This is a genomic window from Dysosmobacter sp. HCP28S3_G4 (genome assembly GCF_052065175.1).
GTDB lineage: Bacteria > Bacillota > Clostridia > Oscillospirales > Oscillospiraceae > Oscillibacter.
The window spans coordinates 57,672-115,342 of record NZ_JBQHUP010000002.1 but is presented as its reverse complement, the minus strand read 5'-3'; the positions used below and the strand labels follow the sequence as shown (position 1 = coordinate 115,342).

The following is a 57,671-nucleotide window of genomic DNA, read 5'->3' as shown; positions in this document are numbered from 1 at the left end:
CATAACCGAAAGGTGGTGAAATATTGGGATTTATCCTTGAAAAAATCGAAGAAGCCATAAAAGAGCTTCTGATCGGCTGGATTGAAAGCAACATGACCAATATGTTCACCGATGTCAACGACAAGGTAGGGACGATAGCTGCTGAGGTAGGCAAAACGCCCTCTTCATGGGATAGCAGCATATACCAGATGATCCGGGGACTATCCGAAAATGTGATAGTCCCCATCGCTGGTATCATCATCACCTTTGTCCTGTGTTACGAGCTGATCTCCATGATCACCGAGAAAAACAACTTGCATGACATGGACACATGGATGTTCTTCAAGTGGTTCTTCAAGGCGGCTGTGGCGATCTACCTCGTTACCAATACCTTTGACATTGTGATGGCGGTCTTCGACATCGGTCAGAATGTCGTAGCCGGTGCAGCCGGTGTCATAAGCGGCGACACGAACATCGACATCGAATCCACTCTTGAACAAATGCGCGCCAGCATGGAAACGATGGGCATTGGCGAACTGCTTGGCCTGTCCATAGAGACGCTGCTGATCAGCCTGTGCCTCAAGATTATGTCCATTCTCATCACGGTCATCCTCTATGGCCGGATGATTGAGATTTATTGCACCGTGAGCATCGCGCCCATTCCCATAGCGACGATGAGTAACCGCGAATGGGGCAGCATCGGTACGAACTACCTCAAGGGCTTGTTCGCACTGGCGTTCCAAGGTTTCCTCATCATGGTGTGCGTTGCGATCTATGCCGTGCTCATCAACAACATGATCATCGCGGCCAATATCCACTCGGCGCTGTTCTCTGTGGCGGCATACACGGTCATCCTTTGCTTCTCCCTGTTCAAGACAGGTTCGCTTGCAAAGTCACTATTCAATGCCCACTGAGAAAGGAGGGTCAGCTTGAAGAAATACTCCGTGATCTACGCCGACCCTCCGTGGCGGTACAAGGTCTACTCAAAGAAGGGGCTTGGCCGCTCAGCGGAAAGCCATTACCCGACCATGAGCCTTGAAGACATCAAGGCTCTGCCTATTGGAGAGCTTGCAGCAAAAGACTGTGCGCTCTTCATGTGGATTACCTTCCCCTGTATGCAGGAGGCGTTCCAAGTCCTTGAAGCATGGGGATTTGAATACAAAACGACGGCTTTTGTCTGGATCAAGCAGAACCGGGTGTCCGACAGTCTCTTTTGGGGCATGGGGTACTGGACACGGGCGAATGCTGAACTGTGCATCCTTGCAACGAAAGGCCATCCCAAACGGGCAAGCCCCGGTGTGCATCAGGTCATCATGAGCCACATTGAAGAGCACTCTAAGAAACCGGAGGAAGCCCGCAACCGCATCGTCCAGCTCATGGGCGATGTCCCGCGCATCGAACTTTTCGCCCGCCAGTCCCCCGAAGGCTGGGATGTATGGGGCAATGAAGTTGAGTGCAGCATCACGCTTGGAAAGGAGGTTCCCAATGGCGTTTGTACCGGTCCCGAAGGACCTGAATCGTGTCAAGACGAAGGTCATGTTCAACCTGACAAAGCGGCAGCTCATCTGCTTTGCGCTGGCTGCGGCAGCGGGTGTTCCAATCTTCTTCCTGACTAAGCCCAGCCTCGGCATCTCCACCTCGGCAATGCTGATGGTGGTCATCATGCTCCCGTTTATCTTCTTCGCTCTCTATGAGAAGGACGGGCAACCGGCTGAAAAAATCCTCGGTCATGTGATCAAGTCCATGTTTCTGAGGGATAAGGTGCGGCCATACCGCACGAGCAACCTATACGCTGCGATCCAGCAGGAAATCAAAGAGAAGGAGGAATTGCAGATTGCACAGCAGCACGAAAAAGGCCGCAGAGCCTAAGCGGCTTACCAAAAACGGCAAGGTGTACGGCGATCTTCTCTCCGCCGAGGAAAAGAAGAAGCTGGTCATGCAGAAGAAAAAGGACAAGAAGGCAAAGAAAGTCCGCAAATCGGCGCAGCAGACCATCCCCTATGTGGAGATGTGCCGCGACGGCATCTGCAAGGTCAACAGCCGTCTCTATACAAAGACGATCCGTTTCAACGACATCAACTATCAGCTTGCCCAGAACGAGGACAAGACGGCCATCTTCGAGAACTGGTGCGACTTCCTGAACTACTTTGACAGCTCGATTTTTGTCCAGTTCTCCTTTATCAACCAGAGGACGAGCATCAGCGAGTTCAAGAAGCAGATCAACATCCCGGAGCAGGATGACGAGTTCAACGACATCCGCAGCGAGTATTCCGAGATGCTGCAAAACCAGCTCACGAAGGGCAACAACGGCCTCATCAAGCGCAAGTACATTACCTTCGGCATTGAGGCCGACTCCCTGCGCATGGCGAAGGCCAAGCTGGATCGGATTGAGACGGACATCCTCAACAATTTCAAAACCCTCGGTGTGAAGACCGAGCCGCTGTCCGGCTACGAACGGCTGAAAGTGCTCCATGATGTGTTCAACATGGACTCGAACGAGCCGTTCCGCTTCTCCTTTGACATGGTAGCCCGGACAGGACTCAGCAGCAAGGACTTCATCGCGCCCACTTCCTTCGATTTCCGCGAAGGCAAGTGCTTCAAGATGGGCAAGGCCATCGGCGCGGTGAGCTTCCTGCAAATCCTCGCGCCGGAACTCAATGACCGGATGCTGGCTGACTTCCTCGACATGGACAGCAACATCACGGTCAATCTTCATATCCGCACGATTGATCAGGTGAAAGCCATCAAGAGCATCAAGATGAAGATTACCGACCTCGACAAGATGAAAATTGAAGAGCAGAAGAAGGCCGTGAGAAGCGGATATGACATGGAAATTATCCCGTCCGACCTTGCCACCTACGGCGGTGAGGCCAAGCGCCTGTTGCAGGACCTTCAGACGCGCAATGAGAGAATGTTCCTTGTGACCATCCTCATCATGAATACCGCTGCCTCCCGCCAGAAGCTCGAAAATGCTATCTTCCAGACAGCTTCCATCGCCCAGAAATACAACTGTGCGCTCAAGCGGCTGGATTTCCAGCAGGAGGAAGGGCTGATGTCCTCTCTCCCGATTGGCCTGAATCAGATCGAGATTGAGCGCGGGCTGACCACCTCTTCGACGGCAGTGTTCGTCCCGTTTACGACGCAGGAACTTTTTCAGGGCGGCGAGGCGCTGTATTACGGGCTGAATGCGCTCTCCAACAACATGATCATGGTTGACCGAAAACAGCTCAAAAACCCGAATGGCCTGATCCTCGGTACCCCCGGTTCCGGCAAGAGCTTTTCGGCGAAGCGGGAAATGACCAACGCCTTCCTCATTACGGAGGATGACATCATCGTCTGCGATCCCGAGGCGGAGTATTATCCCCTTGTGCAGAAGCTCGGCGGTCAGGTCATCCGCATCTCGCCGGTGAGTACCGACTACATCAACCCGCTGGACATCAATGTGAACTACTCGGAAGAGGAAAACCCGCTGACTTTGAAGTCTGATTTCATCCTCTCCATGTGTGAGCTGATTGTGGGCGGCAAGGACGGGCTGCAACCGGTGGAAAAGACCATCATCGACCGCAGCGTCCGCAAGGTGTATCAGGACTATCTTGCCGATCCGGTTCCTGAGAAAATGCCTATTCTCGAAGACCTCTACAACATCCTGCGCAGTCAGAGTGAGCCGGAGGCACAGCGTATCGCCACTGCCCTTGAAATCTATGTGCATGGCTCGCTGAATGTCTTCAATCACCGGACGAATGTGGATGTAAATAACCGATTCGTCTGCTATGACATCAAGCAGCTCGGAAAGCAGCTCAAGAAACTTGGGATGCTCATTGTACAGGATCAGGTCTGGAACCGTGTGACCATCAACCGCGCCCAGCACAAGGCGACGCGCTACTATATGGACGAGTTCCACCTTCTGCTCAAGGAAGAACAGACAGCCGCCTATTCCGTCGAAATCTGGAAGCGGTTCAGAAAATGGGGCGGGATTCCGACCGGGATCACCCAGAATGTCAAGGATTTGCTGGCTTCCCGTGAGATTGAGAACATCTTTGAGAACTCCGACTTCGTCTACCTTCTGAACCAGGCATCCGGCGACCGGCAGATTTTGTCCAAGGCACTGAACATCTCGCCCAGCCAGCAGAACTACATCACCAATTCCAACGCCGGTGAAGGCTTGATCTTCTACGGCTCGACCATCGTCCCCTTCAAGGATGACTTCCCGAAGGACACGATGCTCTATCGTTACATGACCACCAAACCCGAAGAAACCTTGCAGAACTAAGGAGGACTACCTTTATGAAAAAGAATATGAACGAGAACTTTGAGATCACCGTTGACGAGATGACCGAGATTTTCGGCGATACGCCGGTTGAGATGAGCTTCCGCGAGGTCAAGGAAGGCATGGACAGGTTCTTTGGCCTGATGGGGCTGACCGTGGAGCTGGTCAACCTGATCCGCAAGGAGGACGAGCTGAAAAAGCACCACCGCGCTTACCTCCATGTCCGCGAGGAAATCGCCGAGTGTGCCGATGAGGCGACGGAGGTTATCGCCGGTATTCTCGACTCCATTCAGGAGAAGGAGCACATCTACCGTGTGTCCGGCACGCCTTCCGCATTTGATATGGATGAGGAAGACGAGGATGCGGACGATTTTGTCACCATCCCCAAGGAGAAGTATGACAGCATGATTGAGGATCTGCTGACGATGGCCGAGCTGATTGACATGGTATCGGATATGCGCACCAAGGATGTCCGCGCCATTCAGGAGTTTGGCAAGTTCATCCCCGCTTATGCCGCCTATGAGCGCAACCGTCTTTCCCTGTACCGCGAGGCGGCGAAGGAGGCCGAATCCATCATCGACCGCTGGGAGGATGAGTTGGACGATGACGAGGACTACGAGCCGGACGAGTATTTCTCCGACTAAGTGCGCATCAAGTCTCGCAGAAAGGAGGTAGTCTCCATACAGCTTGATCACATTTACACCGGCGATTGTCTCGAAGTCCTCAAAACGCTGCCCGATGAAAGCGTCCATTGCTGCATTACCTCCCCGCCGTACTACGCGCTGCGTGATTACGGTGTGGACGGGCAGATCGGCAGAGAGGCAACGCCAAAGGAATACATCTCGCGCCTGACGGAAGTGTTCACCGAAGTCAGGCGCGTCCTGCGTTCGGATGGGACGCTCTGGCTCAACATCTCCGACACCTATGCCGGGAAAGGCAATCAGGGCGGCTATGTGGACGCAAAAAATCCCAAGGGCAGAAACGGTCAGGCTGTGGCTCTCAACTACAAGGTTGAGGGCTGCAAGCCCAAGGATATGATCGGCATCCCGTGGATGCTGGCCTTTTCGCTCCGCGACTCCGGCTGGTATTTGCGCAATGACATTATCTGGATGAAAGAAAACCCGATGCCGGAAAGCGTCAAAGACCGCTGCGCCCGATGCTATGAGCATATCTTTCTGTTCTCGAAGTCACGGAAGTATTTCTTTGACTACAAGGCCATTTCCGAGCCGATTGCTCCCGGAACGGCAAGCAGGCTCAAGCGTGGGGTCAAGGGAAGCAACAAATACGGGGAGCCTATCCCCGGACAGGCGAAGCCGCAGACCATCAATCTTTGCCGTGAACACGGTGCTATCTCCGATGAGATGATCAATCCGTTGCGCAACAAGCGGGATGTCTGGATTATCAACACCGTCCCCTTCAAAGGCGGTCACTATGCCGCATACCCGCCGAAGTTGGTTGAAACCTGTCTGCTTGCCGGATGCCCGAAAGGCGGCGTTGTCCTTGATCCCTTCATGGGCAGCGGTACAACCGGCATGGTCGCAAAGCAGCTTGACCGTCACTATGTCGGGATTGAGTTAAACCCTGAATACAAAGAACTTGCCGAGGCGCGGATTGGAGGTGAAATCTGATGCCTCATGATGAATTGAAGCCCAAAGACCGGGTTGTCCTGCGGATGACCAGAGACGGCGCTGTGGAAGAAAACCTCACGGAAGGCACTTCGGAAAAGGTGTCGAAGCGCCTTGAAGACGCTCAGCTTGTCGCGCCTCATGACGCAGAATCCGGTGATATTGCCGAAGAGGGCAGGAAGCGGCGGCAGCTTCGTCCTGATGAGCTGGAAGACGCAGAGAGTCAGACTCAGGCCGAAACACGCTCCGCAGATGCGGCGCAAGAGTACAAGCCGGGTGATCTGCCCGTCAGCGATGATCCAACATCTCACACTCTGCACTCTGAGACATACCGCACCCATTCCGTTGACTACGGAAAAGCATTTACCGATACCGCTGTCACCGGCAAGGTCAGCAGACCTCGCGCTGAAAGGCAGATTGATGGAGAGTCCGTTCTGGAAAGAGCGGCTGAAACCTCCGCAGAGATGCCGGACCTTGACGGCGATGCCCCAGCTTCCCGGCGAATCGAGCGTTTGGAGCGCAAATCCCAGAAGGCGCATGAGCGTCTGGATGCCGCCCGTGAGAAGCTGCCCACCAAGAAGGTGCTGAAAAAAGAGCGCGTCTTTGACGAGGAAACCGGTAAAGGCAAAACCCGCCTCTACTTTGAAGACGAGCTGAAAGTCCCCAAGGGACAGAGCAAATTGCAGTTTGAGGCAGACAAGACCGTCCGCAAGGTCGGCGATACGCTTGCCTCTGGCATCCACGGCAAAATCCATGAGGTGGAGCAGGAAAACTCCGGTGTAGAAGCTGCCCATAAGACAGAGATTGCCTCCGAGTCCGTTGTCCGCCACTACCAGCATCATACAGAGCGCAGTGCAAACAAGCCGTTCGAGAAGGTGTCCAAGCTGGAGCAGAAGGCCGAGGCCGCTGACCGGAAGCTCCATTTTGAGAAGACGGTCGCCGAAAATCCTGAGATGAAGGCTTCCCGAGCCAATATGAATAAGCACTACCAGAAGCAGCACATCAAGAAGGAATATGCTGCGGCTCGCAAGGCAGGGACGCAAACGGCCTCCACCGCCACCAAGTCCACCGGTAAAACCATCCGAGAGAAAGCGTCGGATAAGGTAAAGGACTTTATCGTCAAGAACAAAAAGGTCTTTGCTTGGCTGGGAGCTGGCTTGATGATTCTGATCCTGTTGTCTGCTGGGATTAGCTCCTGCACGGCAATGTTCACCTCTACCACCTCGTCTGTCATCGCCACTTCCTACCTCAGTGAGGACGATGCCATGACCGGCGCGGAGGCGCAGTATTGTCAGATGGAGGCCGAGCTGCAATCGTATCTGGACAACTACGAAAGCACACACGACTACGACGAGTACCACTTTGACCTCGACGCGATTGAGCACGATCCCTATGTGCTCATTTCCATTCTCTCCGCCTTCAATGAAGGAGAGTTCACTCTGGACGAAGTTCAGGGGCTTCTTCAAACGCTCTTTGACCGGCAATACATCCTCACCGAAGATGTGGAGGTTGAGGTACGCTACCGGACAGAGACCCGTACCGGGACAACGACTGTCACCGATCCCGAAACCGGCGAGACCAGCACGGAAACTTACACCTATGAGGTCGAAGTGCCGTATAACTACTACATCTGTACTGTCACGCTGGAAAACTTTGACCTCTCCCATTTACCGGTCTACATCATGAATGAAGACCAGCTCTCCATGTACTCAGCCTATATGTCAACTCTGGGCAACCGTGAGGATTTGTTCCCCGGCTCCGGCTATGTGGACAAGTACATTGAAAACCCACCCGATGACTACACGGTCAATGCGGCGTATCTGACGGACGAGAAGTTCGCAACTCTCATCGCAGAGGCAGAAAAATATCTCGGCTACCCGTATGTTTGGGGCGGTTCAAACCCGTCCACTTCCTTTGACTGTTCGGGATTCGTCAGCTATGTCCTCACAAACAGCGGACTTGTCAACACCGGACGGCTGGGTGCGCAGGGGCTTTACAATGTCTGTTCGCCTGTTTCCAGCGCCGATGTGAAGCCGGGGGATCTCGTCTTCTTTGTCGGCACTTATGACACACCGGGCGTTTCCCATGTGGGCATCTATGTGGGCGACAATGTGATGTTGCACTGCGGCGATCCCATCCAGTACACATCCATCAACACTTCCTACTGGCAGTCTCACTTTTATGCCTTTGGAAGACCCAACTATTAACTGAAAGGAGCGTTTTTATGAACCCGAAATATCAGAAGGTTTGCGCGGAAATCACCAAAACCGAGAAGAAGGTCGAGGACCTGCAGGGGCAGCTCAAGGAGCTTTACGACAAGAAAACCGAGCTGGAAAACCTTGAAATCGTCAACACCGTCCGTGCAATGGTCATGGACAAGGATCAGATCATGGCCTTCCTCGCTGCGATGAAGGACGGCAAGGCGGAAAAGCCTATCACTACCCAGCAGGAGGTGACGGACAATGACTAAGAGAAAAGGAATCCGCCTTCTGGCGGCGCTTGCACTGTGCTTCACGCTTTGTATCTCGTTCACTGTACCCGCATTCGCCTATGCGGATGACACCGAGCAGGAGCTTCCGGTCACGGAGGCAACCCAGCCCGAGGCAACACCGGAAACCGCAGCACCCGAAAAGCCTGAACAGTATGAGGGCGAGCCGATTGACGGTGAAGGCAACGCTTATACCCGCGATCTGCTCTATGACAAGGCGACGAATAAGCAGTTCATCACAGTACAGACCAAGACCGGCAACACCTTCTATGTTGTGATCGACTACGATGCGCCCATCAACGAGGAAGAGGAACAGTACCAGACCTATTTCCTCAACATGGTGGACGAGGCCGATCTGCTTGCCCTGTTGGATGAGGAAACGGCATCTTCGCTTACTACCTGTAACTGCGATACCCGCTGCGAGGCCGGAGCTGTCAATACGGAATGCCCTGTCTGCAAAACAAACATGAGCGAGTGTGCCGGCGCTGTACCTGAGCCGGAAGAGCCAGTCGAGGGCGAGGAAACCGAGGTGCCCGAAGAGCCGGAAAACGCTTCCCCGAACATTGCCCTGATCATCGGCATCATCGCGCTGGTCGGCATCGGCGGTGGTGCATATTACTACTTCAAGTTCGTGCGCGGCAAGAAGCAGAAGGACGAGGATCTGGATTTCTTCGATGACGAGGGTTATGAGGAAGAGCCGTATATCAACGAGGACGAAGAGCCTGTCATTGCAGACGATGAAGATGACGGGAACGAAACCAAAGAAACGGAGGAAACGATTTGATCTTAGTGATTGCGGAAAAACCGAGTGTTGGAGCCGCTATCGGGAAGGTGCTGGGCGCTTCCTCCCGTAAGGACGGCTATCTCGAAGGAAACAACTACATTGTCTCATGGTGCGTTGGTCATCTTGTGGGGCTTGCGGACGCAAGCTCCTACGATGAGCGCTTTGCCAAGTGGCGGTACAGCGACCTCCCCATTGTCCCGGAGGAATGGCTGTTTGAAGTCCCGAAGGACAAGCAGAAGCAGTTCAAGGTGCTGCGTGACCTTATGCGTGATAAGCGTGTGACCGAGCTTGTCTGCGCCACCGATGCGGGGCGCGAGGGTGAGCTGATTTTCCGGTTGGTCTACAAGAAAGCCGGTTGCACGAAGCCTTTCAAGCGCCTGTGGATCAGCTCGTTGGAAGATAGCGCAATCCGGGAGGGCTTTGCCCATCTGCGAGACAGCGGCGATTATGACCGGCTCTATGAAGCCGCGCTTGCCCGTTCCAAGGCAGATTGGATTGTCGGTATCAACGGCACAAGGCTGTTCTCGACACTCTATCATAAGAAGCTGGTGGTCGGGCGCGTCCAAATGCCAACGCTGGCAATGCTGGTGGAACGGGAAGGTAAAATCTCCACCTTCCATAAGGAGAAATACTTCAAAGTCCATATCGGTAAAGACAACCTGACGGCGGACCTGGAAAAGGTCAAAACCGAAGGCGAGGCGAAGGCGATTGCGGCGGCTTGCGATAAAAAGCAAGCCGTCGTTTCCTATCTCAAGAAGGAGACGAAGACGGTCAACCCGCCGAAGCTCTATGATCTGACTACCTTGCAGCGGGAAGCCAACCGCTACTATGGTTTTACCGCCCAGCAGACGCTCGATCTTGTGCAGTCCCTCTATGAGAAAAAGCTGCTTACCTATCCCCGAACGGACAGTCAGTTCATCACCGAGGATATGGAGAGCACCGCCCGTCAGGTGATCGGCATTGTCTCCCGAAAGGTGCCGCTCTTTGAAGGCATCATCCACGAGCCGGACATCGGGCGAATTACCAACAACGCCAAGGTCACTGACCATCATGCCATTATCCCCACCGTCCAGCTTGAAAATCAGGATCTCACTGAGCTGCCGGAGTCGGAGCAGAAAATCATCCGGCTTGTCGCCATGCGCCTTCTGAGCGCTACCGGTGAGAAACACATCTATGATGAGACTTCGGTCACGCTCACCTGTGAGGGTTACGAGTTCAAGGCAAAAGGCAAAACGGTCGTACAGGATGGATGGAAGTCGGTTGAGCGCTGCTTCAAGGAAACGCTCAAGAGCAAGGAAAAGGACGAGCCGGAACGCTCGCTGCCTTCTCTAAATGAGAAGGATATTCTCTCATCTGTCGATTCCAGCGTCACCGAACATTACACATCCCCACCGAAGCCCTACACCGAAGACTCCCTTCTGTCGGCTATGGAGACTGCGGGGAATGCTGAGTTCGACGATGATACCGAAAAGAAAGGGCTTGGCACTCCCGCCACCCGCGCCGGTATCATCGAAAAGCTGGTCAAAGGCGGCTTCGTTGAGCGCAAGGGCAAATCTCTCGTGCCTACAAAGGACGGCAACAACCTTGTATGCGTCCTGCCTGAGCAGATCACTTCGCCTACCATGACGGCGGAATGGGAAAATACCCTGATGCAGATTGAGCGCGGCAATGCGGATTCGAACAAGTTCCTTTCCGGCATTGTAGGGATGACCTCCGAGCTGGTCAAAGCCTATCCTTTCCTCTCGGACTCCGAGGCAAACCGCTTCGATACCGGCAGAGAGTCCATCGGCAAATGCCCGCGCTGCGGCTCGCCGGTCTATGTGGGCAAGGGAAACTATTACTGCTCGAACAAGGAATGCTCCTTCTGTATGTGGGAGGACAATAAGTTTTTCTCTTCTAAGAAAAAGAAGCTAACCAAGAAAATCGCCGCCGAACTGCTGGACAAGGGTTGGTGCAGAGTGACCGGGCTTTATACGCCAAAGCGCCCGCAGCTCTATGATGCGGTGATCCGTCTGGATGACACAGGCGGCAAGTATGTCAGCTTCAAGATGGAGTTCGACCGATGACGCGCCCGCGATATATTGCCTCATGCAGCGGAGGCAAGGACAGCGTAGCAACAATTCTTCTTGCTGCGGAGAAAAACGAGCCGTTGGATGAGGTCATTTACAGTGAGGTGATGTTCGGTCAGGAGATCAGTGGAGAAGTCCCGGAGCATCGGGACTTTATCCACCAAAAGCTCAAACGGTTCGTTGAAAATGAACTCGGATGCAAATTCACGGTTCTGCGAAGTGACAAAACTTACGATGATGTGTTCCATCACATTATCACAAGAGGACCTTATGAAGGGCTGATTCGAGGTTTTGTCTGGCCGGGAAAGTGCGCGGTAAATCGGGACTGTAAAATGCCTCCGCTCCGCAAGTACCATAAGGCTCAACCTGATGACACCCGTAGCTATGTAGGTATTGCATTGGACGAGCCAAAGCGTCTTGCCAGACTGAATAAGGAGAAGGACATCAGCCTTCTTGCAAAGTATGGCATGACGGAAGCGGATGCTTGGCGGCTGTGCGAGAAATACGATATGCTCTCGCCCTGTTATCAACATTCCAAACGCAACGGTTGTTGGTTCTGCCCGAACGCATCGACTTCTGAGCTTTCCCACATGGTCAACCGTCACCCTGACTTATTTGAGAAGTTGATTGAATGGGAACATACAGATAATTTGTATCATCGCAGATTGACCAGAACGGAAACTCCGTCTGAGATCAAAGCCCGTCTTTCGGGCAAATCTCAGCCGGAGTTTTCTATTTCAAATCAGTAAGATTGGAGGTTAGAAATGGCTGAAAACAGAAACGCCCAGCAAGTCCGGGAAATCACCGACAAGCTGGAACAGGGACTCAAGGAACTGTTTGAATCCGAACGCTTCAAAGAGTACCTGAAAACGATGTCCAAGTTCTACAACTACTCGTTTAACAATACGCTTCTCATCGCCATGCAGAAGCCAGATGCGACGCTGATCGCCGGTTACGCGGCATGGCAGCGCAACTTCGACCGCCATGTGATGAAGGGCGAAAAGGGTATCAAAATCCTTGCTCCTGCGCCCTACAAGGTGCAGGAAGAGCGGGAAAAACTCGACCCGGCAACGCAGAAGCCCGTTCTCGACAAGGACGGCAAGCCGGTCACTGAGACGGTTGAAGTGACCCGCCCCGCCTTCAAGGTTGTGAGCGTCTTCGATGTGTCCCAGACGGACGGCAAAGCGCTTCCCGATATTGCCGTAGATGAGCTGACAGGCAGCGTGGAAAACTACGCCGCCTTTTTTGATGCTCTTAAAGAGCTGTCTCCGGTCCCCATTGCCTTTGAAAACATCACCGATGGCGCAAAAGGCTACTTCTCTCATGTAGAAAACCGCATTGCCATTCAGGAGGGCATGAGCGAAATCCAGACCATCAAGACGGCGATCCATGAGATTGCCCATGCCAAGCTCCATGCCGTCACTCCCGGCGAAAAGGTTGCTCCCGAAGACAAGAAAGACCGGCGCACTAAGGAGGTCGAGGCAGAAAGTGTCGCCTATACCGTCTGTCAGCGGTACGGCATTGAAACCTCTGACTATTCCTTTGGCTATATCGCCGGTTGGTCCTCCGACAAGGAGACCAAGGAGCTGAAAGGCTCGCTGGAAACCATCCGCAAAACGGCGGCTGAGATGATCACCGGTATTGATGAAAAGCTCAAAGAGCGACTTGCCGTGAAAGAACAGGAAGCCCCTACGCCGCTGCGGGATGCGGCGATTCCGGTTTATCGGGAAGCTGCGATGTATGCCTTTGAAGCTGGTGAGCTGGGTGCTTACCGCACCTCGATGCAAGCAAACATGGACTGTAAAGAGGCGATTGAGCAGACCATCAACGACTACTACGGCAACAACCGCCTTGCGGCGGAGTCCGCCGTCAAAAGCATCCTTGAGAAATTCTCGCCTGAGCGCGTCGCCTATGTCCTCGCGCAAACCATCCAGCAGAAAGGCCATGACGGACGCATTTCCCCGGACTGCAAGGAATGGGCAAAGGGCATGGATGGCAGCCCGGATAATGCTACTCATCTCATTATTGACGGTGTAAATCCGGGGCTGGTCAGCCTTTTCACCGAAGAGTTCGTCCGGCAGACCGCTATCGGTAAGGTACAGGAGCAGGCACCGGCTGAACAGAACGAATCGGCTGTGCCGGAGAAGGCTCCCGAAGCTCCGGCTCCCAAAGAGCCGGAACAGGCGGCACCGGTGAAGCATCGCCTCACACCGGAGGAAAAGAAAATCAAGGAAGCCGTCATGGACACGCTCAAAGCGCAGATCTCCGGTCGCAACGACGGGATGCTGGCTACTTACCGTTCGTCCAATCAGTCCTTTAAGGTGATGATGGAGTACAAGGTCAGGATTGAGGGCAACACCGTTACCCGGGATGGCGAGCCGATGTTCGCCATTCACCGCCGCCATTCTGCGAAGAAGGTACAGGGCTGCTACCGCGAGCTGACACCGACGCTTGAATATATCGGCAAAGAGAAGACTCAGGAAGCAGCGCGGGAAAAACCTTCTATCCGAGAACAGCTCCGCGCTGCGGCAAAGAGCCAGCCTGAGCGGAAAACGCCGGTCAAGCAGAAGTCCCGCGATGTCGGTTTGGAGTGATGCCTATGAAGTTTGAAAACATCAATCTTGTGGATGCCCTTCGCCGGATTATGGACATCCATACCCAGAACTACAAAGAGGATTTTGAGCTGGACGCCGGGTTGCTTCACAGCCTTGCCGGTTCCCAATCCCCCGAGGACAAGCACCTTCTCTGGATGTCCCGTCCGAACGGCACTTACCTCCTGCCTGAGCGCGAAGTCTATGTGGAGGATTCCTACGAAAACAAAGTGTGGGAGTTTTACCATGAGCAAACCCGCGATCCCATCCTTGCCTACGCGGTTGAGATCAAGGGCGTAGAGGGCGATACCGTCAGAGGCAACCTCATTGAGCTGGACTATGCTGCCCATGTGGAGAGGATGCAAAAGCTCACCGTTCCGGTTGAGACAGTGGCAGTCTCCTTTAAGGACGATGCCACCTTTTATCTGCCTTTCCGCAGCTACCGGCGTGAAGCGATCCCGCTGGAAGAAAAGCACGGCGAGGTTGTGTCGGTGAGTTATCTGCCTGAGAATGCGACTGAGCTTGACATGATCCTCCGCCGTGAGCGCTTCAAAACGGGCTTCCATGCGAAAACCGGCAGTATTGAGGATCACATTCACAAGCTTGCCGTCCAGCATGGCGTGACAGAAAAGCTTGGCATATTGCCCCTTGAAGCGCAGACCGCCTACAATGCCGTCAAGGAAGCCCATCCCGAAGCGATTGTCTGCTTTGCCCAGAACGGCTACTTCGAGATTTACGGTGAAGATGCGAAGAAGACAGCGCCCGCGCTCGGCACAAAGCTCCTGATGAAAGAGCTGGAAGGCGGCGGGCAGGTCGCCGTGACCGGTTTTCGGGAAGATCAGTGGGTCGCCAAGGCAAAAGCTCTGTGGGGACAAGGCAACGATGTCCTTGTCACGCAATCCGGTGAAGACGGTAGACAGGAAACCGTCAAGCACCTTCTCGCTGAGGACTATATCCCTGTTGGCATGGTGATGGATATGGATGGCAAAACTGTCCGCGTTGACAAAGTTGATTTTCCAAATGAAGAAGTCAGCCTGACGGACATCACGGACAGGAAAAATCCCGTTCCATTCCATGAGCGGCTGTCTATTGTCCGCTCCTATGTGGAGGATGCTCCGGCAGAAAACCTCTGGAAAGCAATGGATCGCAGAGAGCATCCCTCTCAGAAGAAGACTTCTGTCCTCGCAAAGCTCAAAGAACACGCCCAGACTGCGCCGGATAAAGGTGCTAAAAAGCCTGAGCAAACAAAGAAACCGAAATCAAAAGAAATGGAGATGTGATTATGTTTTTTACCGTGGAAGAGACAAATCTGATGTGTTGCTTCGACACTTCCAGCCGCAAGAGGCTGATTGCAGAGATGAAGTCGCTGCCCATCAATGAGCTGGACGATGAGATGGCGGAGCTGCTTTTTCATACCGTTCGGAAGCTTGAGGGTATCACCGACGAGGCGTTTGCCCAGCTCTACATCGCGCCGGACAGCATGATGGACGATTGAAAGGAGGATGCCTATGCCCGTATTGGATGGCAGTTTTGAAGCCTTCGTGACCAATCTTGGCAAGTACAACGAAGGCGAGCTTGTCGGGGAGTGGGTTCATTTTCCGACCACCGAAGAGGAAATGAAGAAGGTCTTCGAGCGGATCGGTATCGGCTCAAAGGACGAGTTCGGTCAGGTCTATGAGGAATGGTTTATCACGGATTATGACTGCTCCATTCATGGGGTCAGCACGCTCCTTGGCGAATATGAAAACCTCGATAAGCTCAACTACCTCGCCGCGCGGCTGGATGAGATGTCCCGCTCTGAGCTTGAGCATTTCGTGGCAATCATGGATAGCGGCTGCGATGAAGTGAATGACCTCGACGATCTGATCAACCTGACCTACAATCTCGACAACTATGATTTTATCCCCGACATCAAGGACTATGACGATCTCGGTCGTTACTACTTCTTTGAGGGCGGGTACAACATAGACAACAAGTTCGGCAGCTTTGTGGATTACATTGACTTTGAGCGATACGGCGAAGACTGCGCAATCAATGAAGGCGGCACACTGACCGACGCCGGGTACATCCGTCCTACCGGCGATAGCTGGAACCGCTACTTTGACGGTACGCTTGAGGATATTCCCGATGAGTACCGCGTCACCGGAAGCGGCGAAGAATTGGAGCAGCCAAGCACGATCACAGTGCTGGTGGTTGAGCCGGACAAGAAGCCCTATGTGAAAGAAATCCCTTCCAGCCTCGAGTCCTTACAGCATGAGGTTGGCGGGGACATTGAGGCGGTCTATCCCTTTGAAGAGCCGGTTGCCATTGTCTGCAATGAAGAAGGCAAGATGAACGGTTTGCCTCTCAACCGCGCTCTGCGGGATGACAGCGGTGAAATCTATGATATTGTTGCCGGTACCTTCCTTGTCACGGGGTTGACGGATGACAGCTTCGGCTCACTTTCGCCGGATCTGTTGCGGCAGTTTATGACGGAGTTCAAAATGCCGGAGCAGTTTGCCAAAATCGGAGATAGGATTGTTGCTATCCCGATGATTTCCGAAGAACAGCAGAAACAGACGGTTCTTGAAGAGAAAAGCTCCATTGTCAACGAGAATACCTCCGGCATGGCGGTGGATGGTCATATCGGCACATGGCACACGATTGACCATAAAGAGATCGACGGTCACACCTTCTGGCTGATGGAGCACGACACCTTTGGGGACGATGCCTCCTGCATCATTGTCGATGAGCGCGGCGAGCTGGTGCTGTCCCATATCTATGACGGCTTCGATGAGACCGCAGTCAATCTGCTCCGTCAGGAGGTCATGCCGGTCGAGAAGATGCCGGATGACAGCATCAGCATCGAGGAAATGAAGCAGTACGGCTACAAATGGGGCGGGATGCTGCCCATGCGGGAGGATGTTGCGGCTGAGGTCATGAAGTCGTGCCAGATTTACCGGCTGTACGGTGATGATACCGAGGGTCTGGTTCTGGACGCTAAGGAGATCATGGAACACGCCGCCAAAGGCGGTATCTTCGGTGTGGAGAAAGCGGATTGGGTGGCTGAGCTGGAAAAGCAAAATCCACTCAAAGCCGCTGAAATGTCACTTGAGGATGACTATGGCATGATTGATGGGATTATCAACAACGGTCCGAAGGAAGACAAAGCGAGCGAGAAGGGCGGGAAAGCCTCGATCATGGATCGGCTGAAATCCGCCAAAACCGCCCAGCAGACGGATAAGCCTTCTCCCCACAAGGAGAAGAAGAGCGAGCGTGAGTTATGAGCCGGAGTAAGAAATGGAAGCTCGAATGGAGCTTCTTCCTTGACAGCAACGGGCGGAGGAAATATGCTGAGCAATGCCGCCGTTGTCTCCATCCCTGCAAGCAGAGTTTTCGTGCTGAAATCATCGCGTGTCCCTTCTACGCATCCAAGCGGACAGATAGGAAGGAAAATATGTCGTGATTAGGGTTGAAAATCGCGTTTTTTATGCCCTGTAAGCGGCACTGATAGGGTGCCTCGTAGTTTTCTTGTCTGCGCCCTCAACAACCAAATTGCCGGGATAAAGGTCGAATTTTAACCAAAAGCGAAGAGCCTCAGTCGGTGCCCATTTGCGGGTGTCGGCTGAGGCTCTTTTTTCATTTTACTTTGCCGGTTCGTCTCCTTGAACAGGACGCTCATTTTTTGAGTTTCAAACCGTCCTTAAATGCTTCGCCGACGCGCTCCGTCACTTTGTAATACCCGTGAGTGTATGGATCAAATGCAATAGCATTCACCAAGGACATATCAAGCTTTCCGTCCACCATTACGCTTTCATCGGCAGTAACATTCACAACTCTACCGATAACGCCACAACCGTATTTTCCGTCTTGATACTCGATGAACTCACATTCCAGACAAAGCGGGAACTCGTTGATCACAGGTGCATCCACTTTTTCGGCCTTGCTGGCAGTCAGGCCACTTGCAGCAAGTTTATCCGATACTCGATTGCCGGATTCCACACCAAAGTAATCCGCCTCCGTCACATGAGCAGCATCCGCGATGCTGACGGTAAAAGCGCCCCGAGCCTTAATGTTTTTTACAGTCTTATGACTCTCGGTAAGGTTGAGAGCGACAGTATCTCTTTCCTGCATAGTTCCCCATGCAGCGTTCATAACATTGACGCTGCCATCCTCATTATAGGTCGCAACCATCAGCACCGGCATCGGGAAAATACCTTCGGTGATATTCAACTTGGTTCTCATAACTATCTCTCCTTCTGATTTGCATTATTGACATGACCGTATGTCTTACTTATAATTATATCCAGAAGAGAAACAAATTCAAGTACTGGCAATTAAGACAGGTACTTTCTATGAGGTAAGTGATGCTATGATACAGAACTACATTGAGAACGCCAATTTTGAAGATACCGGTTTTCATTACGCACTCTCCCTCATTTCCGGCAAGCATAAGATGGTAATTTTATATTGTCTGATGGAGTATAGGGTGGTACGGTTTAATGAGCTGAAAAGGTATCTAAAAAACATATCAGACAAAACCCTCAGTACAAACCTCAAAGAACTGGAAGCCGACAATTTGATCATAAGAACAGAATATCTCCAAATCCCTCCAAAGGTAGAATACAGCTTGAGTGAGCGGGGAAAATCATTGATGAAAGTGCTGGATCAGTTATGCTTATGGGGAGAAGAAAACAAACCAAAAGAATGAAAAAGCTGTCACTTACAACTGGACAGATAGGGCGGAAAATATGTCGTGATAAGGGTTGAAAATCGTGGCTTTTCTGCCCTGTAAGCGGCGCTTGAAAGGTGCCCCGTATGTTTTCCTGTCCGTGCCTTCATAACCTGAAATGTAAGGATAAAAGTTGATTTTTAATCAAAAGTGAAGAGCCTCAGTCTATAACCTTCTGGTTGTCGGCTGAGGCTCTTTTTTCTTGGAAAATGTTTATGAGATATAGGATGTAAAGAAGACTCAATGGTCATTCAAACTGGAAAGGCTGTCAAAGAACCTTTTTAGTTTATCGAGGCTGTTTGTTTTATTCTTTATGGGGAGGGATTCCCATACAATGTCGTGATATTTGGCAGGAGGGTCATCTCGAAGTCGTGGGTCAATGATACATACGATTCCTGTATCGCTAAAATTACGGATCAGTCTGCCTATCCCTTGTTTGAGTTTAATTATCATTTCAGGAACACGGACATCCATCAAAGCGTCCTTAGCAATGGATGCTTTGTATTCTATAATCGGATCAGGTACAGGAAATGGAAGGCGGAAAATCACGACATTAGAGAGACTTTTGCCTTCAATGCTTATGCCTTCCCAGTAAGCGCCTGTCCCGAGCAGAACAGAGTTGGTATCTTCTCTAAATTCATTAAGAATTTTATCTTGTGATGAACCGGGTTGCTGCATTAGGACCTTGTAAGGCAAGTTTAGTTTACTGAGGATGGTATAAACTTCCTCCATATCTGTTTTCGCAGTAAACAATACAAGAGCCTTCCCACCTGAAATTTCGAGAACTTCAAGCAAGCGTTGTACGCCTTGTTCGATAAAAGCTTCATGTTCCTGAGTGGGATGGGGCAGATCGTCACAATAATAAATCATGGAATGCTCATCGTATGGATAGGGAGAAGGCTTCGGTTCGGATAAGCAACCGCGTTCATCCGTCGGAAATCCTGTATTACCGATAAAATAGGAGTATTGATCTACTAATTCTCCATTACTTGCATTGGTCATGGTTGCGGAGGTCAAGATTACTCTTTCTTTCCCGCTGAAATACAGTCGATCGGTAATTTGGCTGATATTCTTTGGGCAATAAACAAGCTCTGCATTTTTCCCTTTTCGCTCAATCCAGAGAAGATTGCTATCAATTTGTTCGATCATTTCTGCAAGGCTTTCGCTTAGGCTGTCCAATTCGTCCGATGCAGCAGTTGTTCGACTGCTGTAATCAAAGCTGGTGTAAATCTGAATGCTGAGAGCAACACTTTTAATGCTTTCTATCATCGCTTTAAGAAGGGCTATGGAGTTTTCACCACCATCAAAGAAAAACCGATCCGCGTATCTCATATCTTGCCGCGAATGGTCGATCTGTTCCTGCATCTGTGCTTTAAGGCGGTCAAAAAACACGCTAATTGACTTCTTCGCGTCCTCGACATCTCCATAGATGTTCTGCCTATCAGCCGCCTTGACTTCATTGGTTGCGCTTTTAATAAGTCCTAATAGCATTCCTTGATTGATGCGTTTTGTGGTGGCGCTTCGCACTTTATCATCTAAGTTGTGTGCTTCATCCACAACAATAAGATCGGCCTCACGGTTAATAAGGCCATCCTGCCAGCCTCGTATTTGTTGAAGATGTGCAGTCAGGAAGTCCTGGTTGCACAGGATAATTCCATCGGTATATTTTATTTTCGAGCGAATGGCATGATAAAGGCATTTCTTTTCACAGCCACTACAATTTCGCATACTGAACCGTTGTACATTGACTTTATCCCAGATATTCTGCGGTAAAGTTTGTGAAAACTGCTTTCTATCCTGAAATCCACTTTCAAGACCGATTTGCAGTTCATCAGGAATTACTGCATCCGCTGTATTTATGTGCTCATCAGCCCGCTTATGACAGAGATAATGAGTTTGTCCTTTTGCAAGGATAACTTCCGGTTGTAGATTGAGAAGCTTCATCACAATGTGAATATCATCCCAAAGCTGTTCTTGTAGCGCGATAGTTGATGTAGCCACAATAACGGGCTTTTTCATTCTCTTGTTATACAGCAAGACCGGTACCAAGTACCCAAATGATTTTCCGATTCCGACTCCGGCTTCTACCGCAAAATGCTGATCATGAATAAGGGCATCCACAATCTCAAAAGACATATCCTGTTGGCCTTCTCGCATCTCAAAACCGTTGGCCGGTGCAATATCCCAAAAGAATGAAGTGACTTTTTCGCCGATTGCTGTTAGGTCAGACTTTCTTTTTTTCTTTTGCTCTTCGGGTGTGTTAAATCCGAAATAATAGCTCATGCTCATCCTCATTTCGTGCGCTTTTTACTATCTCATCACAGTTATATGGCTCGCTGAAAAAACGGAAGAAAGTTCATCTACCGTTCAGTTACTCGACGCCTAGCGCTTTGAATACTGCGTCCTCGGCGCTCTGATAGAAGATGAGATTGAAGCATCCGATCAACTCTGAGGGGACAGTGCCAAGGTCTGAGGCTGATGTAATGGGCAGTAATACTTTCTTTGCCCCGCTGTCGAGGCAAACTTGTAGGGCGTTTGCAAGCTCATCCACCTTGATCATCGTACCGGCGATGCTGATTTCTCCCAGTACAGCCAAGCTGCTGACAGTGGGCTTGTTCAGGGCAATGGAAGCCAGTGCGATCAGCGTCGGAAGGGCAAGCTTACTGGTCATGCCGATGCCTTGCAAATCCTGATAATTGACGATATAGTCCTTTGTCGTGGTGCTGATCGTCCCGCTAATGTGTCCGGCATTTGCTTTGAGGAAGTTGAAAGCAGTATTTGTAGCCTCTCTTGCCTCGCGTTCGGAACCAATACCCGTGCGCTCAAACTTGCCGTTACCGGGAAGCATCTGAGATTCCAGCCGGAACACGCCAATCATGCCGGATTTTCCCTGCGAAACTGTATAGACCTGACCGGGATTGCACATTCCTTCTGGGATCAGCTTACCGCCGCCTTGCTCAGGAACGGATACATAGTATTCCTCAAAACTGTCCTTGTCGATGTAGGAGAAATTCACATCATAGAACTCCATGCCTCCCAGCTTTTTCAGCTGTTCCTTGACGCGGCGGCGCATCTCAAGGGCAAGCTTCAAAATCTCTTCCAGTTGCTCTTTGGAAAACTCTCCATCCGGGTAAACAAGCTTCAAAAGTCCACCGACCATCTTCCGAACCGCTATGGTATCACGCTGGTTTAGGTTGGTGCCTAAACGGAAATATTTGTCCAGCGCATCTCCATACTGCTCTTTGCGCAGCTCCCGGATGAACTCCGCCAAATAATCAGTAATGAAGCCATAGTCATCAGTGAAATGCTCCGGGCGGAATTTCGGTATCTCCCAACCGGGCAGATAACAGTGAATCCGGTCAAGGAAAGCTGTATCGGTACCCATCTCAGGCGGGAAGGGATCAAAGAGGCTGGATGTTTTAAGAAGCACATCCACGCTCTGATTGATATTGCCCACGAAGACCATTGACGCGCTTGCGGCTTTTTCCTCTTTTCCGCGAGCGAAGGACCCGGATGCCATGTAGTCCTTCATGATCTGGATGCCGTCCTTATCTTTGAATCGGATACCGGCAACCTCGTCAAAGGCAACACAATCCCAAAGACCGACAAGGCCAACGGTTTTGCGCCCCATGTTATAAAACAGATTGGCTACCGTTGTCTGACCGCCGGAAACGAGAATGCTGTTCGGGGAAATCTCTTTGTAAAGATGGGATTTACCGGTGCTACGCGGCCCCAGCTCACAGAGGTTGAAATTGTTCTCCACAAGCGGGATCATGCGGATCAGGAGCAGCCATTTTTCGCGGTAAGTCAGGGTGTCCGGCTCCATGCCGATGGAGCGCAGCAGCACATCCATCCATTCATCCTGCGTGAATGCTTTGCGCCCCTGTTTCAGTTCTTCAATGTCCACATGAGGCATTTGGATTGGCGTGAGCTTTCGGATGCTGATTGGCGTTCCGTTCCGATCTTCCTCCATGTACTCATAGTCCAGTTGCACGATGCACCAGATGCCGCCGCAGAGCAGACGGTCAAATTTGGCGGGATATTCTTCGTCTATGGGGATATTCTTGAGTCCAAGGTTGGAGAACTCTGCTTCATAGAAATCCCGCTTGATGTTCAAGTTCACTGTGATTTTATCAATCACGGTGTAGCTGCCACGCTGACGAAGCACAGAGAGAATCTTCTGCGCCTCATCGGGGCGGACGAAATTATCCGCAAGAATGCGTTTTACATTCTCTACGCCCTCTTCAATAATATCAGGGTCATCCGAGCTGCAATACTGTCCCAGCAGGAACTCAAGGACATAGACAGGCACATTTGCGCCTTCCTTGATTTTCTTGGTCAAATCCTTGCGCACAATCTTTCCATCGAAATTTTGCCGCAATTTCGATTTGATGACAGCTCTTCTATCCTCATTTTCTGACATATCAACCATTTGAATCGCCTCCTGTCACTTAGGGTCCCCTTAAAAGCCGAAGCCATAGTCATCGGCAAATGCCATGTCCATGATGACAGGATGCCGGAACACCTCAAGCCCTGTTGCATCATCGTATATCACAAAGAAATACTGTTTGTCTTTGTCGTACTTCTTGTCTTTGAACTGGAATTTCATGCGAAAGATGCGTTTGGCAGCATCTTGTTCCCGGCTGTCCGCGATGCAGCTATTCTCATTGGAAATCCGCTCGTTATCATCGGAGATAAAGAACAACCGATAAGAAGCAGCCTTGACCACATCGCTGATCGGCTCAGACTGAATGAAATCCAGTATGGTGATCTTATTTGTGATTTTTCGCACCATGCTTACCAGCGCAATTCCCGCGCTCCGCGTCTCCATGTGACCTCGTTCCATCTTGAGGCCAAGGACAGGCACAAGCATTTCCTGCGGGGATGAGCCGCCATGTACATAGTTCTGCCCGCCGCCAGCCACTTTGAATACATCGTCGCTGATAGGATAGGACACCCATTTGGTATCATCGTTGCGAAGAACTTTGCTCATTTCCATGCTGGCGATGCCATCTCTTGCAACGGGTTCCTGTGCGACCACAAAACGCCGGTTGATAAAGGAAGTCTTGCCCTTGATTCCCTCGATCTTATCGCTCTCCGCGATTTTATCCCGTTTGTAGATAAAGCCGTGATCGGCAGTGACGATAAACCGGTATGTATTTGCACTGGTAGAGATGCGGCGGATCAGGTCGGTGATTTCCGCAATCGCCTCCTGACAGGCGACAAAGACTTCATCCTCGGTATTCGGCTTGTCTCCACGAGCATCGATCTGATTGTGGTACACATACACGACCTGTTTGCCGGTGAAGATGCTGCGCAGCTCGGCGACCTTGAGCGACTTGATGTTGTCAAACTGGACACAAGTGCTGTCCTTGCTGTACTTATGCAAAACTGCTTCACGCTCGGCAAGATTGTCGCAAGGCATACCATCGATCAGCACCTTGAAATCGTCCGTCATCGTCAGCTCTGCGTGTGGAAGCAGCGCTGCCATGCCGAGACGGGTATAGGATGGCAAAACACTGAGTTGGACTTCCAGCTTCGCTGTACATTTTGGGTCATCCTGCATCCGGCGGAACAGTTCCTTGCCCACCTCATAGCGCATGGCATCCGAGATGATGACCACCGTGCGTTCCTTGGCATTCTTCAAATTGCGGGCATAGAAATCTCGCTGCAAGGGCAGTGCCATAAATGCGTCCGGTTCCTGAATAGCAGCATTCCACTTGGGAAGCAGCGTTTCCAGATACTCGTTGGTATAGATGTTTTCCACCAAATCGCGCAGCGGCTCGAAAGCTGCCGTTTCTTCGAGCTGATCGTAAGCGGAATAGAAGCGGCGATATTCGTAGTCCAGCCGGAAGTCCTTCTCCTGATATTGGCGCAGAATCTCTTTGAAGCTGTCCGGGCAACGGTAATTTCCAGCCTGAATGATCTGATAGGCGCTGTCAAGCATCTGATAGCAGCCTCCGGTCTTTTCCCCAAAGTGCATTTTGCTCCGCTTCTCGCAGATTTGCGGGATGGTCAGGCTATCCAGTGTCGCCCCCACATCCTCAGCCAAAAGCCGCTTCACAATCCATTTTGTGAGGGTCTGGTCAACGGCAAGGAAGGTATCGCAGTTCACTAAGTCATCCGGCGAATAATCAGAGAAAGCCTTCTGGACATTCAAGCCGGAGGCCACATGAGCGGAAAGCTCATCATAGCGCCCACGGTAAAGGATATTGTTCATCAGGTTATCCATAAAGGCAATGATATTCCCGGCCTTATAGGAGAGGAACACCTTCCACGGCTTCGGAAGCTCGCCTCCTATATATTTAGCTGTGTAGGTGACAAACATGGTCACCACCAGCTTTTCCAGTGTCGGCTTGACATCGGTATAGCCGAAATGCTGCTCGCAGAGCTTCCAGAAATCATCCAGTAGGCCGTATTTATCTACCTCAGACAGGAACTTGTTATCTGCAAGCTCGCCGTCTGTCAGCATAACCCGGATCACTTCTTCAAAGGAACAAGTACGGGTGCGGCAAATGGCAGAGAGAAGCCCCGTGATGATGTTCTCTTCGTTGAAGTTCTCTATCTCAAGGTCATAGAAGCGCTGCGTCCGTTCTTTGTTGGCAAAGAACTTGATGTGCTTTTCGATGATGGGCTTGTATTTCTCGTCAATCCCCAAATCTACCGAGAGCAGTGAGGCGCGGTCTGCAAAGAAACGCTTTGAGTAGAGCAGCGTGTCTTCCAGATGGTTGTCCCGCACATCCGGCTTCGGAAAGGGGGCATAGATGAGGTAGTTTGTGGTGGTGTCCTGCCGTTCCAGAAAAAGCTTGGTGGCAAACTGATTGTCCGGCTGCAAGAAGTAGACCTTGGCATTATCAAGATCTACATTCTGCATATCCTCCACAAACTCGCCGTTATCGTCGTACCAAAAGACGAGTTTACGGGTATCGCCGGTAAACTCAGCATTCAGCCGGTCTATGATTTGTTTGATATTCATTTCTGCCATGCCGCTTTACTCCTTCTGGTCTATGACTACCCAAGACCCGCTCCGGTTGGAGCCTTTGCGTTTGATCTTGCCAGCTTTTTGAAGGCTGTTCATGAGCCTCTTCACAGTGGCGAGGGAAACTCCCAGCATCTCTACAACATCCTTCTGCGTCGCTTTCGGATTGGTTCGGAGAATGCGCAGAATCGCTTCTTCATTGGTATCATTGGATTCAACTTTGGTGTCATTGGTATCATCGGTGTCACGCTCTTTGGGATCAATGACACCATTCTGATCGGTAGCCGCGTCTTTCCGATACAGGTTGATACGGAAATCGCTGCCCATGTCTATCAGCTCCGGCTCACGAAGACCGTATTCCTTTGCTTCTCGGAACATTTTCGGGATGCCGCTGCCCCATGCCTCCACGATGTTCATGTAGGAAAAGGCGGCTGCAATGCCACGGTTGCGGATCTTCGAGAGGCCGGATTTCATTTTTTCAATGGTGATCTCACTGTCCAGCATACCGGGGGAGGTGACCTCCAGCCGGTCATCAAAGAGCGCCACCTGGATTTTCCCCGGCGTCAGGTAGCTGCGATGGCAGACTGCATTCGAGATCATCTCACGGATTGTTTTGACGGGCAGTTCATAATAATCCTGCCTTCCAATCCCTTCAATGCGTGAGCCGAGGTCGATGTGCTGCAACACGAAGTTGTAGGCATCCTCGATCTGCTCATAGATCGCACCGGTAAATTCTTTACGGGTAATGAAAATATCCCGGACAGTCCCCTTGAATACCGCGCACTGGATGGCGGCATCGGGGAACTCAGCCGTGTCGCCGTTCAGCAGCAAATACCCATTGGTAGGGTGATAGACTCCATCGTGCTCCACCAGCAATTTCCATGAAAGTAACTGGTTCTTGCCTACTTTCTGGATCTGCTCCCGCGCCGTGTCTGTCTCGGCCAGCTTGAGGGCGTGTTGGTACATCTTTTCACAGAAGGCCGCAATCTCTTCCTCAGAAACAGTCTGTTCCCGCTCCATCTGGTCAAAGGAGCGGTTTGTCCCTTCCATGATAAGCTCCTGCACACGGTAGCGCTCCGCATGGCGGGTCGTGCCAGCTACACGGATATAGGTGCCTTCCATGATGCCCTGACTCTTGATATAGTAGGGGCGCTGCATACCGGGGATAATTTCAACAACGATGATTGCCCTCCCGTCGATTTCCTGCACCGCGATGTTCGGGGTGATCTTGGGTTCGCAGCTATCGAAAATGGCGTTGGTGATTGCGTCCATCTTCTGAAAGACTTCCTCTTTGGAAAAGCCGGTGACAGCCCATGTGCCATTCTCCACACCGAAGACCAGCTTGCCGCCCTTGCCGTTGGCAAAGGCAACCACGGTCTTCATGTATTTCTCGCTTTTGGCAGGGATCTCGCTCTTGAACTCGATATTCTCAGATTCGCCGGCGAAAATCTCTTCTGCGGTCATCTCGACCACCTCCTTGATCGTTAAATTTGAAATGAATCAAAACGGGAGCCAATCTCGCAGCTCTTTCAAGCCTTTATATGCTCTCATAGCTGCTGAATGCTCATCGAGATATTCCAGCCCTTTTACCGTTAGGGTCACTCCATCAAGGAAGGCCATAAGGATAGGATTTCCTTGACCGCCTCTTGAAAATCGAGCGCCCTTTATCAAGCCTTCATCTTGGCAAGCATCAATTATTTCCCAAAATTCTCTGTTGGTAATGCCATAATCGGCAGCACTCGGCATATTTCCATCGTTAATTTCGCGCATGAAACTCAGCATTACTTTTAATTTGTTAATTGCCATATCAACACCTCATATTTTTGCCAGAACGGAGTATTTCTTCCCGTCGCTGGCGGTCTGGATTTTTTCGTAGTTGACCTTCACGCCATCATCCAAGTCCAGCTCGATGCGGCTCAGGGCGAGGTGGGCGATCATCTCGTCGTAGTCGCGGCACTCCTTGAGCTGCTTTTGGAGCTTTTCCTTGCGCTTGGTGGAAGCGGCAACCTCACGGGCGTTGGTGCTGTGGTCAATCATGTCCTGCATCCGGGTGATTTCGGATTCATAGACGCGCTGCATCTTGTGGAGGTAATCCACGCGGAGGTTGCCGATGGTGTCCGGTGTGTAGCGGTGGAGGTAGATCAGCGCCTTGAAGCCGTTCTGCTTGCCGCTGTCGAACAGCCAGTAGATCGGGCGCTTCTGGTAGGTTTTGCAGTGGTCTTTGAAGAAATCCTTGAGGAAGTAGTTGCGGATGATCTCCCGGCTGCTGTTGCCCTTGCCGCCCAGAGCCCCGGCGATGAAGTCCAGATTTTCTTCTAGCGTGTCGGCTCCGTAGACGGCTTTCAGCCAGTCGCACAGGCGGGAGATAATGTCATCTTCCAGATACTCTTCGTCGGTGATGGGCAGGATGCCGTCTCGATCCGGCATGAAGGTTTTGTACTTATCTGCATCCCAGTCCCCACCGGCATAGGCCAGCCCGTCTACATCCAATGAGTAGCGCCCAAACATACAGCCCACGGCATAGGAGAGCAGGGACACGATCTCGTCCCGCTTGGTGCGGACAAAGCTGCTGCCCTGCATGGATTCCGGCACATCGTCTTTGGTGTCAAAGACGCGGTGGACGGTCACATCCTTGTCCGCCACTTCCGGGGGCAGCTCGTCCTGCAAACCGTAGATGTCAATAAAGATGCAGTTCAGTTCTTCCTCGTTGGTTTTAAGCTGCAAAAAGCGTTGTTCGCACTCGGTTTTCCATGCGGTGAAAGCATCTGCAAGACGGGTAACTGGGCGCAGAAGCGGATGCCGCTGGAAGTCCCATGAGGTTTCATAGGAATCCCAGTCATTTTTCCCGTATTCGCAATTATCTTGAGATACTTTCTTTATTATACTAAGATCTGAAATTGTAGGTTGTTTGAAGGGAACTGCACCAACACTATCTATTGGGTAGTTGACCGTTGGATTAACCATAATTATAAATTTATTAAATACTTTGCTATTCATATATGCAAGCAATTCCCATTGATAGTCATTCATACAATATATAACATTTGAGGCTATATCAGGGAGAACATCTCTCGGCAAATATCTACAACTAAAATTATTTGTTCCCACCATAGGCCAGACCATGCCTGAAAAGAAGTATTTAGTCTTATCTCGCAATCTATATGTAGCCTTACTTATTGACTTGCGAATATTTGCCGCATTATTTTCTAAATCAACTACATTTTCAATAGCGCCATACCACCTATGAAATCCTCCACCTTGACTGTATTTGAACCATTTATATTGCCCGGATTCCAAATCAGCTAAATCTGCATTTCGATATGCAAACTTTTTCACCGAAACTTCATACCACAATCTCACAAATGTATTATTACTTCCTGTTTTTATCCCGCAGTCAAGTGTAGCATAATTACCTATATTCTGTTGAGCAAACCAGCGGCTATACTTTTCAGTGCAGGAGTATGAAAAAATCATTCCAGGAAGTTTTTCAAATGTACTTGACGAGCATTCATACCTATCCGTTTTTTCTGAGAGAAACAGAGCTTCTTTGTCATCGGAAGTGGTCAAATTGATGCAAGTTGCTTTTAGCGATTTAGTTTGTTTTTTAGAAAATACTGCCGTAGCTGTTCCAAAGCCAGAGTCGAAGGCCTTAGTCCCTAAATCAAGCAAATTATTCAAAGTTAGAGTGTTTAACAGCTGGTTGCGTAACCCTTCCTGTGTGGAAAGGAACATCCAAGACTGTGGGGCGATATATGCAATATATCCGTTGGATGATACAAATGTAATCATTCTTTTAATGCAGACCGAAAACAGGTCGTTCTTTACATCTGCATATTTTATTTTAAGGTACTGCGTGAGTATATCAGACATACCTCCGCTTCCTATATACGGCGGGTTTGCTGATGTTAAGCAAAGACTAAAAAAATATGAGGCTTCCAAAGCCACTTTGTGGTGCTTAACCGAGCAATGGTTTCCTCATATGAGCCCAATTTCTCAAATCTAATTATAGCACAGCGCGGTGCCCAAAACAATCTGGATACCGCGCTGCGCCTTATTTTCAGCCATTCTTCATATCTTCGATGGCTCTTGCAATCTCATCGGAGAAGCGATAGATGATCTCCACCCTCATGCCGCTGTACACATTCACGCGGTCGATAAAGAACAGGAGCATTTCATTAGTGAGCTCGCTGGCTGAGAGAACATCTTGTACCTTATTGACGGCATCCTCCATATCCTTATTCTTGCTCCGAGTAAGGGATAAAAGCTCCTTTTCCAGCTTATCTTTTTCCTCGGTCAGTGTATCTGCTTCAGCATAAAGCTTGTCACGTTCTGCCAGATACAACTCCCGATCCAGATAGCCATCAGCATACCGCTCATAAGCTCCGGTTCGCTTCAAAGAAATCTGCTTCATGCGTTTTTCAATCTGTTCCAGCCGGAATCTGATGTTTTCCTCTGTGCCTTCGCTGGCAGCTGCTGCCGCATACAGGCGATCATCTGCATCTACCAGCAGACGGAGCTTTTCAAGCAGGTCGTTTTTCACGATGCGCTCCAGGTCAGCCTCAATGAACCGTTCGCCCACCGGGCAGGCAGTCTCTCTGTTGGAAACAGACTTGAGACAGGTATAGTAAACCACCGGGGAGTGTTTCTGCCGCTGCATGGTGCGTCCGCAGGCCCCGCAGTGAACCAGACTGCGCAGCAGATACTGATCAGGGCTCCGATCATACCCCTTGCGGATTTTGCGGAACACCTTCTGCGCTTCTTCATACTCGCTTTCGCTGACAATGGCTTCATGGCAGTCCGGAATGATCTGCCATTCGGATTCATCCGTCCAAACCGTCCGGGGATTGTCCAGCCCCTTCCAGTGGCGCTGATTCATGACCATCACACCGGTATACTCCCGGCGCTTCAGAATCTCCCGCACATTGCTGACCGTCCAGCAGGCTTCCTTAGAAGAAGTGCGGAACTTTTTGCTGTCAGGATTCATCCGCATATAATAGGCCGACGGCGTTTCCAACTTGTAATCGTTCAGAACAACGGCAATTTCTGCCGGCGTTTTTCCCTCCAGCGCAAGGTCAAAGATTTTCCGCACCACAGGCGCGGTATCCGGATTGGGAATAATCTTCCGCTTCACATCCGGGTCTTTCATGTATCCGTATGGGGCTTGAGAAGCCACGAACTCTCCTTTGCTCTTTCTGGTACTCATGACGGTTTTGATCTTCTGGGACAGGTCGCGGCTGTAATAGGAATAGACGATGTACTTCATGACCACTTCCATGCCGGCAGTGGAGCCCTTGTAATCATCGCTGTCATACCCGTCGTTGACGGCAATGAAGCGAACGCCCAGGAACGGAAAGATACGCTCCAGATAGTCGCCGATCTCCACATAGTCGCGGAAAAAGCGGCTGAAATCTTTGCAAATAACCACATTGGCCTCGCCGTTTTTCAGGCTTTCAATCATCCGCTCAAAGGACGGACGGTTGCCGTTGGTGCCGGAGTAGCCGTCATCGATAAACTCAACCACTTCATAGCCGTCAAACTCCCGGCGGGCGCGGATAAACCGATACAGCAGCGTGCGCTGATTGGCGATGCTCTCGCTCTCAGTCTTGAATTTCAGGTCATCGTCGGCATCCGACAGGCGGATGTACAGGTACAGTTTCTTCACCGGGCTTCGCCTCCTTCCAATTCGTGATAAGCCGCTTCCAGCGCGTCCCGTTCCTCCTGAAAGCGGAATATGATCTCCAGCCGGTGCTGGGCATAACCGGTTTTATATACGTTGATGTGGTCAATCATGGCCTGGGCGATTTCCGGCGTCAGCTTCCGTGCCTTGCGGATATTCCGGATGTTCACAAGCCACTTGTTCTCATCAGAAAGCATCCGGTTCAGCCTGGCCAGCTCCACCGACAGCTGATTGAGGCGGGAACTCTGCTCCTGATACGCGGTGTCAAAGCGGGTTTTCAGCTCGATATAGTCTCCGGCAGAGAGAATACCGTCCACATAGTCATTGTAGAGCTGCTCCCGTTTGTTCTGATAACCGGACAGCTGGTTGCTGACTTCCAGCATTTCCTGCTGAAGCTCGGTCTGACGCTTTGTCTGAATGCCGCTGTCCTTCAGCCGCCCGGCCACTTCCTCAAAATCCGCGAACAGGGCAAACTGCGTCTGGATTGCGTTCCAGACAATCGGCGCGAGCTTTTTCTCAGAGATGCCAACGGCAACATCGCAGCGGCCATACTGCTTGTTCCGGCAGCTGTACCGACCTTCCTTTTTCTCGCCGTGACGACTGTAACCGAGATTGGAGCCGCAGTGTCCGCACCGGACGATTCCGCGTTTGAAGATCTGCGGATGCTTTTCGCGGTAATTCCGGCTGGCTTCCAGCTTGGCCTCATTCTCACGGCGGCCTGCTTCCAGGATTTCTCTGACCTGATAGAAGTCGCCCCGGCTGACCAGCGCTTCGTGCATATCCGGCAGGATACGCCACTTGCTCTCATCCGGCTCATAGTGATAATCCGGCTGACCCAGATAAAGCGCCGTCGGCATTCGTCCAAAGACAAGATCGCCCATATAGGTCGGGTTCATCAATATCTGCTTGATGACCTGCTGTGTCCAGCGGCAGTCGGAGTAGCACGCCCGCTTGGTCTGTCCGCGCAGATAGCGAAGCTTACCGGGAGAAGGAATTCCTTCTTCATTCAGCTGGCGCATGATGGGGCGCGCTCCGGTGCCGCTGAGAAACTGTGCGTAGATTCTCTTGACAATCGGCGCAGTCTCCGGATCGGGTTCAAACCGGTACTCCTGTGTGGTCGATTTCCGGTATCCGTAGGGAATCATGCTGGGAATGTGTTCGCCGGCCAGCTGCTTGGCATGAACCGCCAGCGACACCTTCTTGGACTGGTCTCTGGAATAGAAGCTGTTGATCAAGTTCTTCAGCGGAATCAGCAGGCTGCTGGCGGAGCCGTCTGTTTCAAAGCTGTCATAACGGTCAACCACCGAGATGAACCGCACGCCCATGGCCGGGAAGATGTTCTCCAGCAGGTTGCCAGCCTCGATATAATCACGGGAGAAGCGGCTGAAATCCTTGATGACCAGCGCCTTGATTTTTCCCTCCCGAATGTCGGAGAGCAGTCTCTGAAACTCCGGGCGGTCCGTATTGGTTCCAGTCCAGCCGTTGTCCACATAGGTATCCGCCAGATGAAGGTACGGGTGCTCCGATACATAATCCCGGCAGATTTCAATCTGTCCCTCGATGGAATCGCCGTCGTCGTTCTTTTTGCTGTTTTCAACCGAGAGTCGGGCGTAGATGGCCGTCTCCCAGACGGACGGCAGCATGGCGCTGACTGGTTCCTGCGCCTGCTCCGGCTGTAAATACTGTCTTTTCTTTCTTGCCATTATGCGTTCCTCCTCTCAGGTATTGTTACGCCTTCCTCGGCCGGAAGGACATCCTCGAACCGTTCTATATACTGCAATGCGTTTTCCAGCTCATCTCTGTAACGGAAACACACTTCAATGCGTTTGCCGTCATAGATCAGTATTTTCTCAATCAGGTGAACGATGCACTCCCTGTCCAGCTCCGTCAGATGCCGGTACTTTTTGAACTGTTCAATCCACTCGATGTTCCCGGAGCTGTTCTCCATGGCCTGACTGCGCTCATCCTTCAGCTTTCCGAGCTGGCGCTGCCTGTCCGCAATCCTGCGGTCATAGCCCGCATGGAACTCCTTGTATTCCTCGCGGCTGATCACGCCGTCCGCCATATCCGAATACAGGTTGATTTTCAAATCCTGATACCGCTTGATTTCATTTTCCAGCGCCGTCATCTGGGCGTCATAGTTGATGATGCGCCGCTCCTGCTCCGGCAGCGATGCAATGTAATCCAGCACCTGTTCCACCTGAGCGATCAGTTCAATATGGTCGTTGACCACCCGGAGCACAATGGCCTTCAGCTTGTCCTCGCTGAATGTATGCGGAGAACAGCCCTTGCCCGCTTTGTTAGTGGAACAGACCAGATAATGATACTTTTTCCCGCCGCTGGGGACGGTCTTTCGCACCATAGTGTGTTTGCAGTCGCCGCAGAACACGAAGCCTGAAAACAGATGAACCTTTTCCTGCTTCGGCGCTGTGCGGACATCCCGCAGCATCAGATTCTGAACGGTGTCAAAATCCGAGCGGCAGATAATTGGCTCATGATTGTTCTCGATGACGATCCACTCGTCCCGGTCATATTCCACGCGCTTTTTGATTTTGTGGTTCGGAGTGCCGGATTTGTGCTGGATCAGCGTTCCGATATAGATTTCATTGGACAGGATTCGCTTCACCAGCATGGGGCTCCACTCTGCCTGTTCGTTGCTGCGGAATCCGCAGGAGTAATTGAAGCCCTGCGCCTGTTTGTATTCCATGGGGCTCAGGACGCCCATGCTGTTGAGCCGGTCGGCAATGGCGGAATTGCACAGTCCCTGTATGCGGAGCCGGAAGATCAGCTCCACCGTGCGGGCGGCTTCTTCATCCACCACCAGCCTGTTTCTGTTTGCCTCATCCTTGCGGTAGCCATAGGGTGCAAAGGCTCCGATGAAGTCGCCCATCTTGCGCTTGATGTCCAGCTGAGAGCGAATTTTGACGGATATGTCACGGCAGTAGGCGTCGTTGATCAGGTTCTTGAACGGTACGATCAGCGCATCGGACTGCGCCTTTTCGCCGCAGGAATCGTAGTTGTCATTGATGGCAATGAACCGCACGCCCATGAACGGAAAAATTTTTTCCAGATACCGTCCTGCATCGATGTAGTTTCTGGCAAACCGGCTGAGGTCTTTGCAGATCACACAGTCGATTTTCTTGGCCTTGATGTCCTCCATCATCTGCTTGAAGCCCGGACGTTCAAAGTTGACGCCGGAATAGCCGTCATCCGCATACTCCTTAACGATCACAAATTCCGGATGCCTGCGCACATAATCCCGGATGATTTCTTTCTGGCTCGTTATGGAATTGCTCTCCGCCTTGTCGCCGTCATCGCGGGAAAGACGGGTATATTCTGCTGCGTTCCAGATTCTGTCTGGCATTTTTATCACCTCCGCTATCATTGTATTGAAATCATCCGGGACAGTCGATGATGTCGATATTTGTTTCATCCCTTGCTGACCTGACTGCGGGCATAGCCTTCCAGCCGGTCATCAATCGTTTCGCGGGTGTTCATAAACCCGATCTTGACGACAACACCGTCGTCAACGTAGCAGTAGGGATTGCCTATCTGCTTCAGGTAGGACACAATGCGTTTTTCTCTCGGCTGACGGCTGTCGATGCGCACATCCCGGCGGTCATGAAGCGTTGCCGGGTCAACCGTCCGGATGTCCACTTTTCTCATTTCATCCAGTGTCATGGTCTGCTCCTTTCCGCACTCATCGTGAGTGCATGCATATTACAAATAAAGCGCCAGGCTCACCGCAAGGCACTTACAGAATTCCGGGCTGTACAGGATATTGCTGTCCACCCGTCCCATGTATCTGATGATCCGGCGCTTATCCAGCGTTTTCAGCTGCTCCAGAATCACCATGGAAGGCCGGCTCAGCCCGCGTACCTGTTCCAGCAGGAAATGTGTCGGCTGATTCGGCTTTTTATCAATGTTGGAGGTGAGCGGCGCGGCAATCAGCGTGGGGCTGAAGAAGTTGCCCGTGTTGTTCTGAAGAATCAATACCGGGCGGATACCGCCGATCTCTGCGCCCACGACCGGATCGAGATTCGCCAGATAGACATCTCCGCGCCGGTACTCCCAGTTTTTCCGCAATGGCTTCACCTCCCAAATCTTAAATTCTATATACTGCCTCCCATTCGTCCACGACCCCCGGAGGCGGGGAACTCACCAGGCGGCAGTCTGCGAAGCTGCCTCATAGGATTCTAACCTCCCCGCCTTCATTGTGGCCGGGCCGCGAATTACGGAAGTATCATTATCCCTTGTGCGTTTCATCGCCTTATCCGTTGCAGCCGGATATTTCTGATTGGTCCGGAATCGCTCACCGCCTTGCTTTCCGTAATCACCCGGATCGGGCAGGCGTGTCATGGCGCACCATCATGCAGCTGGAGAATCTCTCCCGCACAGGAACGTACCTGATGAATGTGTATGAAATTTTCAAGGTTCAGTAAGCAGAGCGCGAATCGTATTTATCAGACAGACTCATTTGCTCCTCTCACCCTTTAGCCGGTGGGAAGGCTTGTTTTCGGACAGGCTCAAAAAGAATTTTTGATTTTTTCTTTCAGGCGTGTCCAGCGCCGGTGCGCGGTGTTTTCGGATAACCCAACCTCCAGAGAAATCTCGGAAAATGATTTTCCCTGAGATCTTCTCAGCGCAATCAGAACGGTGATTGGGTCGGTTTCAGAAAGCAGGCTGAACAGCGCGGGGCTGTCGATACCGTCCAGAAAATCCGAAACGGTTTTCACATCCGGTTTCTCCTCATCTGCCGCAAGCTGTTCGAGGTAATCGCCGCCATCCGCATGATGTTCGTAATACCGCCGGTCGGAATTGAAAGCTTCCCAATCGTAAGTACGGAGCTGCGCAATCCTGTCCTCGCTGACGCCAAGCTCACGCAGCTGTTTTTCTTCGGCCTCTTTCCAGAGTCGCCATTTTCTTTCTTCACTGGCCTTGTTGTATGCCATTGTCTTATCCTCCGAATTTCTGAATTTTGTTTGGAATTCAGAAACCGGAGGCGGAGAACGGCAGCGCGTTCTGCGCTTTTGGGCATAAAAAATAGAGAGGTTTTTGTCTGCCGGAACAAAAGCCTCTCTATGATGAAATTGTGCCGGAGACATAAGAAAACCCCCGTAAGTTGTCATTTAGCTTTTGCGCTAAAAGGCTAACTTACGGGGGTTCCTCAGCTGTGCAGCTGAAGTGTCACGGCTGTTCGTTCTATTCTATTTTACTGCTGGATTGTGCGCCCTCTGTGTTTTGGAAAAAATCGGGTGTTTTCTCTGTGCGCCGGATGTGTTACACGCCGAACAGCTCCTCATATCGAATCAGGCTGTTCTTTTTCAGATGTTCTGTCACCACATCGATTTCCTCCTGTGTCATATCGTCTTTGAGGCGGAAATATTCCTTCTTCGCCATATCGGCACCGGACAGACTGTATGTTGCCATGATGAGCCAGTAACAGATCAGGCCGTTGCCCGGGAACAGCTCATGCGCCCTAACAGCGTACTCCATGACGCCCGCATAGTCTTTCTGCTTTGCCAGCTCGCGCATCAGGGCATCTGCGGCCTTGATATAGCGAACCTCATACTGACTGACAATATCATTCAGCCACAGCTGGTCTCTGCCGCACATGAAAACCGGGCCTTTGTAAAGCTCTACCGCCTTGCGGAGCTCCTCAATTCTTTCAGCGCTTCCGGATGCCGTCTCGGCTGCTTTCAGGTGAAGGTCAAACTGCTCGATATCGGTCGTAATCTTCAGAGTCGGATTTCGCCTGTACCCGCTGCCTTCGCGGATAATCAGTCTTGCGGATTGTCCGGTGCGCTTTGCATACATATTGGAAAACCGATATATACTGCCGCGGATCGCATTCGTATTGCCGTCAAAATCTTCTCCGGGGTTCAGGTGCTCAAAGATTTCTCTCGGCGAGTGGGCGCGTTCCGGCTTCAGCAACAGATAGGCCACAAGCTGAATGGTTTTCGGTGCATTGATGATCTGCTCGGTCAGCGTACCGCCTGCCGTGCGGATTTCCAGGTCGCGGAAGAAACTGATATAGACGTCATAGGTCGGCTCCATCGGGTTCATGGCCTCGATGATCTTCTCACGTTCCATGACATTCTGCTGGGCAAGCGCGCGGTGAAGGACATAGGCGAAGATGTACAGCGCTTCCGGCCGCTCCAGATATCTCGACGGATTGCGGATGACAAGAAAGCCGGTCGGTGCCGGAGAGAACGGGGATGCCAGGATGGCTCTTGCATCCAGGCGTTCATACAATGCAAATTCTGCCGGATTGGATTCCATGATTTCAGTTGTATCCGTGAGAACAATAGGCATGGCGCTGTGCATGGATTCCAGCCAGCGCGGCATGACCTCGGCATCCTCCAGTCCGCTCAGTCTGTAAAGCGTTCTGTCGGTTGCACCTCCCGCGCGGAACCAGCAGACCGGCCTCCACAGGCAGGTATCCATATCGATGTCCATGACGCCGGCCCAGTCCCCGCCATAGAACTCACATACCGTTTTCAATGTGACATCAATGATCTCCTTCGGATCATCGGTCTCATGCAGTGTGCTCTCAAGAACGGTTTCAACACGATCCTTTTCCACACAGTACAGCAGGTATTCATCATCATACTGCGCCAGTTTCTCCGGAATCCGGCGCGCCCTTCCATTTTTCTTAAATAAGCCTGCCATGATATCCCTCTCCTTTCTCGGACCAACAGCAGATACATTTCCCAAACGAAAAAAAGCACAGTCCGCCAGTGTATGATACCGGCAGTCTGTGCTGCAATGATTCTATATCAGCTATCCCAAGGATGAGGTCAGGTGTTCTGTTTCAAAAGGTTATCGAATTGTGTCGGTGCGCTCAGCAATGTTGCAGGCTCTATTTCCAACGCATCGGCGATGTTATAGAACACCTCAAGCGAAAAGGATTTGGCTATACCCGCAGCCTCGATTGAACTGATAAGAGAACGACTGACTGACGCACGTTCTGCCAGCTGCTCCTGGGACAGGCCGCGATACTTTCTGAACGTTGAAATGGTTATGCCCAGCTGAATGAGTCTGTCCCGATTCTTGAGGCTCATTTCCTTGTCCATGTTCACGCACCTGCCTTTCGTCTTATCTTGTATATATATTTTACCGCGAATAGGCGTATTTTTCTGCACCTGTACATGAGCGTATGCTCACAATTAAGAACATACGTCCTTAAAAGCATACGAATTATCTTTATTTCACGCATTTTTTCACTCTCCAAGTCAATTTGCATACAATTTCTATTGTTTCTGCAATGACCGGAGGCGACCGGCAGGGAGTGCGTTTATGTTGCATGGAGTATGCGTTCGGCATCAGGCCGCAGGTATGCGGGCAAAAAAATAGCACAGCCACCGTAGCAGTGACTGTGCAGGGTAAGTCCTTTGAATGTATCAGGTGTGTGGAATTGTGATTTTTTCGATTGCTGTTTCGCTGCCATCAACGGTCATCATGGCGAATGTAATCTCCTGATCGAACCGGCGCTTGCCGCAGCTTCCCGGGTTCAGCCAGAGGACGCCATCCACCATTTGCTCGGCGTATTTATGAGAATGACCGTAGATCACCACATCCGCGTCGTACAGATCTTTTGCCACAAATTTCTTGTTATGCACCACAAAGAATCTGCTTTTCTCAATCTGAAAGGTCAGGCTTTCCGGTATGTTCTCTGCCCATTCTTTATCGTTATTGCCGCGAACAACGTAGACCGGCGCGATTTCCTTCAGTCGGTCAATGATTTCCGGCTTGTTGATGTCGCCACCGTGAATGATTACATCGCAGCCGGCGATTCTGTCCAGTACTTCCGGGCGAAGCAGGCCGTGCGTATCCGAAAGAATTGCTATTTTTGTTGCCATCTGCTCAACCTCCCGGCAGTGATTATTATTCTGCTATCAGGTAAATCTGCTTATCATCAAAACAGATTTCAGCAGTGTGATTGTAAATCAGAATCAGATCCCGCATTTTCTCTGTAAACACACCGGTTCCCGGATTGCTGATTTCCGCAAATGCTTTTACAACATTCCGCTCCATGCCGACAGCATTGTTTTTCAGTCGCTCGCCACTATCCTGCAGGAATTCATCAACCTGTCCGTCCTTGATTTTCGGAATACTGCCAATCAATCTGCCCACGGCATTACTGGCGCTTCCGATTCCCTTCAATAGATTTGCCTCAAGTGCAGAATTCCCCAGTCTTTCCAGGTATTCAGAACACTTGCCATACAGATCACGGTATGTCATGGAGAGCGATTCGATTTCTTCCTTGATTCCGGTGATATACTCTTCCTTGAAGTTACCGCTCAGCATGATTTCCAGAAGAGAAGACAGTGAGAATGTGTACAGAGATAGCCGATAATACTTGAATTTCTTCAACAGGTCTTTCAATGTGGATTTCACTTTCATCTGAGCGACGACCAGTTGTTTGGAATTCAGCACTTCCGTGACCTGTTTCTGATAGGACAGCATGTTTTTCCGGGCAGTTCTCTGCAAATCCAGAACCATCTTGTGATTGCTCTGAAGATAGTGCTCGTTGTCCCAGTTGTATTTGAATTTACTGATCATGCTGACCAGCGTCTCGACATCTGCTTCAATCTCTGATTCTTTCTCAACCTCAAGGAAGGTGAGAATCTGCTTCTGCATTTCTTCAATGCTGTCAAGTTTCTGCTCAATGGAGAACAGCGCAACCGCCATCAGCATTGTGGCAGGGTCAATCGGCACCGTGGCTGTGCTTGTTGCAGTCAGCGGCCCGGCAGACTGAAACTGCGCCATTTTGGATGTACCATCGGCGCACTTGAGCGCACCCCAGGAGTTTCCGTTCCGTGCAACTTTCAGCGCATCTCCAACCCCGGCATTTGCCAGATAATATAGCCCCTGTGTGTTCACCGTTGTTGTCTGCGTCACGGTATGTAACGCAGGAATCAGCGAAGATACACCTGCCCCCAAAGTCGCAAGCTGTGCGATAGGCATACTGAATGAAGCCTTCGCTGGAAGCTCTGAGCGTGTATCCATCAGGATGCCATTTGTGACCTCAATCAGATCTGCCTGATGCGGAATGACTTCATGCCCTTCCGAAGGGCTTTCCGTGCCATCTATTCGCGTAATTTCTCCCATAGTATAATCCTCCCATTGTGCTTTTACTGAGCCGATGATATTCGCCTCATAAGAGCGTATGTTTTTTTCGCGAACCAGCTTTGAAGATGCCTACCGTTTTGGGGTACGCTTCGGTTCATTTTTCCGGGAGCTCGTCAGCTGATAGCTGAATTCAATCAGTTCTTTGATCTCATCATCAGCCGCCGGCCCGCACAGCAGTATCGAAACCCATTTTTCCTTGTTCATATGGTACGCAGGATAGAATCCCGGCTGCATCCGGAGCATACCAATAATGGTCGGATCACATTTCACGTTCAGGACATCAACCACACCGGTTCCGTCCATACCCAGCTTAGACCGGTCAACTTCAATAATGACACCATACCACTTGTTGTTATCTGTGTGGCGCAGGACAGCATTCCAGTCGTTCCACGGATAATCCGGTTCCGTACCATACTGGCGGCGACACCAAGAAAAAACATCCTGTCGAGTCATTATAGGTTCATCCCTTTGAAATATCTGCATCACATAGTTACAATAACAACTATTCATGGGCAGCGTAGTCTTCACTGTTGAACAAAGTGATTGATACTGGAATTACACCATTTCAATCGCATCTCTTAGCATTGTTTGATACTCTTTACGAATCTTCGATGGACTTTCGATCTTAATCTTGCCACCCCATCCGAAGACCCATCTGTAAAATGTCGGGGATGGATATATCTGAACTTTAGCCCGAAAATGCTCATCGTCCACCGGTTTGGTATCGACATCAATTCCAAATTGGTCAATTACATGCATCATCAGATTACTATTACATAATAGGGAAACTTCAACAATCTCATCAGTTCCGTACATTCTAAACACTTCTCTTGAATACTTAGAAGGATCAAAGTCTTCCGGAATCGGGACAATATCATCCGGCAGTATTTCTGGGCAGGCATTAATTCTATCCACGCGAAACGCATTCACTTCCTGTCTGCCATCGTAAAACCCGACAACATAGTAGTAATCACCATTCCAGATCATCGTGTACGGGCTAATGATATACGGCTTTCCATCGTGTCGCAACACCCTGTTTTTATTAACATCGTACTCAAAGTACTGAAATGATATTTTCTTTCCAGCATGAATAGCTTTACTGATGGATTCGACGATAACATAATTACCTGAGTCTGGTACTTTGACCTTATTGGCAAAATAAATATTTTCCCTTAGTCTATCGGCATTATAGTCGCTGGTAAGTGTAAGGAGTTTATCAATCAGTTCATTCGTTTTATCTTCCGGAATAAAGTGCGATGCCTGAACGGCATCAATCATCAGCTTTAGCTCTGGAATATCAAATGTACGATCATCTAAGTAATAGTATTTATCCTGAGCTCTTTGTTGGTTAACTTTTATACCGCATGAATTTAAGATTTCCACATAATTCTGAACAGATACTCTGTGAATCTGTATGTGATACTTTTCATCCATGATTTTCAAAATTTGCTGTGTTGTCAAAGGGTGCTCACTATCAGAATAATGACGTAATATCTGATACAAGTATAGAACCCTTGCATGTAGTTCATCTTTTTTCATGGTTGTGTCTCCATTTTTTGAAATATGCGGTTCAATACCTGTCATTGTTACTTGATTTTCAAAATATCTACAATAGCCTTTGCTATTTCAACTGCATCGGATTCTTCGTTGTCTCGTCCAAAAGAAATGCGGATAGTGCCATGCGCATATTCTTCCGGTACCCGAATCGCCTGTATCACATGAGATACCTGGGTATTAACTGAGTCACATGCGGAACCTGTAGAAATAGCAATACTTTTAAGATCAAGTCTGTGAAGTAGCATTTCTCCGCTTGCATTGCGAATAGACACATTTACATTGCCCGGAATATGATTCGCGCTGCCATTACGAATAAAATCAATTCCCGACAATTTGAGCACATCTAAGAATTTATCCTCAAGTTGGTGGAGCTTATTCTGCGTCTGATCCATATGGTCGCAGTTCTTCTTTAATGCTGCTGCCATGCCAACAATGGAAGCAATATTTTCTGTACCGGCTCTCATGCCATGTTCCTGTGCCCCACCGTCAGCATACGGATAAATTTTTGTCCCGGACTTAATATAGATAAATCCAATGCCTTTAGGCCCGTTAAACTTATGCGCCGAAGCTGACAGCATATCTACGCCGAGTTCCTTTACATTTATTGCAATATGTCCCACGGCCTGCACTGCATCTGTATGGAATACGGCACCGTGGCTATGAGCAACTTTAGCAAGCTCAGAAATCGGTTCTATGGTGCCTATTTCGTTATTTACAAGCATCACAGACACAAGTCTCGTTTCATCTGTGATAAATGATGACAGAATATCTGGAGATACAATTCCTTCATTGTCCACGGGAAGATATGCAACCGGATACCCGAGCCGTTCTATGGACTCGCAGGCGTGTAGTATCGCATGATGCTCAATCTGGCTGGTAATAGTTGCTCGCCGGTCATCATATCGAGGCATACCTTTGATAGCCCAGTTATCGCTCTCGGTGCCGCCGGAGGTAAAATAAATTTCCTCCGGCTGAGCGCCGATACAGCTTGCAATCGTTGTTCTCGCTTCGGAAAGAGCCTTCCTGGGTTTACGGGCAAAAGTATATGGCTGTGAAGCATTACCGTATTCATCCTGCAGCCATGGCAACATCTCATTCAAAGCATCGCTATCCAGTTTCGTTGTTGCTGCATTATCAGCATAAATAAAACGCTTCACTATTTCACCTCATTCAAAAAGCTTACAGCCCTCATCCTTGAATTCTTCGATTTTTTCATTTAGGTCATCAACTGTAACATCCAGATAATCCGCAAGGCAATCCATACAATAAAAATTGATAATGTCTTCGCCAAGCAGTTTCTTGTTGATTCCTAAGACATTCTTTTCTCGGATCTCCTTGCCACAAATCACGCATTTAGTTTTCATTAGACAAATCCCTTACCGTGAATGCGGGCATTTCACGGTCTTCCTTTCTGTACTGGGCCGGATCCATTATGGCAAGTTGCCGCCAGATATTCTTACGCATCTCAATAGCTGGACGAAGGCAGTACTTTGTAAATTCACGCACATTAACATCCTGCGCACTGCGTACATGAGGGAAGAAGAGCTTTAAGTAGGCAGTAGTAATTCTCTTCACAGCTTCCACATGGCGGATATATGCATCACCAGGCACTTCAACCAGCTTATCAACAATTACTCTGTAGCTGGGATCATCACGCAGCAAATGCATTATCGTGCAGAAATACTCTGAGTTCAGCCCCCATCCAGATATCTTCATCGCATTGGTCATCGGAGGAATATCCCACCCCTTGATAAACCCATGAAAACGGTCGACCATCGCAGAATCATGGAATAGCGCCGGAAGTTTGTCAAACATCGGCATAGTTTCATCCATGTCTTTCTTTTCAATATTGCCCAGCAAAATCATTCCGGCGTCAGCCGTTCCATCGTGACCTGGAATGGAAACCTTACCGTTTTCCATATAAGTCTGGAGAGAACCACCCATCTGTTTCTCGTCTTGGAATCTTAGCTTATGAACTTCATCAAACGCTACATAGTCGTTGTTATAGACAAGCCCCGGCTGACGTTTACTCAGATCATAGAACAGCTTTGCACGAGTCATATATCCCGCCGACAGATTTCCATATTTGCTGATAGAACCGAAAATATAGGACTTTCCTGTTCCAGGAGGCGCTAATTCAATCAAATTGAGCCTCTTCTCAACAAAAGGAAGAAGTCTTGTAAGGACTGCCCGTTTCTGATCTTCGTCAGCATATCCACTTGCATTGTAGTCAATAGCGCCAAGTAGTATATCAATCCATTCATGAATATCAAACTCAGCCCTAAGTTCCTTATAGTAATCCAAGTCAACAGTGTACGGGCAAAAGTCCGTAAAACTAACCAGCTTGATTTTTCCCGGAAGTTTCGGAGATGTTGACGGAAGCCGATACCCCAATTCGACAACACCCCAGATCTCATTTCCCTTGACTAATTCATCTTTACATTCAGCCCAAACATCGGGTTCGATTATAGTTTCGGCATTGGTTAATGAAAAGTCCGGAAGAGAGAATGAAACCATCTGGTCTTTAATGCTTATATCGACGGATATCCGAGTAAGAATCTTTACGTGCTCATTTTCAGTTATGATACGGTTCTTAATGTTCGTCCATTCATCTTTATTCGGCAAAAATGTATGGACAAATTCCATTATCTCCTCAATATCAAACCGCCCCTCAGAATCTTCGAACTTCTTTAAGACCCAATCTCGCAAAAAGGAGGGGAGCTTTAAGTCCGAGAAAAAGTTGCTCTGCTGAAGATCCTTAAACACCGCCATCTCATCAAAGCACTCTACCAACTTTTCTTCTAATTCAGTCAAAAGGACACCCCCTTACAATATATCATTTGATTTAAAGCCTTCTTTTTCAACCCTAAATTCCAGCCCGGTTGCAATCATAGTTCCTCCTGCATACACATCAGCTGTATATGTGTTTGCTCTGGTTCGTTTCGACATTTCAATCGAGAAGGAGTGACCGTCTGTCGTATTGGCTTTATATTCAGTATTTCCTACATTAACCACGATATTGTCAATTTTGGTTGTAGAGTAAAATTCAATGATTGGGGGCTTCCTGATGCTGCTCATCACGAGTGGTGTCTGCACGATAATCTCAATATCGCCCGGCACATATGAAAGCTCAATAATGGGCACGGTGACCTCTTCCAAGGTAGCGCCTCCATGTACCTCAACGCCCATTAGGCGTCCAGGTTTGAATCTTTCATAATTAGCAACAACTGCGTACTCATCATTTTCGCCGGCCTGTACAATCATTGGCATACTTCCGGTTTGCTCTGTGTATGCACATACACGACCACAATGGGTTCCCTTGGCATCAAATTCTCCATCAATCAGCTGGTTCTTCAGGACAACCAAGCGGCTTGCACCGTGATCGGATACCAAAATTGCCTTGGTATACTTCCCTTTAGCCAGATCCAACTTGATAAGATCGAGCACATGGTCAATAATTTCCAGCTCGCGAATCAGATGTGTCGGATATGGGCTATTTTCTAAAGTGAAATTTTCCGCCCCATGGTGCTTAATGTCATCGATCTGCTTAATGCTCTTGCATTGAACATTGTGTTCCGCAAAAACGTCTAAAAACTCTTTGTTACGTGAGGTAATTGACGGAAGCTCAGAGCGACAAACCGTAATCTTTGGGAGAAGCTTTTTCTGCTTGCTTTTTTCCGAGATATATCCCAGAAATTCAACGCCCATTGCATCTATGAAATAGGCAAATGCACCAGACATATCAACGGATTCAATCTTTTCTGAACGCGCAGGAAGAAGCAGATTGTACTCTCTTTTGACAGCTTGCTCCTCGACAAGACTATAGAATTCCGGCGTGATTCTGTTTTCCAACTTGCAGAATTTATAATCCTCGAAATACTGGTTCAGCAGAGCTGCATTGAACTTGTACGGCATCAAGTATGCATACAGGTCAGGGTAAACATGCTGCAACACGCTTCGAAGTTCATCATAAGAGAAGCTTCCTGAATAATCGGCAATACATTCCAGAATAAGCTCCTTCTCAAGTCTGTGCGAGTCCGTAAGATAATACAGAGCATCCCTCTTCTTGCATTTGATATATCTGCAATAATCGAGAACTTCATCATCAGAAACTTCCATCTGATTTAATAAAGCCTTGCGGCAATCGTACAACTTCCAGAAATCAGGCGATTTGCAGTCTAAATCTACAAGACCGCGAACAATCCAATGGACAAGTTCTTCATAAGCATGTGCCTTCTGGCTCGCCAGATCGAGGCACTCGTTTTTAGCACCAAACCGTTTAAGAGCAATGAAATATAGCCATTTCTTCGCGTCGGTATAGTCCTGTGAAGCATTGATAAACAATTCCAGATTGCTGTACAAACCAATCTCATGATTTATGGCGTTGACCCAATCTCCCTGTTCCTGCAGGAGAGTAAGAGCATAGGCCCATTGCTCATCTGTACCCATGTCTTTGGTCATCGCTTCGGTGGACTGATCAATACGGCACAAGGCATCATATGGATTCGCTTCCTCGGATATCCTAAATAGTGCATAGGGATATTCCTCTGGATGATGCTTTGTTTTCACATGCAAAGTATCAGCATCTGTAGTTTCAATAAATGCAGGCAAGTTCTGTATTCCTTCAACCCGGTCTTCGTTTGTGACCTGAAGCATCGGGTTTACAAAAACAATGTGAGGCTTTGGCGTGGCAACACCATCAACGCTATAAACCAGTCGATTTAAGCGCGAATCTCTGAAGCTTAGATAGTCACGACATTGAAAACATAGTACAACGACATGACCCTCTACACTCATTTGGGCAATAGCCGTAAGCTGAGAAGAGAGTTCTTTTGCTCCGATTAGCTTCCAACATGTAGTAAATCCAGTCAGAAAGATATTTCCTTGCAAAGTAGCCAAATCATTTAGCAAATCTTCAATTCGGGGATTCTCATCTTCTGAACTGTATTTTTCAACAGTCAGAAAGATGTTTTCCCCAACGTTATAATGATCGACTATGGCAACCATATCTTCTACAGACTCCACATTTACAAATCGGGGAGCACTTTCATCTTCTCTATTAAGATAGCGGTCTATCGAACTATAACATCTTTCAAGTGTCAAGATGGTGCCCCCTTTCTTAGTTGTCCTTGATAATCTCTATGCCGACAGTCATATTTCCCCTAATCAGCTGCTTTAAGTAGCGCTTTACGTCCTCAACATCCATGCTGTCTATTTTCTCAAGCGCAGTATCGCAACCTGTCTCATCGTATTTAGCCTGTGCCATCTCTTTGAGCTTGGTCTCAACAGAAGGCAGACCAAGCCAAGAATACGGTGATCCAACAGTACGAACCAAATAATCTCTTACATCATCAAGATCCGTCAGAATGACGTCATAGTTTTTGATAATGCACCGCTTAAAAGCTGCATCCCTTGCTTTTCCGTCCTTTAAGGAATCATAGAAGCCAGCAGATTCCAGATATTCCAGTGCCTTATCAATAGAACCTGCGTCCGGCTGGTTACGATTCAAGGTATCAAATGCAGCACGAGCCTGTTCAATTTCCGTCTCCGGAACCATGCAAAGAATAGGTGTTTTGAATTGCTCAGACCACTTCTTCGGCGATTCTGTGCCCGTCTTTTCGCTCCACAGCTTGCGAAGCTGCATAGATTTACGGGTAAGCTTAAATTCTTTAACGGTCTGCTTAACCAAATTAACATAATCCGACCGTTCCATTGTGAAGACATCATTGCCCTTGATAGCCTGATACAGATCTCGAATCTCATCATCTGTGAACTCACTCAAATAGAACGAACATGCCTGCTTAAAGATCTCAATCTGGTTAGAGCAGTAAGAAACAAAGTCATTTGCGTGGAGAGTCAGTTGATTTAAGAAATTCTCGCGCTGAGATTCAGGCAAAGAACCAGATTTCTTGATGTTATACAACTGGCTCATGAAACCTTTTAGGTCATTCCAGTAGTTTTCTGCACACAAATATGACATTCTGATTGTCTTGCACTTTGTACACCATTCTTGCACGGCGTTATCAAATGTAAGAGCACGAGGATTGACCTTATTGCTCTCCACAATAATGCGATATTCAAGAATAACCTCACGGATTTTTTGGTCAGCTGTTTCTTTGTTCCATACCCAATTTGCAGCATCGGCATCAAATTTCTTTCTCAGTCGATTGATGTACTGCCCATTATCGCTTACAATTTCAGCCAGCTTGACCAGCTCACCGTCTTCAAACTGATGAAGATATGCATCCATACCTTCTTTGCACTTAGCAGAGGAAAGGATTGATTTCAAATCATCAAACGCATCCTCATGTTCAATACACAGTGCTCCGATAGAAATGGCAATATCGCTATCAGTTTTCTTGCTTGCAGCTCCGCTGTTCGCGATATCACTGAAGCCGTCAATCAGCTCCACCATGATATCTTTTTCAGTCTTCAAGTTTTCGGTATCAAGAATATACTTGAGACACCAGATAGGAAAGGAAAGTCCTTTCATCTTGTCTCTAATGCGTTCTCTGGTCTGTTCAATAGAGGTACACAGATTGCGCTGAATACCAAAAACGTCAGAAGCAACGTCACTGAATTTACGCTCTTCGGGCGTCATAGTGACGATAAACTTATCCTTATATCGAGGATTCGGGGTGTTCTGGAGCTTGATAACCTCATCGATCATAAGACGCAGTTTATCTGTACTCATGACATCGTTTGTGAGACCATCGGTATAAGTGAACGAGCTGACAGCATACTCCTTTAGTACAAATGCCAAAACGAAAACGGACAGATTGCAGGGCATAAAGCCATAAGGCTTATCCATCAATACAGAATAAATTTGGCGAATAGAGACGCGCCCATTCTTCTTAAATTCGTCGGCAATGATCTTCTCTACTTCAATCTTTATCTTGGAAATCAGGAGATACGGTTTATCCACCCAATAATTCGGATGCTTCCAAGCGTCTTCACCAATAAAGTTTTCCAGCTTTGTGTTCGGGTTAGAGGAACTGAAAACGCCCTTTTTCGTCGTATCTTCAGCAACGGCTGCTTCAACGCCAAACTTCACTGCATTTAGATCCCACATTGACGAAGGAACCGCAGAGCCGGTTTCAAGTGAAAGTGGGTAAATGTTGCTGTTGATGAGAGTCAATTCAGCGTACAGCGCGGCCTGCGTAGTTGCACGTTCGCCGGCAGGCTTCTGCTTAGAATAGATGCGATACTCCCCATTCTCGATGCGTTGACGCCATTTTTTCAGAACATCTTTTGCGTCGCGCTCATATTGACGAGACAAGTCATTGTCTTTGCCCTTCTGGTAGGTCGCATTTGCCATTGCGTTTGCATATTGCTCAAGCAAATCATTTCCGAGAGGAGTGATAGATGCATCAATGAAGGTGATATGATAGGAATCATCCTTCAGCAGTTCATCAATCATCTTTCCGATTGCAACGCTTTCCTTGTCATCTCTGGCAAAAGTCATGATCGCCATGAGCTTGTTCCCAAGAGAAGACTCCAGATTGCGCAATCTGTTAGCCTTAGACTTTAAGTCACTGGCGGAAGCACATTCCAAATGGAATCGTGCCTTCAAAGCACCTGTTAAAGTGATAGCTTCAGAGATTTCGCCCTGTTCCACCAGTTCAATGGTTGTCTTTTTGCGCATCTGATCCTTCAGTTCTTCAATTACACTGTCATCTGTAACAGACATACGGGCAGCAAACTGATACTTACCTCCACCGATAGGCTGCTGATAAAGAATTTTTTCTCTATCCATTTCAGTCGCCAGACGCCCGGCAAGACCCTGATCCAAATCAGAACCTTCAAATGCATGATCAATGTTTTCAACATTGGGCACAAACAGATCGACAGAGCTGCCTACCTTCTGAGAAATCGCTTGCATCAGTAGTACTGCTTTCAGGACTCTGCGATGATCGGAACTCAGATTCTGATCCTTGACAGCATTATAGTAATCGAGAATGCTGCGAATATCGTGAGCAAGATATTCCTTGCCCTTCTCATAGAAGAAGTCCCAGAGTTCGTCAATAGTCAGAAGCGGATTGGTATCGAAAGGACCATAATTATCAATATACCACTGGAATCCTTTCAGCTCATCGCCGCGATCGTTCTTAATAAAGTCAAACATACTACGCTGGTTAGAGTCAAATGTAGCAGAGATATGCTTCAGGAGCAGAGCTGTATACGGATGAATCGGGAGAATGCTCTGCAGCTCCTTGTCACTGATTTTTGCCTTCTGCATAACCAGCTTGCGGGAACCCTTTGTTCGATCACAGAGTTCGTCTACCGTTTCCTCCCATTCCTTCAGAATCTGCGGATCCTCCTTCTTTGTCATGGCAGAACCCATCAGACGGAACGCCATATTATCAGGCAGCGAGATCTCACAGATAGGGTCAATAAATCTGCCCTTAATCTTGCCGAATTCCTTGTCACCGTCAGGGAAGATATGCATAGCATCGTGAGTGACAATCAGCATGTAAAAAGGTGCAGAACTGCTCAAATCGACAATCCTCTGGAATCCGGTAAGACTGCGCATGTTATTGCGGAAGTATTCCGTAAACTCATCCCAGATGAACATGATTGCCTTCAGATTATTCTCCTGAATGACAGCCTCAATCCAGGCAGTCAGATGATCAGCGTCCAGCTGCAGCATCTGCAAATGACGCTCTTCTGCTACCTTTGTAATCTTCGACATAAGCTCAATCAGGCTGTCACCGGTAAAGCTTTTGAGATTGGCAATAACAGCATCCGCATCTGCGCCACCGAATATCGGACGGTACGGTCCGGCAAGCAGACTGTTGAAGAAATCCTTGTTCAGAGGATCGTTAATCCACTGAATAACAGAATCCTTTAATGCTGCCTCAGTTGTATCCATACCATTTTCTTTTAACGCGTGCTGAATACTTTCCTGAATGGCAAAGACCAGACTATCATCGCCGTGAATCTTGGAAGAACCATATCGGTGAACCGTCAAAATCTTCTGCTCTCCGGTTTTCAGTTGCTGGAACTGATTATATAAATCATTGCTAAGCTGATCCGGATATTTATCAAAGTAAGCCTTTGTGTCCTCCGGCGAAGCCTCAAGCAACTTTTTCAGCGTTAATACAGCATGAGATTTACCGGTACCATAGGCACCTTCAACCCAAATGGATACTTTCTGCTTTCTGGAGAGAACACTTACAGTATCCTTCAGAAGCTTTACAAAGGTTTCATGCGGATAGAACTTCTTCCAGATATCCGGGTTGTTATTTATTACTTTCTCGTTGATCTGCGGAAAATACTCCGGATCAATGTCAAAATAGTCGCGGTATTTATCCAACATCCTGCCATCCCCCTTATCAGAACAGACTAAGAACATCCGCTGATGTCTTGTCACTGCGTAGCGATATGTTGTCCAGGTCAATCGTAAACGAGCAGTTGATAAACTCCGGATAGTTTACACTCAGGCCGTTGAGAATCTTCTCCATCTTATCCCTGTCAATTCCGAAAATTTCCGTCGGGCTTACGCCATCACTGTCAATATCATGATTCAGGAGACGCGTCAGTGTGAACTGATAGTAACCATCGCACGCCTCTGCAAACTTATAGAGAGAGTAGAGAACGACAAGAGGCTCCGGGTACTCCCAAGGAGATCTTGTAATAGATACAACCCGATTCTTTTCTTTATATGCGTGACCCATACCAACTTCGTTGAAAGGCAAATCAACGAACCGCCCAAACGAACTCCAGATATCATTTACCCAGCTTTCTTTTGCACCATCCTGAACAAGCAAAGAAAGAGTGTACTCTTTGCTGTAGGTTTCTCCCATATTCATACGCTTAACAAACCAGTTGATTTGAGGCGTATAAGATAAGTTTGTGAGCATGATGCCCCATGCGGCAGGCTCGTCCAAACCAATCTTATCAATTATTTGAGCAGTCCTGCTAAATCCACCTTCATCAAGCAACTCTGAATCTCTCAGAAAGCGCTTGAAAAAGCTGTACATCTGTGAACCCAGAGAATGCTTCTGATCAAAATCATTTTTGTACTCAAAGTACTGCTTAAACCAGTCAGCTTTTGGAGCGTGATGTGAATAGCAGTTAAGGCTTTTATTTGCAGACATCGATAAACCTCCCTTTGGCATTTCTAAGGACTTATAAACCAAACAGCCCTTTTCAACTTTATGACATTGCGCGCAATGTACACATTGTTCGCTAATCGTTACTTTACCATTTACCATGGAAATGCAACCATTATGGCAGTCAGCTTCGCATTCTCTACACCCGATGCAACACGCCGATTTACGAAAAACATTTTTAAAGAGTTTCACAAACAACGGATTACGTTTAGAATACTCTCTATCATATCGAACCTCATAGCCATCCTTGATTGGATTCAGGGAAAAGGTAAATTCCTCATTTCGGAACAACATCCTATACGGCGACTCATCATTTAAAAGTACACCGATGGTCTTTATCCATGTTTTCCAATCTACCTTGGGATTGTGAACCTCAATTACATTCTCTGTTTTTGTGGTTTTTTCTTCATACCCCATGCTAATTGAAAGATCTCGTCCATTCTTGCGAGCTTTCCATCCGCCGTTCGCAATGAAATCCTCCAAAACATCTTTATCCGGCAGGTGTTGTTTATACAATTCTCTGATGATGTTTGCATAGGTATCAAATGAATCTGGGTAGCATTCCCTACTCATATACTCATTTCTCTCAGCAGCACGTGGACATACTAAGCATCCTGCTCTTCTGTTACCTTTCTTATATGCTTCATTTAAAATCAAGTCGTTTGCATAGATGTAGCAAAATAGTTCAGCGGAATTCCATTCAAGAATAGGATTACAGCTGTATTGCCCCTTGTGTTTTTCTCCAAGGCTAACATAATCGTATTCGCTACGAGATAAACTTTCGCTTCCTCTAACCCCAATAAACGCCATTCCGGTGAAATTGTTCTTACCAGTATATTCGCGAAGTGCTATCACCTGAGGGGCTGTCTTATGAACACTGCAACACCATCTTGTGACCGTTGCCGGTGGGCCAAATTGTCTCCAGGTATATTCGGGTGAAAACTCTGATTTCGCACGAATAAACTCAATACCCAAGCTTTTGCACCATTCTTCAGTTAAATCTACTGTCTTGTAAGTATCGGGAAATTCCATCCCAGTATCACCAAAGAGAACCTTGAACGCATTATGAGGAAGTGCTCTTTGTACGATATCGAGAGTTACAATACTGTCTTTTCCGCCACTAAAAGCTACGTAAAAAACATCAGCTTTTTTCTGATATTCGACATAGGTGTTATATACTTTTTTGATTGTTTCCTGAACAAAGCCTTCCATGAACGGAGTATTCTTACTTACCATTGCAGGCACATCAACAAAACGTAATTTTTCCCCCCGCGGCTCCGCATCTTCTAAAATTGTTATTTCAGGCGGAGAACATAATGATCCACCTTTAGTCTGGGCCACCTTCCGCCCACGATACCAATAGGTATTTGCTTCCGCCCACATATAGGGGTAGGTGTCGTCCTTTTCATAATCCCAATACCGGTCAAAGCCCAGCATATCCAATTCCTTGTAATATACCGGACGAGGCTCTTTACTGAAATTCAGTGGTGTACTGTTCAGTATATAGCCTCCAGTAGATGGGTCCCAATCATAGGAGTACATATTCTATCTTATCCTTTCTTTGACCGGACCACTTTCGCCTCGGTTACTATTCTTCCTATATCACTGTAGCGTCTCCGGGCGATATATCCCTGCTGACGCAGATATTCCAATGCAGAATCTTCATCCAGCACAATATTGCTGTTTGCCAGAATATCGACCAGAAGATCATTAAAATCCTTACAGGAGGATGCCTGTTTTACAATAGCGCCAGCGCACACATTGGCGCTGAAGCCAATGTGGAGCAACATGAATTTCTGGCTGTAATTTGCGACAAAATGCTCCAGCAGATATTCGTTCCACGGATAACCGGCATACGGAAATGTTCCAAAGTCACGAATTTCTTGAAGCGACATATATTGCCCTGTGCAAATTCGCCCGATCGCCTCATCAGTTGCTTCAACATCAAACTGCGCCATATCCTGAGAGACAAACTCATTCTGACTTATGCGCAGAGAATTGGCATAAATCTCATCAAAATAAATCGTAGAGCCAAGTTCCTGCTTCAAAACATTCAGCTCATCCAAGGTGAACCGAGAATGTTTACGGCAGTACTTTGCATACACTTCAGCCATGGACAAATCCTCGCCATATTTGCTGATAATGTTACCATTGAAGGAGAATCTGTCGTTCAGCTTATACCCGATGACATTTCTCATACCGACTGGCGTAATCCACTGGTACATTTCTTTAATGTCAGGGAAATGTGCCTCTACTGCTTCAACGAGTTCATTGCCAGTAACAAAGTCCCGTTCTTCAATACCATCCAAGATGAATTGAGAAATCCATTCCAATTCAGAATTGCTGAAATGAACACAATCCTCATAGAAATACTCGCCTGTTGCGTTCCAGATGAAATCATTGTTGGTGCTAAGGGCAAACTTGATTTTCTGTTCTGGAATGTAAGAGAGCTCAGCAGCAAGCCGCTCCACTTCAACAGGTCCGGCGGCTTCTTTTAGATACTCTCTGATGTCATCTTCAGGATTCATTTGCACGGTGTAGTCCTTAGCAAGGTAACTGCGCTGAAGTACATAATTCCCTTTGTTGATGTATGACAAATAAGTTTTTAGCATCTCAGGCGTATAAATACGCTCACCCTGGAAAGCTTCCTCAAACTCCGAAAACAATGCACTGTAATAGATGGCATCACAGCCAGAAACGAATTTATCCTCTATATACTGCAGCAGCTTTTCTTTTTTCTCCTGCGATAGCATCGAATCAGGAAGATAGGCTTTTCCCTCATGAAGAATTGTTACTGAACTGATGTCCTGGCAAACAAGAGCATCCTCATCAGAAAGCTCTGTTCCATATTGATCCTGATAAAACCTACGAAGCTTTTTCATATCCAGCGAGGATTCCATGCGAAATCCCTTCTGAAAGAACTTATCCAGCAATTCCTTGTAGCGAATAAGTACAGGATCATTCTCCTTCCTTCTCGTTGGCTTTTTTTCAACTGCAAATTGTGTCGGCTGCGAGGGTTTCAAGCTTGCCGGGCTACCTCCGGATCTGTATTCAATGAATTTCCGAAATGCAGCACTAAATCGGTTGTGCTGTTGCTTGTTATATTCGTAAAACTCAGAAATACCAAACAGCTGATCATAAATATGGCTGGCATCTTCTGCGTTCGCTACATTCCAAAGGCTCGTCTCGCACAATTTATAATTTGCTACAGACTTTACACACTGGCCAAAAGAAGACATATAACTTGTAATCGTGGCCTTTGACATTCCGGAACTTAGCATCCAGTCATTGAACTTCTGCTTTTCCTCTTGATCCGTTAATTTGGTTCTTTCGGCTACAGGCACGGAGATAGCCTGCGGGCCAACAGCATCATCCTTCTGCTTCATACTATCTGCATCAGGCAAAGAAGGTATTGCATCCTGAATAATCGGCTTTACTTCCTTTTCTTCATCAGGCTTATAAGACTTCAGAAAAGCATAGTACGCATGAATTACGGTCGACATCTTTTTCAGATTTTGCTTATATGTGAAGCGAAAGACTCGGTTAGAATCAACCGTCTGAACCACTCGTTTAATTGCCTCAAGGTCAGTTGTTTCAAAAAGTTTATTCTGAAGAATTTTTCTTTCCAAGCAAAAGCTTTCAATATCCGAAAGCATCAGATACGCATCTGACAGCTGAAACGTCGGCATTTGCATCGAAAGATATGAACAGAATTCATCCTGCACAGACTTTGGCTCAACCACGTTCTCAGCCTCCTTAAGTATTTCTTCATAAAGCTCTCGATGATTCCTATACAGATTCACAGTTTCTACGAAGAGCTTTGTGGGTTGTTTTAGTTTTGTTTTTATTCCGGTATAGGCAACTTCCAAAGCTGACATCTGGAATGTAATTCCATTCTCATTCCTGAAGATATCATCAATCGTTATTCCTCTATTTACTGCGCGTCTGCGCAGCTTCTCAGAGACTTGACGAATTGCCTCTTTTCTTGTAAGTTTTCCATCTATAGATTTGAGAAGCATATCAAGCATCAGCACCGCTTCTTCAATATCCCAAGGAATACGCAATGCCATGGTTTGACACCTCCTCAAAATCTCCGTATTATGCCCAAATAGGTACAACATTCTAATATAAGTATACATCAGAATCCGTCTAAAATCAATACGAAAAGTCGCCGTTTAGGAACTTGTCGTGTAATTGAAGCTAATGAACTTGTAATTTGGCAAGCAATGCCTTCCTGATCAGAAAGGCCCAAAACAAAAAGATTCCGCCCGGAGGCGGAACTTTCTGTTTCTGCTTGTTGGGGACAATCCCCAAACCCCAAAGATCGAAGATTTCATCTTCGGCGGCGCACCTGACGGCGCTTATTTTTCTTCCTGCTGGTGCTCTCGCTGAGGCGCGCTTCTGACATTTTCAATGCCGAACAGCCCGGCCAGATTGGCCTGATAAGTCAGCAGCTCCCGGTACTCATCTTTCGCCCGGTAGTATTCCGGGTATGCCGCCTTTTTCATTGCCAACAGCTCGGCATACTCCGCCCGGAGGGCTTTCAGGGAGGGAAGCTGCTTCTTGTGGGAACCGGCGGTTTTGCCGGAAGTGTCAGATGGAAGCAATTCGTCAAATGCCCGCTTGGACGCTTTGCAGAGCTTGATCGCATCCTCATGTTCCTCGTAGTACGCTTTGGAATAACCAGACGCCCGATAACCGGCATAGATATCCTTGGTTTTGAGATAGTTGGTGATGTGCTTCTGGAGCACCGCAATCTCATTCAGCCGCTTTTCGGCAGAGGTGATCTGTGCGGACAGCGCATCTCTACGCTGCTTTACAGCTTCCACTGATTCGGCAAATGCGTCAAAATCATCTGCGCTGGTGAACCCGTGCTGCTGGTAATACAGAAGCGCCCTGGCCTGCTGTTTGGTGATTTGATTCTGGATAGACAGATCGTAGTAATGGCCCCGTCCCTGATTCTGTTTTGCCTCCAGAGCGCTGACAAGCTGGACTTTCTGTTCTGCCAGCGGACTGCGGCGTTTTCTCGGATTATGGATACGCCTGCCTGCCAGCACCTCCCGAATGACATCCTCACTGTATTCCTCCGGAAGGGAGCACATACGGATATTGCGCTTCTGGCGCGGATGGCTGAATGTGATGTTTTTCCCGCGGGTCACGGTGTAACCGGCCTGCTCCATAAGCGAATAAAAGCCCTCAAGGTCATGCGGCTTTTTCGCCAGTGCTGCATCCATATCCAGACAGAGGCGGTCGCGGTTTGAGAGCTTTTCAATATCGCCCTGCCAACGGTTGTAGCTTATGCCGTGGGGCTTCGGATTTTCAATAACAGACAGCCTGTGCTGAACGCAGATCAGGTCACTCAGCTTTCGGACTGCCATGGTGCTGCCCCAGAAGTTCCGGAATTTCCGTGTGCAGTCAAGACTGGTGGAGTTCCAGTAAATGTGGTTATGGATATGCTGCTTGTCCGTGTGGGTGCAGACAATAAAGGCGTGGTTGCCTTTTAAGAAGCGCTCGGCAAATTCATAGCCGATGCGGTTTGCCTCTTCCGGCGTAATCTCACCGGGGCGAAAGGACTGGCGCACCTGATAGGCGATCACATCGCTGTCCTGTCTGCGGCCGGTCAGCTGAAAATACTCGCGTTTGGAAAGCGCGAATTCTGCATCTGCGGTATCCGGGTCGCAGGCATAGGCGCTG

General features: G+C 48.9%; 42 protein-coding genes and 1 pseudogene (1 of these 43 only partly in view). 16 read left to right on the top strand and 27 right to left on the bottom strand.

Going from position 1 to position 57,671, the window contains the following annotated elements:
* Nucleotides 1–23 precede the first annotated feature (23 nt).
* From ACTNBU_RS01345 to ACTNBU_RS01275, 15 genes and pseudogenes are all read left to right on the top strand, one after another.
* Nucleotides 24–893, top strand: a complete 870-nt coding sequence (locus ACTNBU_RS01345; RefSeq protein ID WP_050005960.1) for a VirB6/TrbL-like conjugal transfer protein, CD1112 family — start codon at nucleotides 24–26, stop codon at nucleotides 891–893.
* Nucleotides 894–908: 15 nt separating this feature from the next.
* Nucleotides 909–1,457 (top strand): annotated as a pseudogene (locus ACTNBU_RS01340) (MT-A70 family methyltransferase); the annotation flags it as partial.
* Nucleotides 1,458–1,515: 58 nt separating this feature from the next.
* The gene (locus ACTNBU_RS01335; RefSeq protein WP_441029951.1) at nucleotides 1,516–1,848 is read left to right on the top strand and encodes a PrgI family protein; all 333 of its coding nucleotides are present in this window, start codon (nucleotides 1,516–1,518) and stop codon (nucleotides 1,846–1,848) included.
* A gap of 67 nt (nucleotides 1,849–1,915) precedes the next feature.
* On the top strand, nucleotides 1,916–4,249 hold the full coding sequence (locus ACTNBU_RS01330) for a VirB4-like conjugal transfer ATPase, CD1110 family (protein WP_441029967.1): 2,334 nt from the start codon (nucleotides 1,916–1,918) through the stop codon (nucleotides 4,247–4,249).
* Nucleotides 4,250–4,368: 119 nt separating this feature from the next.
* Complete coding sequence (locus ACTNBU_RS01325) at nucleotides 4,369–4,890, top strand: nitrogen fixation protein (RefSeq protein WP_441029965.1); 522 nt, start codon at nucleotides 4,369–4,371, stop codon at nucleotides 4,888–4,890.
* Nucleotides 4,891–5,043: 153 nt separating this feature from the next.
* Complete coding sequence (locus ACTNBU_RS01320; protein ID WP_441029963.1) at nucleotides 5,044–5,874, top strand: DNA-methyltransferase; 831 nt, start codon at nucleotides 5,044–5,046, stop codon at nucleotides 5,872–5,874.
* On the top strand, nucleotides 5,874–8,078 hold the full coding sequence (locus tag ACTNBU_RS01315; RefSeq protein WP_441029949.1) for a CD1108 family mobile element protein: 2,205 nt from the start codon (nucleotides 5,874–5,876) through the stop codon (nucleotides 8,076–8,078). The genes ACTNBU_RS01320 and ACTNBU_RS01315 overlap by 1 nt, the downstream gene beginning before the upstream one ends.
* A gap of 17 nt (nucleotides 8,079–8,095) precedes the next feature.
* Nucleotides 8,096–8,341, top strand: coding sequence for a DUF4315 family protein (locus ACTNBU_RS01310; protein ID WP_113998520.1), 246 nt, complete (start codon nucleotides 8,096–8,098; stop codon nucleotides 8,339–8,341).
* On the top strand, nucleotides 8,334–9,143 hold the full coding sequence (locus tag ACTNBU_RS01305; RefSeq protein WP_441029947.1) for a DUF4366 domain-containing protein: 810 nt from the start codon (nucleotides 8,334–8,336) through the stop codon (nucleotides 9,141–9,143). The genes ACTNBU_RS01310 and ACTNBU_RS01305 overlap by 8 nt, the downstream gene beginning before the upstream one ends.
* The gene (locus ACTNBU_RS01300; protein WP_441029945.1) at nucleotides 9,140–11,209 is read left to right on the top strand and encodes a DNA topoisomerase 3; all 2,070 of its coding nucleotides are present in this window, start codon (nucleotides 9,140–9,142) and stop codon (nucleotides 11,207–11,209) included. Before ACTNBU_RS01305 ends, ACTNBU_RS01300 begins: the two co-directional genes overlap by 4 nt.
* Nucleotides 11,206–11,961 carry a phosphoadenosine phosphosulfate reductase gene (locus tag ACTNBU_RS01295; protein WP_441029944.1) on the top strand — a complete coding sequence of 252 codons (756 nt, stop codon included), beginning with the start codon at nucleotides 11,206–11,208 and terminating at the stop codon, nucleotides 11,959–11,961. Before ACTNBU_RS01300 ends, ACTNBU_RS01295 begins: the two co-directional genes overlap by 4 nt.
* 15 nt (nucleotides 11,962–11,976) lie before the next feature.
* Complete coding sequence (locus tag ACTNBU_RS01290; RefSeq protein WP_441029942.1) at nucleotides 11,977–13,806, top strand: DUF3849 domain-containing protein; 1,830 nt, start codon at nucleotides 11,977–11,979, stop codon at nucleotides 13,804–13,806.
* 5 nt (nucleotides 13,807–13,811) lie between these two features.
* Nucleotides 13,812–15,083: a hypothetical protein gene (locus ACTNBU_RS01285; protein ID WP_441029940.1), complete on the top strand. Its 1,272-nt coding sequence runs from the start codon at nucleotides 13,812–13,814 to the stop codon at nucleotides 15,081–15,083.
* A 14-nt stretch (nucleotides 15,084–15,097) separates the two neighbouring features.
* Nucleotides 15,098–15,298, top strand: coding sequence for a transposon-transfer assisting family protein (locus ACTNBU_RS01280; protein ID WP_441029938.1), 201 nt, complete (start codon nucleotides 15,098–15,100; stop codon nucleotides 15,296–15,298).
* A 13-nt stretch (nucleotides 15,299–15,311) separates the two neighbouring features.
* Nucleotides 15,312–17,069 carry an antirestriction protein ArdA gene (locus ACTNBU_RS01275; RefSeq protein WP_441029936.1) on the top strand — a complete coding sequence of 586 codons (1,758 nt, stop codon included), beginning with the start codon at nucleotides 15,312–15,314 and terminating at the stop codon, nucleotides 17,067–17,069.
* A gap of 391 nt (nucleotides 17,070–17,460) precedes the next feature.
* On the opposite strand, the gene ACTNBU_RS01270 is transcribed toward ACTNBU_RS01275, so the two are convergent.
* A complete protein-coding gene (locus ACTNBU_RS01270) occupies nucleotides 17,461–18,027 on the bottom strand; it encodes a flavin reductase family protein (protein ID WP_069432466.1) in 567 nt (188 codons plus the stop codon).
* A gap of 127 nt (nucleotides 18,028–18,154) precedes the next feature.
* Here ACTNBU_RS01270 and ACTNBU_RS01265 point away from each other — a divergent pair, with 127 nt between their 5' ends.
* Entirely contained in the window at nucleotides 18,155–18,493 is a 339-nt protein-coding gene (locus tag ACTNBU_RS01265) for a winged helix-turn-helix transcriptional regulator (protein ID WP_441029933.1), read from the top strand.
* Between the two features lie 261 nt (nucleotides 18,494–18,754).
* On the opposite strand, the gene ACTNBU_RS01260 is transcribed toward ACTNBU_RS01265, so the two are convergent.
* The 26 genes from ACTNBU_RS01260 to ACTNBU_RS01135 all read right to left on the bottom strand — a co-directional run.
* A complete protein-coding gene (locus ACTNBU_RS01260) occupies nucleotides 18,755–20,797 on the bottom strand; it encodes an ATP-dependent DNA helicase (RefSeq protein WP_441029931.1) in 2,043 nt (680 codons plus the stop codon).
* 88 nt (nucleotides 20,798–20,885) lie between these two features.
* Nucleotides 20,886–22,946 carry a protease Lon-related BREX system protein BrxL gene (gene brxL, locus ACTNBU_RS01255; protein WP_441029929.1) on the bottom strand — a complete coding sequence of 687 codons (2,061 nt, stop codon included), beginning with the start codon at nucleotides 22,944–22,946 and terminating at the stop codon, nucleotides 20,886–20,888.
* A 30-nt stretch (nucleotides 22,947–22,976) separates the two neighbouring features.
* Complete coding sequence (gene pglZ, locus ACTNBU_RS01250) at nucleotides 22,977–25,499, bottom strand: BREX-1 system phosphatase PglZ type A (RefSeq protein WP_441029928.1); 2,523 nt, start codon at nucleotides 25,497–25,499, stop codon at nucleotides 22,977–22,979.
* 6 nt (nucleotides 25,500–25,505) lie between these two features.
* On the bottom strand, nucleotides 25,506–26,957 hold the full coding sequence (locus ACTNBU_RS01245) for an RNA-binding domain-containing protein (RefSeq protein ID WP_441029926.1): 1,452 nt from the start codon (nucleotides 26,955–26,957) through the stop codon (nucleotides 25,506–25,508).
* A 36-nt stretch (nucleotides 26,958–26,993) separates the two neighbouring features.
* A complete protein-coding gene (locus tag ACTNBU_RS01240) occupies nucleotides 26,994–27,299 on the bottom strand; it encodes a YjcQ family protein (RefSeq protein WP_072849725.1) in 306 nt (101 codons plus the stop codon).
* A 9-nt stretch (nucleotides 27,300–27,308) separates the two neighbouring features.
* A complete protein-coding gene (gene pglX, locus ACTNBU_RS01235; RefSeq protein WP_441029923.1) occupies nucleotides 27,309–29,363 on the bottom strand; it encodes a BREX-1 system adenine-specific DNA-methyltransferase PglX in 2,055 nt (684 codons plus the stop codon).
* A 187-nt stretch (nucleotides 29,364–29,550) separates the two neighbouring features.
* Nucleotides 29,551–31,155, bottom strand: a complete 1,605-nt coding sequence (locus tag ACTNBU_RS01230) for a recombinase family protein (protein ID WP_441029921.1) — start codon at nucleotides 31,153–31,155, stop codon at nucleotides 29,551–29,553.
* Nucleotides 31,152–32,873 (bottom strand): recombinase family protein, encoded by a 1,722-nt coding sequence (locus ACTNBU_RS01225; RefSeq protein WP_441029919.1) that lies wholly within the window; start codon nucleotides 32,871–32,873, stop codon nucleotides 31,152–31,154. Before ACTNBU_RS01225 ends, ACTNBU_RS01230 begins: the two co-directional genes overlap by 4 nt.
* Nucleotides 32,873–34,534 (bottom strand): recombinase family protein, encoded by a 1,662-nt coding sequence (locus ACTNBU_RS01220; protein ID WP_273581486.1) that lies wholly within the window; start codon nucleotides 34,532–34,534, stop codon nucleotides 32,873–32,875. Before ACTNBU_RS01220 ends, ACTNBU_RS01225 begins: the two co-directional genes overlap by 1 nt.
* 65 nt (nucleotides 34,535–34,599) lie before the next feature.
* Entirely contained in the window at nucleotides 34,600–34,851 is a 252-nt protein-coding gene (locus tag ACTNBU_RS01215; RefSeq protein WP_273581487.1) for a DUF6870 family protein, read from the bottom strand.
* Nucleotides 34,852–34,890: 39 nt separating this feature from the next.
* The gene (locus ACTNBU_RS01210; protein WP_417281237.1) at nucleotides 34,891–35,265 is read right to left on the bottom strand and encodes a type II toxin-antitoxin system PemK/MazF family toxin; all 375 of its coding nucleotides are present in this window, start codon (nucleotides 35,263–35,265) and stop codon (nucleotides 34,891–34,893) included.
* Nucleotides 35,266–35,696: 431 nt separating this feature from the next.
* Nucleotides 35,697–36,122 (bottom strand): AsnC family protein, encoded by a 426-nt coding sequence (locus ACTNBU_RS01205; protein ID WP_441029916.1) that lies wholly within the window; start codon nucleotides 36,120–36,122, stop codon nucleotides 35,697–35,699.
* Nucleotides 36,123–36,450: 328 nt separating this feature from the next.
* Nucleotides 36,451–37,842 carry a bacterial transcriptional activator domain-containing protein gene (locus ACTNBU_RS01200; protein ID WP_441029914.1) on the bottom strand — a complete coding sequence of 464 codons (1,392 nt, stop codon included), beginning with the start codon at nucleotides 37,840–37,842 and terminating at the stop codon, nucleotides 36,451–36,453.
* A 128-nt stretch (nucleotides 37,843–37,970) separates the two neighbouring features.
* Entirely contained in the window at nucleotides 37,971–38,246 is a 276-nt protein-coding gene (locus ACTNBU_RS01195; protein ID WP_117445232.1) for a helix-turn-helix domain-containing protein, read from the bottom strand.
* 327 nt (nucleotides 38,247–38,573) lie between these two features.
* Nucleotides 38,574–39,032: a metallophosphoesterase family protein gene (locus tag ACTNBU_RS01190; RefSeq protein WP_441029911.1), complete on the bottom strand. Its 459-nt coding sequence runs from the start codon at nucleotides 39,030–39,032 to the stop codon at nucleotides 38,574–38,576.
* 25 nt (nucleotides 39,033–39,057) lie between these two features.
* The gene (locus ACTNBU_RS01185; protein WP_441029909.1) at nucleotides 39,058–40,284 is read right to left on the bottom strand and encodes a hypothetical protein; all 1,227 of its coding nucleotides are present in this window, start codon (nucleotides 40,282–40,284) and stop codon (nucleotides 39,058–39,060) included.
* A gap of 90 nt (nucleotides 40,285–40,374) precedes the next feature.
* Nucleotides 40,375–40,758 (bottom strand): MmcQ/YjbR family DNA-binding protein, encoded by a 384-nt coding sequence (locus tag ACTNBU_RS01180; protein ID WP_441029907.1) that lies wholly within the window; start codon nucleotides 40,756–40,758, stop codon nucleotides 40,375–40,377.
* A 102-nt stretch (nucleotides 40,759–40,860) separates the two neighbouring features.
* Complete coding sequence (locus ACTNBU_RS01175; protein ID WP_441029905.1) at nucleotides 40,861–41,844, bottom strand: helix-turn-helix transcriptional regulator; 984 nt, start codon at nucleotides 41,842–41,844, stop codon at nucleotides 40,861–40,863.
* A gap of 47 nt (nucleotides 41,845–41,891) precedes the next feature.
* Nucleotides 41,892–43,019 carry a cysteine desulfurase family protein gene (locus ACTNBU_RS01170; protein WP_441029903.1) on the bottom strand — a complete coding sequence of 376 codons (1,128 nt, stop codon included), beginning with the start codon at nucleotides 43,017–43,019 and terminating at the stop codon, nucleotides 41,892–41,894.
* Between the two features lie 9 nt (nucleotides 43,020–43,028).
* Complete coding sequence (locus tag ACTNBU_RS01165; RefSeq protein WP_436973021.1) at nucleotides 43,029–43,226, bottom strand: hypothetical protein; 198 nt, start codon at nucleotides 43,224–43,226, stop codon at nucleotides 43,029–43,031.
* Entirely contained in the window at nucleotides 43,216–44,676 is a 1,461-nt protein-coding gene (brxL, locus tag ACTNBU_RS01160; protein ID WP_441029900.1) for a BREX system Lon protease-like protein BrxL, read from the bottom strand. Before brxL (ACTNBU_RS01160) ends, ACTNBU_RS01165 begins: the two co-directional genes overlap by 11 nt.
* A gap of 12 nt (nucleotides 44,677–44,688) precedes the next feature.
* Entirely contained in the window at nucleotides 44,689–46,965 is a 2,277-nt protein-coding gene (gene pglZ, locus ACTNBU_RS01155; RefSeq protein WP_441029888.1) for a BREX-4 system phosphatase PglZ, read from the bottom strand.
* Nucleotides 46,966–46,981: 16 nt separating this feature from the next.
* Nucleotides 46,982–51,181, bottom strand: a complete 4,200-nt coding sequence (locus ACTNBU_RS01150; RefSeq protein WP_441029886.1) for a hypothetical protein — start codon at nucleotides 51,179–51,181, stop codon at nucleotides 46,982–46,984.
* Between the two features lie 16 nt (nucleotides 51,182–51,197).
* Nucleotides 51,198–53,519 carry a phosphoadenosine phosphosulfate reductase domain-containing protein gene (locus ACTNBU_RS01145; RefSeq protein ID WP_441029884.1) on the bottom strand — a complete coding sequence of 774 codons (2,322 nt, stop codon included), beginning with the start codon at nucleotides 53,517–53,519 and terminating at the stop codon, nucleotides 51,198–51,200.
* Nucleotides 53,520–53,527: 8 nt separating this feature from the next.
* Entirely contained in the window at nucleotides 53,528–56,047 is a 2,520-nt protein-coding gene (locus ACTNBU_RS01140; RefSeq protein ID WP_441029882.1) for a hypothetical protein, read from the bottom strand.
* A 291-nt stretch (nucleotides 56,048–56,338) separates the two neighbouring features.
* Nucleotides 56,339–57,671: the 3' portion of a relaxase/mobilization nuclease domain-containing protein gene (locus ACTNBU_RS01135; RefSeq protein ID WP_441029880.1), read on the bottom strand. It continues 119 nt past the right edge of the window; only the last 1,333 of its 1,452 coding nucleotides appear in the window; the start codon falls outside the window, past its right edge; its stop codon occupies nucleotides 56,339–56,341.

Bases quoted from the DNA above. Each gene is read 5' to 3' on its own strand.
- ACTNBU_RS01335 (WP_441029951.1), top strand. From the start codon at position 1,516: ATGTTCAACCTGACAAAGCGGCAGCTCATCTGCTTTGCGCTGGCTGCG.
- ACTNBU_RS01330 (WP_441029967.1), top strand. From the start codon at position 1,916: ATGCAGAAGAAAAAGGACAAGAAGGCAAAGAAAGTCCGCAAATCGGCG.
- ACTNBU_RS01325 (WP_441029965.1), top strand. From the start codon at position 4,369: ATGGACAGGTTCTTTGGCCTGATGGGGCTGACCGTGGAGCTGGTCAAC.
- ACTNBU_RS01315 (WP_441029949.1), top strand. From the start codon at position 5,874: ATGCCTCATGATGAATTGAAGCCCAAAGACCGGGTTGTCCTGCGGATG.
- ACTNBU_RS01310 (WP_113998520.1), top strand. From the start codon at position 8,096: ATGAACCCGAAATATCAGAAGGTTTGCGCGGAAATCACCAAAACCGAG.
- ACTNBU_RS01305 (WP_441029947.1), top strand. From the start codon at position 8,334: ATGACTAAGAGAAAAGGAATCCGCCTTCTGGCGGCGCTTGCACTGTGC.
- ACTNBU_RS01295 (WP_441029944.1), top strand. From the start codon at position 11,206: ATGACGCGCCCGCGATATATTGCCTCATGCAGCGGAGGCAAGGACAGC.
- ACTNBU_RS01290 (WP_441029942.1), top strand. From the start codon at position 11,977: ATGGCTGAAAACAGAAACGCCCAGCAAGTCCGGGAAATCACCGACAAG.
- ACTNBU_RS01285 (WP_441029940.1), top strand. From the start codon at position 13,812: ATGAAGTTTGAAAACATCAATCTTGTGGATGCCCTTCGCCGGATTATG.
- ACTNBU_RS01275 (WP_441029936.1), top strand. From the start codon at position 15,312: ATGCCCGTATTGGATGGCAGTTTTGAAGCCTTCGTGACCAATCTTGGC.
- ACTNBU_RS01270 (WP_069432466.1), bottom strand. From the start codon at position 18,027: ATGAGAACCAAGTTGAATATCACCGAAGGTATTTTCCCGATGCCGGTG.
- ACTNBU_RS01265 (WP_441029933.1), top strand. From the start codon at position 18,155: ATGATACAGAACTACATTGAGAACGCCAATTTTGAAGATACCGGTTTT.
- ACTNBU_RS01260 (WP_441029931.1), bottom strand. From the start codon at position 20,797: ATGAGCTATTATTTCGGATTTAACACACCCGAAGAGCAAAAGAAAAAA.
- brxL (WP_441029929.1), bottom strand. From the start codon at position 22,946: ATGGTTGATATGTCAGAAAATGAGGATAGAAGAGCTGTCATCAAATCG.
- pglZ (WP_441029928.1), bottom strand. From the start codon at position 25,499: ATGGCAGAAATGAATATCAAACAAATCATAGACCGGCTGAATGCTGAG.
- ACTNBU_RS01245 (WP_441029926.1), bottom strand. From the start codon at position 26,957: ATGACCGCAGAAGAGATTTTCGCCGGCGAATCTGAGAATATCGAGTTC.
- ACTNBU_RS01240 (WP_072849725.1), bottom strand. From the start codon at position 27,299: ATGGCAATTAACAAATTAAAAGTAATGCTGAGTTTCATGCGCGAAATT.
- pglX (WP_441029923.1), bottom strand. From the start codon at position 29,363: ATGTCTGATATACTCACGCAGTACCTTAAAATAAAATATGCAGATGTA.
- ACTNBU_RS01225 (WP_441029919.1), bottom strand. From the start codon at position 32,873: ATGGCAAGAAAGAAAAGACAGTATTTACAGCCGGAGCAGGCGCAGGAA.
- ACTNBU_RS01220 (WP_273581486.1), bottom strand. From the start codon at position 34,534: ATGCCAGACAGAATCTGGAACGCAGCAGAATATACCCGTCTTTCCCGC.
- ACTNBU_RS01215 (WP_273581487.1), bottom strand. From the start codon at position 34,851: ATGACACTGGATGAAATGAGAAAAGTGGACATCCGGACGGTTGACCCG.
- ACTNBU_RS01205 (WP_441029916.1), bottom strand. From the start codon at position 36,122: ATGGCATACAACAAGGCCAGTGAAGAAAGAAAATGGCGACTCTGGAAA.
- ACTNBU_RS01200 (WP_441029914.1), bottom strand. From the start codon at position 37,842: ATGGCAGGCTTATTTAAGAAAAATGGAAGGGCGCGCCGGATTCCGGAG.
- ACTNBU_RS01195 (WP_117445232.1), bottom strand. From the start codon at position 38,246: ATGGACAAGGAAATGAGCCTCAAGAATCGGGACAGACTCATTCAGCTG.
- ACTNBU_RS01190 (WP_441029911.1), bottom strand. From the start codon at position 39,032: ATGGCAACAAAAATAGCAATTCTTTCGGATACGCACGGCCTGCTTCGC.
- ACTNBU_RS01185 (WP_441029909.1), bottom strand. From the start codon at position 40,284: ATGGGAGAAATTACGCGAATAGATGGCACGGAAAGCCCTTCGGAAGGG.
- ACTNBU_RS01180 (WP_441029907.1), bottom strand. From the start codon at position 40,758: ATGACTCGACAGGATGTTTTTTCTTGGTGTCGCCGCCAGTATGGTACG.
- ACTNBU_RS01175 (WP_441029905.1), bottom strand. From the start codon at position 41,844: ATGAAAAAAGATGAACTACATGCAAGGGTTCTATACTTGTATCAGATA.
- ACTNBU_RS01165 (WP_436973021.1), bottom strand. From the start codon at position 43,226: ATGAAAACTAAATGCGTGATTTGTGGCAAGGAGATCCGAGAAAAGAAT.
- ACTNBU_RS01150 (WP_441029886.1), bottom strand. From the start codon at position 51,181: ATGTTGGATAAATACCGCGACTATTTTGACATTGATCCGGAGTATTTT.
- ACTNBU_RS01145 (WP_441029884.1), bottom strand. From the start codon at position 53,519: ATGTACTCCTATGATTGGGACCCATCTACTGGAGGCTATATACTGAAC.
- ACTNBU_RS01140 (WP_441029882.1), bottom strand. From the start codon at position 56,047: ATGGCATTGCGTATTCCTTGGGATATTGAAGAAGCGGTGCTGATGCTT.